Genomic DNA, 57,671 nt, shown 5'->3' with positions numbered 1-57,671 from the left:
TGGTTAGAAAAGAAATTGCCAATCTAAAAGCACATCATATCGTAGAAAGTAAAGAAGGAAAAAATGGCGGAACAAAATTGGCCGTAAACTCTTCTGAATTAACATTAAAAGAAATATTTGAAATGACTTTTGAAACCATTGGTTTAGGTTTTGCTAAAAATCAGCCGAATCCTGATTGTCCTGTTGGAAAGAAAATCAATCAGAATTTAGAAGCTTTGTACAGTGAAATGAACGAGAAAGTTAGTGCACAATTGCAGAATATATCTTTAGAAGATTTTTCAAACCAATTTTAAAACTATTTTTTTACCCAAAACTGTAACATTTTTTATTACTAAATAAATTTATATATTATGAAAATCGCACTTATCGGAGCTACAGGATTTGTTGGCTCAGCAATTTTAAACGAATTGGCAGACAGAAAACATGAAATTACGGCTATTGCAAGAACTCCAAAAGACACAGCAAACGCAACTTGGGTTGCTGCAGATATTTTTAATGTTGACGCTTTGGCAGAAGTTTTAAAAGGTCATGATGCTATTATTAACGCTTATAATCCAGGATGGACTAACCCAAATATTTACGATGACTTTTTAGCAGGTTCTAAAGCTATTCAAAAAGCGGTTAAAAAATCGGGTGTAAAACGTTTCATTACTATTGGCGGTGCTGGAAGTTTATTTGTCGCACCAGATTTACAAGCAGTTGATACTCCAGATTTTCCTAAAGAAATTTATCCTGGCGCAAACGCGGCAAGACATTATTTAAATATCATTAAAGAAGAAAAAGATTTAGACTGGGCATTTTTTAGTCCTGCATTCGAAATGCATGCTGGAACTAAAACAGGAAGAACTGGAAAATATCGTTTAGGCTTAGAAAATCCAGTTTTTAATGACGAACAAAGAAGCATTTTATCTGTAGAAGATTTGGCAGTTGTTATTGCTGATGAAGTAGAAACTCCAAAACATCACCAAGTTAGGTTTACTGCGGGGTATTAATTTTTTTTAGGTTCTAAGGTTCTGAGATTCTAAGCTGCTAAGGTTTTACTTTCGAACTTATTAAATCGATATTTTAACAAAAAACAGTTTCTAAGGTTATATTCTACTTTTGAAACTGTTTTTGTTTTCTGTACTTTTACATTTCTAAAAAGTGCATTTTGTCAAATTTCAATAAACAAGTTGGAAGCCTTTCTGAAAAACCTGGAATTTCGCCACCTGAAATCACCAATATTTCGGCTATTAATCAAATTAAAACCAAACGCAGACAGCAACCTTCTTCTGACGAATTAATTACTGGCATTTTAGACGGCAACAGAACTTCTTTGAGCCGTGCCATCACTTTAATTGAAAGCACCAATTCTGATCATTTTCAAAAAGCAGACGAAGTTGTTCAAGGCTGTTTATCGCACGCAAATAAATCAGTTCGTATTGGAATTACTGGCGTTCCTGGAGTTGGAAAAAGTACTTTTATTGAAGCATTTGGAAAACATCTGACTGAATTGGGCAAAAAAGTAGCTGTTCTAGCAGTTGATCCGAGCAGTTCGCTTTCGAATGGAAGTATTTTGGGCGACAAAACCCGAATGGAAGAATTAGTTAAAGATGAAAATGCTTTTATCAGACCAAGTGCTTCTGGAGAAACTCTAGGAGGTGTAGCACGCAAAACCAGAGAAACGATTATTCTTTGCGAAGCTGCTGGATTTGATACTATAATTATTGAAACAGTCGGTGTAGGGCAAAGTGAAACTGCCGTTCATAGCATGGTCGATTTCTTTTTACTTTTAAAGATTTCTGGTGCAGGCGATGAACTTCAAGGCATTAAACGCGGTATTATGGAAATGGCAGACGCAATTGTAATCAACAAAGCCGATGGCGATAATATCAAAAAAGCCAATCAGGCGAAAGTGGAATTTAATCGTGCTTTGCATTTATTTCCTCCAAAAAACACAAACTGGCAACCAAAAGTTACTACTTGCAGCTCTATAACCAAAGAAGGTATTTCTGAAATATGGAGCACCGTTTCTGATTATTTTGAATTGACAAAAGAAACGGGTTTCTTCCAAGAAAAAAGAAACGAACAAAATCATTTCTGGATGATGGAAACCATAAACGAGCAGTTGAAACAAAATTTCTATAATCAACCGGAAATAATTTCTCTTCTGAAAGAAAACAAAAAAGCAGTGCAAAACAATGAAATTTCACCTTTTGCAGCTGCTCATGATTTATTACAACTGTACTTTAAAAAACAGTAACTTTTTTTAAACCATATAAGTAATATAAGAAAATTTAAGTTTTAGCTCATGCTGTTTAAATGAACTTACATTACTTATATGGTGGGAAATTATTTCTTTCGCAGTTTATATTTATTTTCTTTATACAAATTTCCCGCCGTAATTACATGTGCCAAAGCGTCTTTTGCTAACTCTTCGTTTAATTTCACGGGAACTAAAGTCGTATCATTTTTAATTTCGAATTGCAATGGTTTCAAATTCGGTTGCATTATTACCACTTGGTTTTCTACTCTAAAAGCATTGATATCATTAAACTGCATAATAGATCTTCCCTGCACTTTAGGATCTAATTTATTCAAATTTCTTCCTACCATTGGCGTTTCAAAAGGAAGTCCTAAATAACTTAATAATGTTGGCGGAATATCAATTTGACTTGCTAATCTATCGTAAACTGCCCCTTTTGGAACACCAGGTCCCAGAATAAATGCCGGAATGTGAAATTTATTTATTGGCACTAAATTCTTTCCGTATGTTCTTGTATTATGGTCTGCAATTACGATGAAAATAGTATTTTTAAAATAAGCTTCTTTTTTAGCCAATTCAAAGAATTTACCAATAGAAAAATCGGCATATTTCATAGCGTTATTTACCGTTGCAGGTTTTTTATCATAAGGCTTTATTCTTCCCGCTGGATATTCAAAAGGTTCATGATTGGAAGTCGAGAACATCAAAGAGAAAAATGGTTTATCTCCTTTTGATTTAAAATACTGATTGGCTTTCGTTACTAAATCTTCATCAGAAAATCCCCAAGTTCCTTTGAAAGCATACTTATTTCCATCTGACTCAAAATCAGTCTGATCGACAATATCCTGAAAACCGTTTCCGTTGAAAAATGAAGCCATGTTATCAAAATTTGCCATTCCGCCATAGATAAAACTAGTATCGTAACCTTTTTGTTTTAAAGCATCGGCAAGCGTAAAAAATCCTTGTTGAGAATTTCCTAATCTTACTACACTTTCAGACGGTGAAGGTAAAAAACCAGTTACAACTGCCTCTATCCCGCGAACACTTCTGGTTCCTGTGCAATATAAATTGGTGAATAAAGTTCCTTCTTTAGATAATTTATCAAATTCTGGAGTTAATGGTTTTCCTCCTAAAATACCAACATATTCAGCACCTAAGCTTTCCTGCAAAAAAATGACCAAATTATATGGTTTTTGTCTTAGAGAATCTGGCTGCTGTACATGCAGAAACGGAATCTCAGCATCTGTAAAGTCATTTGGACCTGCAATCATGTATTTCTTTACACGAGCAATTGCTTCGGCCTCATCCATTTTACCGTACATCTTTGTGTTTCCTTCGTTTTTGATAGAATAAGCGGCAAAAGCAATCGTATAAAACGAATTTAAACCAAGTGTATTAGTTAATTGATCTGTCGAAAAAACAGCATTACTGGCATTAATTGGACGTTTTGAAGTTAAACTAGAACGTGCTCCAAAAAACAATAAAAAAGCTAGTAATGGAAATACCATCAATCTAAATTTATAATCTGAACTAGCTGTATAAAAAAGTTTTTTTCCTTTTTTGAAGGCAAAGTAAACTACAACTCCTAAAATTAGGAATGTAACAATAATAGAAGTCAAATAGCTTTTTAAAAGCATTCCTATAACTTCTTGCGGATAAATAAGATAGTCTAGAAAAATCTTATTTGGACGAGTATCGTACTGTTTGACGAAATCTGGAGAAGCTAATTCTACAAAAAGAATTAAAAACAGGAATATAAAACTGTAAATTACTAAAAATTTATTGGTGAATTTTATCCATTTATTTGGTAAAAAAGTAATAAGCAACGCTGGAAGAAACGACAAATAACAAAGTAATATTAAATCCATTCGAAGGCCGATTGGAAAAATGTACCAGAAATCTGGTGTTTGCTCCACCCTTTCTTTAAAAATAAAAAACAAAAAGATTCGGCTTAAAGTTGTAATCAATAAGCCAATTGCTATAAAATTAAAAATAGGTTTTAAAAAAGATAAATTCTTCATCAATAAATTTTTAAGAACGTAAAAAAAGCACAAATATTAAAACGCAATTACTCTTCGTAACGGTTTATTTCGCGATCATAAAATTCATTCGCTTTTTCGATTAAACCTTCCATTTCAGCATTTAATTCAGCTTCGTCAAGATCTTCTGCTTCTTCTAAAAACTCAACCTCATCATCTTTCAAATTAATGATAAATCTTGGGTAATCAAGGTGAATGATGAAAATATCGTCTGGAAAATCAGTATTATCTCCAAGTAAAAATTTAGGTAATTCCATGTTTATTTTAGTTTATAAGACCTCAAATTTAGCTATTTGAAGCCGAATTAATAATTAATTTTTTAGTTAAATAATGAAAGCGGATATAAAGAAAAACAGCTGCCGCGGTTAAACCTGCCAATAGACCAATCCAAACTCCCTGCGCTTTCAATTCCGTATGTTCCCCTAAATAATAAGAAATAGGAAAACCAATAACCCAATAAGCTACAAAAGTAATATACATTGGCACTTTTACATCCTGCAGTCCGCGTAAAGCGCCTAATACAACAACTTGAATTCCGTCTGAAATCTGAAAAACGGCAGCAATTAAAAGTAATTTTGAAGCAATACTGATTACTTCTTCATTATCTAGAATTTGTCCTGTATTTTCCATATTTAAAAAGATATACGGAAGATAATCATGAAAAGCGATAAAGAAAATAGCAAAAACTGTTTCTAAAATAATCGCCAGCAAGAAAATAGAACGTGCTACAACAATCAGTTTTTTAAAATCCATTAGACCTCGTTGATTGCTTACTCGAATCATAGAAGTTACGCTTAATCCCATTGCAAACATAAAAGTCATCGATGCCAGACTCAACGCAATTTGATTTGCTGCTTGACTTGTTTTTCCGATATTACCGCAAAGCCAAATCGACGCTGTAAACAAAACTACTTCAAACAGCATTTGCATTGCAGATGGAAATCCGATACTTATAATCTTTTTAATAGTTGATTTTTGGATTTCGTTGAAACTGAAATTCTTAAAAAAACGTTTCAAATCATCTCTTCGCGAAAGCATAATATGCATAAACATTACCAAAAATATTCTAGAAATTACCGTTCCTAAAGCAGCGCCGATAATTCCCATTTTTGGAAAAATCCAAATTCCGTAAATTAAAACATAGTTTATTCCAACGTGCAGCACATTTGCCATAACCATTGCATACATAGAATATTTGGTTAATGACATTCCGTCTGCAAATTGCTTATAACCTTGATACATAACCAGAGGAATAAGCGAAAAAGCAACCCAACCCAAATACGGTTTTGCCAAAACAATAACATCTTCTGGCTGTTTCAATAATTCCATTATTGGTTTTGCGCACATAATCACGCTAAAAAGTACCAGGCCTAAAATGGTACACAGAAATAATCCATGATGAAACGCAGAACGAATTTTAGTATCATTTTTCTCAGCATCTCCTTCTGCAACAATTGGAGTTATAGCTGTTGAAAAACCAATTCCAAGTGACATGGCGATAAAAATCATACTATTTCCTAGCGAAACTGCTGCCAGTTCTGTACTTCCTATTTTTCCCACCATAATGTTATCGACTATACCAATTAAAGTATGGCCCACCATCCCTAGAATAACAGGATAAGCCAGTCTTAAATTATACGAAAACTCTTTGGTGTATTGCTTTAAACTCACTTGTAATCAATTTTAGTCGGCAAAGATAGTTAGAAGCTTCGAATTCTATCCTATTAATAAAATTATATACCAATTTTAAGACAAAAATAAGACGAACTCAATATTATATAAAGATTTTTAAAAATTATATAACAATATGCCAATACCTCCGTTTTACTTTTACATTAATAACTCAAATATATAAGCCATGAAAAAATTACAGATTATTTGCCTAGCTGCTTTTGCATTTTTATTCTCTAACACAACTTTCGCTCAAGAAACAGAAGCAACAAATTACGATCAGGGATTTAGATTAGGATTTGGCGTAAATGGAGGTTTACCAACCGATGGCGATTACGACTGGGCTCTTGGAGGAGACGTTCGTTTACAGTATGATTTATCTAAAAAAACATCATTAACCTTGACAACAGGTTTTACTAATTTATTTAATGGCGACAAAGATGCCGCAGGAAATGACATTAAAGATTTAGGATTTATTCCGGCTAAAGCAGGTTTTAAAGCCTTTGTATTAAAAGATCAATTTTATGTATTAGGAGAAGTTGGTGCTGGTTTTGCCGTAACAAACGGATACAACAACACTACTTTTTTATGGGCTCCAGGAATTGGATATGCTAACAAGTATATCGACTTGAGTGTACGTTACGAAGATTACCACGATTTTAGAACCAACCAAGTAGCATTGCGTGTTGCTTATGGTTTTAAACTATAAAAAATAGGTTTAATTTATTATTTTGTTTTTGGATAAAAACCGACAGATCGCATAGTCTGTCGGTTTTTTTATTTTATAAAATTCTGATAACAAACAAAAAAATAAACCCGACAAATTTTAGAAATTTGTCGGGTTTATTCGTTTATAAAAATTATCTAATTATCAAATTGACACATTTTCTAATTTAACTTTTCTCCAAAGTCTTTTTGTAAACATCAAAATTATCTAGAATTTCTTTGTCTAAAGGCGGAACCTGAATATCGGTATATTGCTTCATTTCTTCCCAAATAATCTTCGCTACAATATAACGCGCCATATCTTTATCGTCGGCTGGAATGACATACCAAGGCGCATGTTCTTTAGAAGTCTGATTAATCGCTTCTTCATAATATTGCTGATATTCATCCCAATGTTCGCGTTCTTTCAAATCTCCAGGCGAAAACTTCCAATTGTGTTTTCCTTCTTCTAAACGGCGTAATAAACGGCTTTTCTGCTCGTCTTTACTCAAATGTAAAAAGAACTTCATAACTATAGTTCCGTTTTCGGCTATGTGTTTTTCGAAATTATTGATTTGATCAATTCTCTTTTCCCAAAATTTAGGCTTAATATCGTCAACGGAATTAATTCCTGGTAAATTCTCTGCTAAAATAAATTCTGGATGCACGCGCGTTACCAAAACATTTTCATAATGTGTTCTATTAAAAATCGCAAATTTCCCTTTTTCCGGAAGTGCAATATAATGACGCCACAAATAATCATGTTCCAATTCGGTTGAATTCGGCGTTTTAAAACTATGTACTACTACTCCACGCGGATTAAATTCTTTAAAAACTTCACGAACCAAACTATCTTTTCCAGAAGTATCCATTCCTTGCAGGCAAATCAAAACCGAATATTTATTGTGCGCATACATGATATCCTGCAAATCGCTCAGTTTCCCTTTTACCTTCTCCAGCTTGTCTTCCTTTTCATCATCGTCAGCGTCGATATTTAAAAGAGTTGGAATCTTCTTTAATTTAATTTTATCTACAACTCTAAAATCTTTTGGATCTATTGACTTCATATTTTCAAATTTTGTATTATAAATATAGTAATTTTACGAAGCATATTCCTGCTATTCATTGCAATACTTTTCAATAAATTGCTTTTTTCTAAAGCCATAACAAGAGTTTATCCCGATGCATCGGGAGTCGCTTTGTTCTGTCAAGAAAAAATCCAATTTCTTTTCAATGTATTTCTCCCGAAGCTTCGGGACTATCAGGGCTAGGCAGTTATTTTCAAAAGAACTTTCTAAAATTTCAAAATTTATAATGACGAAAAAAATTGTCTTTTTATTTTTTATCAGTATAATGTGCCTTGGAAATGCACAAACAAATCAAAAAGTTAGCATTGATGAGTTAGTTTCAGATTATATTAAAGAACTTCAAAACCAAAAAATAGATACTATGTGTATTTATAAAAGTTATTGCGTAGGTTCTATAATGACTTATGACGAACCCTTAATCGGTACGAAAGAAACTTGCATTGATTATTTAACTAATGAACCTGTTTATGTATTCTGCAAAGAAGATGGAAAAACTTTTCTAACTAAAATTAATTATTGTTGGAAATTTTCTAAAATTGAGATTCTTAAAGATGATCTTTGGAATCTTTACTTTTCGCACAAAGTTTTAATAGACATAGAAGAGATTAAACCATTTGAATATAGACCTCCAACCATTGATGGAAAAAAAATAATAAGATATATATCAGATGTCGATCATTCCTGTCATAAAAATTTCGAAATCTTAATAAATAATAAAAAAATAGAGAAGGATTTTGATTTTTATAAATTAGAAGAAAAAAATAATTCTGGAATAAACATTAATTATCAGCACAATATCAACTTAAAAAGCAAATTAGTAATTGATATTCTTGAAAAAACAACTTCAGAAGCAGAAAAAAACAATACATTTAAAAAGATAAAGTCGCGTTAATAATAGACTTTCAAAACAAAATTCATGGAAAAATTCACCTTAGAAATATTATTTCAAATTATCGGAATCGGTTCGGCATCAGGATTATTTTATAATAACGATGCGCTTTACGTAATTGGCGACAATAGCGGATTCTTATACGAATACAATATGCAAAATCAGCAATTGCAACAACACGCTTTAATTGATAATCCGACGCAAAATATTCCAAAAAACTTAAAACCAGATTTTGAATCGTTGACGCATCATAATGACACTCTTTATGTTTTTGGTTCGGGTTCTACCGAAAACCGAAATAAAATGATAGAATTTGATCTTAAAAACAAAGCCGTTTCAAAGAAAAACAATCTAGTCGATTTATATGCTTTAATGCAAAGTTTCGGAGAAATAAAACCAGAAGATTTCAATCTGGAAGGCGCGATTTTCGATGGCGAAAACTGGTATTTGTTTAATCGCGGAAATGGCGTTTCTAACAAAAACACCATTTTTACCATTCATGCTAAAAAACTAGACGAAGAATTTGCTTTAATTTCTGTTAATTACAAATTGCCAAAAATAAAAGGCGTTCGTTCTAGTTTCACTGATGCCGTTTTAGTAGACAATAAAATCTATTTTCTTTCTACCGCAGAAGACACCAAATCGACTTATGACGATGGCGAAATCTTAGGAAGTTTCATTGGCAGAATCGATCTTAAAACCATGAAAATCGATTTTACGCAAAAAATAACCTCAACCAATAAATTTGAAGGTTTGACTTTCTACAAAAAAGAAAACAATAAAATTGAATTTTTACTTTGTGAAGATAATGATACTGAGCTTTTAGAAACTAAGATTTATAAATTGACATTGCCGATTAAATAAATTTAGCAAAAAAATTCTCAAAATGGAAAAAAATATTCAATTAGAATTTGACGAAATTTTAAAAAATCTGATAAATCCTTTTTTCAAAAAACGCGGATTTAAAAAACAAGGAAATAATTTCAATAAGAAAATAAACAACTTAGTACAAGTAATAAACATTCAAAAAAGCAGACAGAATCAAGAAGACAATGTGTCATTTACAATAAATATAGGCTTTTTTGATATTGAAATCTATTTAGAAAATTCAAGTCAAATTCCAAAATTTATTCATGATTATGATTGTCAAATCAGATTTCGTATTGGATCTGTTGTTCATGGAAATGATTATTGGTACGAACTAACCCAAAAAACAAAAAAAGAAGATTTAGAAATTGAAATACATTATGATTTGACTAATTCTTTAATTCCAATTTTTGAAAAAGTCATTGACCTTAATCATTTAAAGGATTTTATTTTAAAAAATGAAGTTGTTCAAATTACTACAACAGCGATTTATAAGATTAAAATTTTCATTAAAACTAATGAATTTAAAAAAGCTGAAGAATTACTTCAATCTGAGTATCATCGAGCTTTAAATCCAAAAGACTATGTTTCAAAAACAATTCTTCCGGATGGCACCGAAATTATTAAAACATCAAAATCAGCAATCAACACTAAATATCTTGAAATCTTAAAAAAAATTGCTGAAACAAATGGTGTTGTTTTGTAAAACTGAAAAACCAACTTCGTCAATCTTTGTCGAGCTACTTGCGAAGATTCCTCGTCCCTCGGAATGACAAGTTTGCAGATAATTACATAACGTTAGACAAAATACAGTGCGTCTTCCCAGTCAAAACCTTTGTAACTTTGTTTCTTTGTAACTTTGAACTTTAAAAAAAAATTACAACCATCCCAACCTTTTTATCTTTTTATCTCTCTATATAAGAAAGACAACAATTGTGATAAACGAGACTCAAATAGCAAACTGTAAAAAAATGCACCGCGACGCCCAGCGCGAGGTGTACGAATACATGGCACCTAAGTTGTACCGCCTTTGCAAAAGATATTTAAAAAAGGAAGAAGAAATTGAAGAAGCTTTGGCTGATGCTTTCTTTACCATTTTCACCAAACTAGATCAGTTAAAAGAAGCTTATGCTTTTGAAGCTTGGGCTAAAAGAATAACTGTAAACCATTGTTTGGCAACGATTAGAAAAGCAACCAATTTTAATATGTATCTCGACGACGTAAAGTTGCTTTCGCAACCTTCTGTCGACGAACTAAACACGTTAGAAGAAGAAGATTTACTTAATTTATTAAACCACATTCCAGACGGCTGTAAAACTGTTTTTAACCTTTTTGTTATTGAAGGTTACGGACATAAAGAAATAGCCGAAATGCTGAAGATCTCCGAAGGTACCTCAAAATCACAATTGAATGCCGCTAAGACCAAACTGAAAGAACTGGTTAATAAACTGTATTATCAAAAAGCAAAATAGTCATGGACAATCAAGATAAATTATTCGATAAAATAAAACAAGCTTCGCAAAATGCCGAGTTTAAAGACTTTCCCGGAATGGAAAAAGTCTGGTCGCGCGTTGAAGAAAAACTGGACAAAAAAGAAGATAAGAAAAAAATCGCATTGTGGAAGAAAATTGCCGTTGCTGCTTCGCTTCTTTTACTGATTTCTGTAGGTTTTCAATTTTTGCACTCTGAAAAAGATGCCGTAACCGAATCTCCAAAAGTAGTAATTCAGGAAAAGGAAAAAGAGCAATCTCAAAAATCTGTTTTAGATCAAAAAAATACAAATCCTTCATCAGATTCTGGAATTGTTTCCAATGAAGAAGCGGTTAAAATTTTAGAAAATCAAACTAAAAATAGAGAAAGAGTAACTTTTGAGGAAAAAATATCACCAAACATGGAAATTGTTGAGTCAATATCCGAACCAGCAACTATGTCAGACGCGATTGTTTCTGCAAATGCCCCTCTTAAAAGTTATGCTTCCGAAGATAAGATTGCTACTAGAAAAGATTCTATTCTTGAAAGCCGCTACTATGAAACAAAAGAAAGAGAATCAGCAAAAGTAGCTTATGCCGCAGCACCCACTCAAAAAGCAAAGAAAAGCACTCCTTTGGTAGTTCTTAACGGAAATGCAATGGCGCATAGTGACGATGCCAAAAAGGATAAAATGCTTCGAGAAGAAATGCCAAATTTTAGTCCAGAAAATGTAGATTCATTGGTAATTTTAGATGAACCTTTATACATTATTGATGGCATTTATTATTCTGAAAATGATTTATTTGGAAAAAAACCGACGAGTCCATACGCGCCTTTGGATAAACAGGAAATTAAAACCATAACTATTTTGCAAGACCTTGAAGCGACTGAAAAATATGGCGAAAAAGGTAAAAAAGGAGTTGTAATTATTACCACAAAAAACGGAAAACCAGCTCCGAAAAAGTAATCTAAGCTTTGTCAAAGTCTGCAGCTTTGACAAAGCAAAATCCGAACATTAATCTTAAAACTTATTATCATGAAAAGTCTAAAACTTATTTCATCGGCTATTGCTATGCTTATATGTTTCGTAAGCATGGCGCAAGAAAGAACTATTTCTGGAATCGTTTCAGATGAAACAAAACAGCCGCTTCCAGGTGTAAATATTTTCAATCAGACAGCAAAAACTTCAGCTGCTACTAATTTTGATGGACAATACAGCATTCAAGCTAAAAAAGGCGATCTTTTAGTCTTTACTTTTATCGGATACGATTCGCAAAGACAATATGTACAAGATTCTAATATCATTAACATAAAAATGCGTGCCTCTCAACAAACTTTAAACGAAGTTGTAGTAGTAGGCTATGGAAGAAGTAATTCGGAATATGAAGACAGAAGTTATGCACGCGCCGAAAAAAGAAAAGAAAAAAGAGAGGCTTCAAAAGCACTTCAAGGAAAAGCAGCCGGAATTCAGGTTTCTAATAATATTGCGTATGTTGCTGCTCCAAGTCAAAATTTTCAAATGCCTAGAGAATCTGTATCAATTTCTCCAAAAAATGAACCCATATATATTGTTGATGGAGTTCCGGCAAAAGCCAATCAAATAGCAAGAATTAATCCGAATGATATTGATAATGTTTCTGTTTTAAAAGACAAAAACGCGACTTCAGTCTATGGAAGTAAAGCTTCAAATGGAGTTGTTGTTATTTCGACTAAAAATGAACTTTACAAAAATCTTTCAGAAAAGGAATTAGACAAAAAATTAAATATTATTCCAATTCCAGCACAACCAACTCAGGAAGATTATGATGCATTTGTAGAAAATGCTTTCGAAAGTCCAAAAACGGCTCCGCTTTCTACTTTTTCTATAGATGTTGATAATGCTTCATATACCAATATCAGACGTTTTTTAAACAACGGACAGCAAGTTCCAAAAGATGCGGTTCGTGTAGAAGAAATGGTTAATTTTTTCAAATACACTTATCCTCAGCCTAAAAATGAACATCCATTTTCTATCAATACAGAAGTGAGCGATTCTCCTTGGAATTCAAATAATAAAATCTTAAAAATTGGTTTACAGGGAAAAAATATTCCAACTGAAAATTTACCTGCTTCTAATCTTGTTTTTCTAATTGATGTTTCGGGTTCGATGAGCGACATGAACAAACTGCCTTTATTGAAACAATCATTAAAAATTTTAGTAAATGAATTAAGATCAAAAGACAAAGTGGCAATTGTAGTTTATGCTGGCGCGGCTGGAATGGTTTTACCTCCAACTTCTGGCGATGAGAAAAAAACAATTATAGATGCATTAGATAAATTACAATCTGGCGGAAGCACAGCTGGAGGCGCAGGAATTGAATTAGCATATAAAACTGCAACAGAAAATTTTATTAAAGGCGGAAACAATCGTGTAATTCTGGCGACTGATGGCGATTTTAATGTGGGAAGTTCTTCTAATTCTGATATGGAAAAATTGATTGAAGAAAAAAGAAAAACAGGCGTTTTCTTGACTTGTTTAGGCTACGGAATGGGAAATTACAAAGACAGCAAAATGGAAATCTTAGCCGATAAAGGAAACGGAAATTATGCTTATATCGACAACATTCAGGAAGCCAATCGTTTTTTAGGAAAAGAATTTAAAGGTTCGATGTTTGCTATCGCGAAAGATGTAAAAATCCAGATCGAATTTAATCCGAAGCAAGTTCAGTCGTATCGATTGATTGGTTATGAAAATAGAAAATTGCGTCCAGAAGATTTTAAGAATGATGCCATTGATGCGGGAGAATTAGGAAGCAATCATACCGTTACGGCTTTGTATGAAATTATCCCTACTGGTGTAAAAAGCGATTATTTGATTGCACAGCCAGATGATTTAAAATATACTAAAACAGAAACCAATTCTAATAATTACACCAACGAATTGGCAACAATTAAATTCCGTTACAAAAAACCTGACGGCGAAAAAAGCATTGAAATGGTTCAAACAATTGAGAATAAATCTATTGCAATAAACAAATCTAGCGATGACATGAAATTTAGTTCTGCCGTAGCTTGGTTCGGATTGAAATTGAGAGATTCAAAATTAATTGCCGACAAATCTTCTGAGGCAATTGTAAAATTAGCAAAGCAAGGAAATTCAAACGATGGCGAAGGTTATAAAGCGGAGTTTATTCGTTTAGTTGAAACTTCAAAGCAGTACAATTAATAAAAATTTTATTACATTTGGGCTTTTTAAAACATTAATTTTTTATACTCGTATGAATCCCATTTTAAGCCAAAATCTATTTTTAGTAAAAGAACATGTTGGAATGTTTAAAGCTGCAAACAATTACGACATTTACAATCCAGAAACCAATCAAATCATTATGAACTGCCGAGAAAACAATCTTGGTTTTTTCACTAAAATACTTCGTTTTACCGATTACAAAAGAGCAACTCCGTTTAATATTGAAATTACAACTGCTGCTGGCGAAAAGTTAATTACTGTGAGAAGAGGTGTTGCCATCTTTAGATCGACAGTTGAAGTTTTAGACGAAAAAGATCGTTTGATTGGAACTTTCAAACAAAAATTCTTTTCTATTGGAGGAAAGTTTGATATTTTGGATAAAAATGAAAGACCTGTTGCAACTTTACAAGGAAAATGGACTGGCTGGGATTTCAAATTTTCTCATGAAAACAAACAATTGGCTCAGGTAAGTAAAAAATGGGCTGGATTAGGAAAAGAGTTTTTTACGAGTGCCGACAATTATGTTCTTCAAATTGAAGATACAGTTGCAGCTGAAAGTCCGTTGAGACAATTGATTTTAGGAGCTGTCATGTGTATTGACATGGTTCTGAAAGAATAAAAAAAGTTGTTAAACTTAGATTAAGAATATATTTTAAAGCATCATTTTAGTTTGCAAAAGCTTATTTTTGTAAGACTTAAAATGATGCTTTCTGCATTTCTAAAATTACAATCATGACCGACTTAAAAAATAAAAACGCACTAATTACAGGTGCTGGAAAAGGAATTGGAAAAGCTGTAGCAATTGCTTTAGCAAAAGAAGGCGTAAACCTTATTTTAGTTTCAAGAACTCAAAACGATATTGATCAATTAGCTTCAGAAACTGCACAACTTGGCGTCAAAACGTTAGCTTTAGCTGCCGATGTTTCGGATATTAATTCTATAAATGCTGCTGTAAAAAAAGCTTTAGCCGAATTTAAACATATCGATATTTTGATCAATAGTGCTGGAATTGCTTCCTTTGGAAAATTCTTAGAATTAGAACCAGAAGCTTGGGAACGAATTATTCAGGTAAATTTAATGGGAACGTATTTCACCACTCGTGCGATTATTCCAAATATGATCGAAAGACAAACTGGAGATATTATCAATATTTCTTCGACTGCCGGATTAAACGGAAACGCTTTGACAAGTGCTTACAGTGCTTCTAAATTTGCTGTTTTAGGTTTAACCGATTCTTTGATGCAGGAAATGAGAAAACACAATATTCGTGTTACAGCTCTAACGCCAAGCACAGTAGCAACTGACATGGCAAAAGACTTAAACTTGACTGACGGAAATCCAGAAAAAGTAATGCAGTCTGAAGATATGGCAGATTTGATTATTGCACAGTTAAAACTAAACCGAAGAGTGTTTATTAAAAACAGCAGTATTTGGTCAACTAACCCATAAAGAATAAATTCCAATTTTTGAAATTCCAAATTCCAATTGCTTTGAGATTGGAATTTGGAATTCTAGTATTGGATTTAAAAAAAATGTAGACCCGAAGTATAATTTGAATTTGGAATTTAATTATTGGAATTTAAAAAAACATGATGGAACAATATTTAAGACAATTAGTCGAAATAGAATTTCAGGATAAAAAAGAAATCTTCAGCGGATTTTTAATTGATTATTCTGATGAATGGATTTTACTTCGAAATAATCCTGTAGATTTTATTTTAGATGGTTTTGTTATTTTGAGAAATAAAAACATTGAAGCAATTCACCGAGACGAAGAACACATTTTTACAGAAAAAGTCATTCGCTTAAAAGGCATAAATATCAACACAGAAGATATTATTCCAATTCAAGATTTGAATTCGATTGTAAATTTTCTTGATAGAAAATACGGAATTTTTCAGCTTGCAAAAAAGTCTTCCAAAGCAGTTTATCTAGGGAAATTAATTTCTCTTACTGAAGAAGAACTTTTGATTGATTTCTTAGAAACGAGAGGTAAATTTGGAGGAGAATTAGGTTTTAATCCAGAAAAAATTCGAGTTATTGAATTTGATACAGATTATATTAATTCTCTGAAATTGCTAGTTTCTGAGAATCAGAAGAAATAATTATGAAAAAAGCCCTTTAATTAAAGGGCTTTTCTGTTTTTTGTCATTCCGAGGAACGAGGAATCACACTAGTAATTCCGTATGCTATTATTGCCATTCTTTGTAGAGTTTCGAGTGTGATTCCTCGTCCCTCGGAATGACAAACCTTACGTTTAAACTTCCGCCAATTTATTCAAAAACTCCAAACGAACACTTCCATCTTCGTCGATTTTTGTAAGGTTGATTTCTTGTAAAGTATTTACCAATTCTGGATTCCAAGGTGTTTTTACTTTTACATAATTTTCCGTAAATCCGTGAATGTATCCTTCTTTATTTTCACTTTCAAAAAGAACCGTTCTGTTTGTGCCTAATTGACTTTCGTAAAAAGCACGACGTTTTTTAACTGACAAACCGCGAAGCATTTTGCTGCGTTTTGCTCGTACATTTGAAGGAACAACGCCTTCCATATCTGCTGCTTCTGTATTATCTCTTTCTGAATACGTGAATACATGTAAATACGAAATATCTAAATCATTTAAAAAATGATAGGTTTCTAAAAAGTGCTCGTCTGTTTCTCCTGGAAAACCAACAATAACGTCAACACCAATACAAGCGTGCGGCATTACTTCGCGAATTTTATTTACACGATCAATATAAACTTCACGTAAATAACGGCGTTTCATCAATTTCAAAATATCATTGCTTCCCGATTGTAACGGAATATGAAAGTGCGGTACAAAAGTTCTGCTTTTAGAAACAAATTCGATTGTCTCATTTTTCAATAAATTCGGTTCGATAGACGAAATTCTCAAACGCTCAATTCCTTCTACTTTATCTAAAGCCTGAACTAAATCTAGAAAAGTATGTTCGTGTTTTTTATTTCCGAATTCGCCTTTTCCGTAATCACCAATATTTACACCGGTTAAAACAATTTCACGGATATTTTGAGCTGAAATTTCTTTGGCATTCTTCAAAACATTTTCTAAAGCATCACTTCTAGAAATTCCTCTTGCCAACGGAATTGTACAATATGTACATTTATAATCACAGCCGTCTTGTACCTTTAAAAATGCTCTAGTACGATCTCCAATTGAGTAACTTCCAACATAAAAATCGGCTTCGGCAATTTCACATGAGTGTACTTCACCCATATCGTTTTTGCTTAAATCATGGATATAGTCCGTGATTTTAAATTTTTCTGTCGCTCCTAAAACCAAATCGACACCATCAACAGCAGCTAATTCTTCTGGTTTTAATTGTGCATAACAGCCAACAGCAGCAACAAAAGCTTTATCATTCAGCTTCATTGCTTTCTTTACCACTTGCTTAAACTGCTTATCTGCATTTTCTGTTACAGAGCAAGTATTAATGACATAAATATCTGCCATTTCTTCAAAATCGACGCGGTCAAAACCTTCGTCATTAAAATTTCTGGCAATTGTAGAAGTCTCTGAAAAATTCAGTTTACAACCCAGTGTATAAAAGGCAACTTTCTTTCTATTTTCCATAATCTGTCTTAAATTAATGAAATCGTTGTCAAAAAATTTAAGGCTGCAAATTTACAAACAATATTCATCAAAAGAAAGCGATTAATTTACTTCGAATCAATATTTTGCGTTAATGTAAATTTTAAAAATATTAAAAACATATTTTTTTGCTTCGAATTGTGCATTAAAACTACATCCCTTAAGCTGTTTTTTAACATTTCAATAAGAATAAAATGACAAAATAATCGATTAAATGCAATTTTTACCGATTAAATACAATTTTTATTTTTTTAAATTGAAAATTTCTTACATTTACTCTTGTTATATTTCTTTGGTAAAATAAATTCGCATTTAAGAATTTTAACAAGCTTTAATTAATTTAATAATAATTCGAACATAACAATTTTGAATTCTAATCGTTATGTTGTTGTTTTGTGTTACAAAATGAAATGGGAAAGCCGAAAACCAAAGAGAGTAGGCAAAATTAAATTACAAATACCACGCTTTATGAAAGCATTTTTACCCACGATCTGCTTGATGTTCTTAACCCTTTTTAGTTCGCAAGCGCAAACTAATACTCCAGCTGCAAATCCATTTCCTACGATTAGTACATTGACGACTTGGGCTAGCTTTAATTCACAACAGCAATTTGATGTTGCTATTCGTGCAGTAGGGTTTAAGTTTGAAGTTAAAGAACCAGGTGAAGGATCTACAGCTTACACTTATATTCGTAAAGTAACTGTTAACGAAGTAAATTATACTGACAGAATTGTATATAGAATTACAAATAATAATTCTGCAAGTATTATTTCTTTAGTAACTGCTTCTACTGACTTGGTTAGTTTGTATACTCCACAATTAACAACTTTTAAAAATAACAACTGTAAAACAGAAATGTCTAAAGACAAAAACACAACTTGCAGCTGTTACGAAAGTGCTAATTTTGCAATCGATCTTTGCGATGAGCGTGTAAAATTAACAATGGGTGATGGAAATAAATATTTTGTTTCTGTAGCTAAAAAATAATATTTTAGAAATAGTACTTCTTTAATTGATTCCAAATCTTTACTGACTTTTAAGTATGTAAAGATTTGGAATTCGTTTTTTATAATAAGTCTGGATTTTTAAGTTCGTACCAAACTTCTAATTCTTCATCATATTGAAAAGAATTCACAAAATGGAAACCTAATTTTTCCAGAATTTTTCTAGAATTTTCGTTTCCTGCATCTGCATAAGCATAAAGCATTTCTACTTTCATTTCGTTAAAAGCATAATCAACAAAAGCTTTTCCTGCTTCAGAAGCATAGCCTTTTCCCCAATATTTTTCAATAAAACGATATCCTAACTCGTAAAAGTTTTTGTAATTATTGATTTCGTCGGTAATATATTTTATGCCAGACCAACCAATAAATTCGTTTGTTTCTTTCAAAACAACGGCCCAACGACCAATGCCAAAAGCCGCATATTGTTTTTGAACGATTTTAATATACTCTACACTTTCTTCAATTTGTTTTACTGGTCTGTTGCCTACAAACAAATGAACGTTAGGGTTAGAATCCAACTCAAACATACCTTCTGCATCAGAAAGCTGTAACTCTCTTAAAACCAACCGATCTGTTTCTATTGGATTTTTCATTTTTTTTTTAATTTAAAATATAACGTGTAATTACTTCCGCAACTCCGTCATTATTATTTGAAGCCACAATTAAGTCAGCTTTGTCGCGTAATTCAGGCGTCACATTATCAACCCAAACTCCTAAACCTGCATATTCAATCATAGTCAAATCATTTCCTGCATTTCCTACAGCGATAATTTCGCTTTGAAGAATTCCCAGCTTTTCCGCCAAAAGTTTCAAACTTGCCGCTTTATCAATGCCTAATTGTGCTACTTCTAAGAAAAAAGGCTTAGAAGTTGAAACGCTTAGATGCGGCATTGCTTCTATTAAATCTTTTTCTACTGTTTTTAAATAGGCTGGATCTTGCAATAAAATACATTTTACGGCTGGACGATCTACATACTCTTTGAAACTAGAAACTTTATGATGCACCATTTTAGTGATGTCTTTTTCAATCTCAATATATTCAGAATCGGTTTCGCTGATTATTTCATTATCCAAATACGTAATGATATGTGTATTTTTTTTAACACTGTAATCGTATAAAGCGTGAATTTGTTCAACCGTTAATTTCTGTTCAAACAAAACCAAATCGTCTTTTACACGACTAATTATAGCTCCATTAAACGAAATCATATAAGAATCGTTTAGATCCAGTTGAAGTTCTTTCGCATAAGCGGTCATTGCCGTGGTTGGTCTTCCAGAAGCTAAAACAACATAAACGCCTTTTGCCTGCGCTTCTAGTATCACTTTTTTATTTAAATCTGATATTCTATGGTCGTCTGTCAACAAGGTATCATCCATGTCGAGCACTATCATTTTGTATTGCATTTTTTTTAGTTTTCAGTCGCAGTTTTCAGTCGCACCTTCAGCAATGGCTGAAAACTGCGACTGAAAACTGAAAACTTTTAAAGACTCATTCGAAATTCTTCAATAACTGGATTTGCTTTTGCGAAATCTGTTTCTTGAATAAAAACCTCAACTGCCAAATCTGTCCCACCGAAACCACCCAAACGAGCTGACTGAATATTATCTTTTTTTACTGTTTCTACTCCAGCTTCTTCTAATCTTTCTTGTAAAGCGATAGCTAATATTTCGCTTCCTGAAAACACTTTCATTAATCCCATGATCTTCTTTATTTATTCTAATATTATAAATCAAAAATCCCGCTTTCCAATAACTGAGACTGAAAACCGGGACTCTATATTATTTTTTATTCTTCTTCAATATCTTCATCTTCTTCGTCAAGCTCTTCTCCTTCTTCATCCATATCAAACAAAAAAGGTTCAACTAACATTTTATCTGCCAAAATTTCTACGCGTTCTGTCAGCGTTTCAGCAAAAATAATACGTTGTGTCTTTGCAATACTGCCCGAAATACGCATAATTTTTGTTTCATGACGTAATCTCAAAATTGGATCAGCATCGTCAAGAATTAGCATTTTTAATCGGTTTACATTGTAGCCTGCCGTACTAAACATATCGTTTAGTTTTGTTGGAGTTCCAATTAAAACATCAATTCCTGTAGAAATGTAGTTTTTATCATAATCCATATCTCCTTTTTCATTAACGCCGTACACTTCTAAATTGGTGTATTTTCCATATTTCTCAAAAAGTTCGACCATTTCTAAAACCTTAGCTTTATCCTCCACGATGATCAAAGCTCTTGGAGATTCTTCAGTCTGCCCAGCCAATTGCTGAATTACATTTAAAACAATCGTTGTTGTTTTTCCCGATTCTTTTGGAGAAATAACAATACAATCTGCACCACTTTTTATAGTTGAAAAAGTTTCTAACTGTAAAGCATTTGCTTCTGTTAGACCATTTTCAATTAAGGCATCTTGTAACTTCTCGTTTATTTTTTTTAGTTTCATTTTTTTTTAGCTTTAAGCTTTAAGCTATACGCTATAAGCAAAAATTATTCATATTTTAAAAGCCTAAAGCCTGTAGCTTAAAGCCTATTGCGCGAAGCATTACTTGCTTGCGAACATTTTTACATCATTTTCAGAGATTTCGTTTCCTCCTAAAATGATTAATCTTTCAACCACATTTCGAAGTTCACGAATATTTCCTGTCCAATCGTATTCCTGTAATAATTTTATGGCTTGTGGCGAAAATATTTTCACCACATTTCCTTGTTCTGAAGCGATTTTTTCAGCAAAATGTGAAATCAAAGCTGGAATATCGTCTCGTCTTTCGTTCAAAGGTGGCACTTTTATTAAAATAACAGCCAGACGATGGTATAAATCTTCTCGGAAACGACCTTCTGCAATTTCTGTTTTCAGATCTTTATTGGTTGCTGCAACTACGCGAACATCAACTTTAATATCTTTATCGGCACCTACTCTGGTAATCATGCTTTCTTGAAGTGCACGTAAAACTTTGGCTTGCGCCGAAAGGCTCATATCTCCAATTTCATCTAAGAAAATCGTTCCTTTATCAGCTGCTTCAAACTTTCCCGCACGATCTTTAACGGCAGATGTAAAAGCACCTTTTACGTGTCCAAATAATTCACTTTCAATCAATTCACTCGGAATAGCTGCACAGTTTACTTCAATTAAAGGAAAATTAGAACGTTCGCTTTTTTCATGTAACTGATGTGCTACTAATTCTTTTCCTGTTCCGTTTGGTCCCGTAATCAAAACTCTAGCTTCGGTTTGCGCCACTTTATCAATCATTACTTTAATGTGATTGATAGATTCGCTTTCGCCGATCATTTCGTAATTCTTGCTGACTTTTTTCTTTAGAATTTTATTTTCAACAACTAATTGTTTTTTATCTAAAGCATTACGAACGGTATTCAATAAACGATTCAAATCTGGCGGTTTCGAAATATAATCAAAAGCTCCTAAACGCATGGTATGAATTGCAGTTTCCATATCACCATGACCTGAAATCATAACCATCGGAATTTCTGGTTTTATCTTTTTTACTTCTTCTAAAACCTCAACACCGTCCATTTTTGGCATTTTGATATCGCACAAAACCAAATCGTAATCGTTGTTTTTTATTTTTTCAAGACCAGCAACACCATCTTCGGCTTCATCAACTTGATAGGTATCATTTTCTTCTGATAAAATTTTTACCAAAACTCTTCTGATTGCTGCTTCGTCTTCTATAATTAGTATCCTACTCATTCTTCGTAATTTTCAATTTTAAAAATTCCAAAACCCAACCATTGGAATTTGGGATTTATTCCCATTCTTTTTGAATTGGAATTTAATACTTTAACCATTTATACAATTCTTTCCAGGTCGGTTTTTTGCCGTACATTAAAATACCTACTCGGTAAATTTTGGCTGCGAACCAAACTACAAGGAAAAAGGTAGCAAACAATAATGATACCGAAATTGCAATTTGCCACCAAGGCACTCCAAACGGAATACGCATTAGCATTACAATTGGAGATGTAAGCGGAATCATTGAAAAAATTACTGCAACACTTCCGTGAGGATTATTTACAACCGTAAAAAATCCGATGTAAACACTCAAAATAAGCGGCATTATGATTGGCAATAAAAATTGCTGAGAATCGGTTTGATTGTCAACGGCTGCTCCAATTGCGGCATAAAATGAGCTGTACAGAAAATATCCTCCGATAAAATAAATCACGAAACCTATTAATATACTGGCAATTGGCAGATTCCATAATTCAGCAATATACATTTGTGCAGATCCTGAAAGTTCATGCTGAGCAGATTGCATTAATTCTGGCGAAATTCGAGCTGTTGGACCAACATTAACCCCAAAAAATGCCGAAGCAGCAAACATTAATCCTAAACCAATAATGGCCCAAATCATAAATTGTAAAATTCCTGCCAAAGAAGTTCCGACAATTTTCCCAATCATTAACTGAAATGGTTTTACCGAAGAAATAATAATCTCGATAATTCGGTTTGTTTTTTCTTCAATAACGCTCCGCATTACCATATTTCCGTAGATGATAATAAACATCATAATTAGGTAACCAAATGCACCGCCAATTCCGATTTTAATTTCGTTTAACCCTTTTAGACTTTCTTCTCCAGAAGCTTTTACCAAATGAATATTAACCTTTGATTGGGCTTTCTGGATCGCCAGAGTATCTAGTTTTGCTTCTTCCAGATTTAATTTAGTAATTTTTGATGCAATGACATCTTGCGTATTTTCAATAAAAGAAATACTTGGACTGTTGTTAGAAATAAATTCAACTTTCCCTTCTAAATCGTTAACATTTGTTGTTTTCGGAATAACAATTAAACCGCTAAAACGCTCTGTTGCAATACTGTCTTTTAGAGCTTTAAGATCGAATTCTGATAAATTATAAAACTTAAACTCAGAACTGTTTTTATTTTCCTTTAAAAAATCGGAAACAAAAAGTCCAGTTGAGTCATGAATCACAATGCTTTTGGTGTCTGCTTTCATTGAACTCAAATACCCAATAAATACTGCAATTGCAACAAACAAAAGCGGACTCAAAAAAGTCATGACAACAAAAGATTTATTGCGAACTTTAGCAATAAACTCTCTTTTTATAATTAATGAAATAATACTCATTTCTTTATTTTAGATTTTAGATTGTTGACTTTAGATTTTAGATTTCAGGTTTTCACTCTAAAATCTATCCCGAGAATTCGAGACTGAAATCTAAACTTTATTTTCTGTAACTGTCTGAATAAAAATATCGTTTATACTTGGAATTTTTTCAACAAAATGCGTTACTTGTCCGCGTTGCGTAAGAACATTCAATAATTCATTTGGAGTAGCATTCCCAATCTGAATATTCAATTTCAAATCATCATTGAGTGATTTAAAATTGGCAGGCGAAACAGTAAACTTCTGTGTAATGTCATACATCAGACCTTCAACGTTGCTAGTTAAAATTCCGACTTCAAAACTATTAGTTCTAAATTGACGTTTTACATCGGCAACTTTCCCTTCTATCAGTTTATTTGATTTATGAATCAACGCAATGTTTTCGCACAGTTCCTCTACACTTTCCATTCTGTGCGTAGAAAAAATAATAGTTGAACCTTGTTCTTTCAAAGCTAAAATTTCATCTTTAATGATATTAGCATTTACAGGATCAAATCCTGAAAAAGGTTCATCTAAAATTAGCAATTTAGGTTTGTGAAGAACGCAAACCACAAACTGAATTTTTTGTGCCATTCCTTTAGAAAGTTCCTGTATTTTTTTGTTCCACCACCCTTGAATTCCTAAACGATCAAACCAATAATCCAATTGTTTTTTGGCTTCAGTTTTTGAAAGTCCTTTCATTTGAGCCAGATACAAACATTGCTCGCCTACTTTCATCGAACTGTACAAACCTCTTTCTTCTGGAAGATAACCAATAGTCTGTACGTGTTTAGGTTGTAGCCTTTCACCATCTAAAATTATTTCACCGCTATCTGGCAATGTAATTTGGTTTATGATTCTGATAAGGGAAGTTTTTCCAGCTCCATTCGGACCTAAAAGTCCATATATACTGCCTTTGGGCACATTTAATGAAACTTCGTTAAGCGCTACATAATCGCCGTATTGTTTTACGACCTTATGTACTTCAAGTAAGTTGCTCATGTTATTTTTAAGGATTTACTGCGTCACTTAGCCAATTAAGGCTCAGCGACTGTAAAAGTAAATAATTCGAAGCGAAATTGCGTTATATTACGCAAAAAACCCATTCTAAATCTCTAGAATGGGTTCTTAATATATTGGTATCTTTTCTAAAAGTTCAGATTATGAAAACATATCTTTTACTTTTTCAAAAAATGATTTCTCTGATTTCTCTGGGCTTGGAGCAAAATGCTCATCTGTTAAAGCATTTTCAAAGAATTGTTTTTGTTCTTTATTTAATGTTTTTGGCGTCCAAACATTTACGTGAACTAATAAATCACCGCTTCCGTAACCGTTTAAACTTGGAATTCCTTTTCCTTTCAATCTTAAGATTTTTCCAGACTGAATTCCTTCTTCCAGTTTAATACGAACTTTTCCGTTGATTGCTTCAATATCTTTTGAAGCTCCTAAAACTGCTTCAGGGAAACTGATATACAAATCAAAGTGAACATTTTCACCTTCACGTTTCAAGAATTCGTGTTCAATTTCTTCGATAGCAACAATTAAGTCACCTGGAATACTATTTCCTGGCGCATCATTACCTTTGTTAGAAACTTTCAACTGCATTCCGTCAACAACTCCCGCAGGAATTTTGATTGATACTGTTTCGTCTTCTTGAACCATCCCTTGTGCGTCTGCCTCAGAAGGTCTTTTATCTAAAATCTGACCAGAACCACCACAAGTAGGACAAGTAGATGCAGATTGCATTCTTCCTAAAATGGTATTAGTAACACGCATTACCTGACCTTGACCATTACAAGTCGTACAAGTTTTATACGTTACACCTTTAGCCTGAACTTTACGTTTTACTTTTACTTTTTTCTCAACTCCATTTGCAATCTCTTCTAAAGTCAACTTCACTTTAATTCTAAGATTGCTTCCTTTAGCACGACGAGGACCTCCGCCTCCGCCTCCGAAACCGCCAAATCCACCACCAAAAATATCACCAAACTGGCTGAAAATGTCATCCATATTCATACCACCGTGGCCACCGCCAAATCCGCCAGAACCATCAAATGCTTGATGACCATACTGATCGTATTTTGCTTTTTTCTGCGGATCACTCAAAACTTCATACGCTTCTGCCGCTAATTTAAAGTTTTCTTCTGCCTCTTTGTCGCCTGGGTTTTTATCAGGATGATATTTAAGCGCACTTTTTCTGTATGCTTTTTTTATTTCGGCAGCGTCAGCATTTTTTGAAATGCCTAGTATTTCGTAAAAATCTTTTTTCATAATTAGATTAAGTTCCAAATCTTAAAAATTCCAAAATCCAAAAAATGCATTTGAAATTCCTATTGCATTTTTAGTTTCCTACAACAACTTTAGGGAAACGAATAATTTTGTCTCCTAATTTGTATCCTTTTTCAATAACATCAACAATTTTCCCTTTTAATTTGTCAGACGGAGCTGGAATTTGGGTAATTGCCTCTGCAACATCAGCATTAAAAGCATCTCCTGCCTGAATTTCAACTTGCTCTAAACCTTTAGAAACTAAAGTGCTTTTTAATTTTTCATGAATTAATTCAACACCTTTTTTCAAATTCTCATCATCAGATTTGTTGATCTCTACAGCTGCTCTATCAAAATCATCTAAAACTGGAAGCATAGCCAATAAAACTTCTTGGTTTGCTGTCTTAAATAAATCGATACGCTCTTTTGAAGTTCTTTTTTTGTAATTTTCAAATTCGGCAAATAATCTCAAAAACTTATCTTTTTCTTTAGCCAAGTCTTGAGCTAATTGCTCTTCAACACTTAATTCTTCAACAATTAACTGCTCTCCGTTGGCATTTTTCTCTAACGTTACATCGTCTAATTCCTGATCGAATTCTGTATTTTCCGTAGTCATATTACTTTTATTTTTAAAAATATTTTTAAACTTCATTTTTTATTTCTTTTTGTTTGATTGCAAAAGTACTGCCAAATCTCGTAAAATGTCAAATTGTCACTTTATTAATTATGAGACTTTTAAAAAAGGAAATCGAGTTCTCAAAATTTAGTATAATTTTAAGACTATTACGTTATAGTTTATTTTATCTTTGATAGCGTAAAACAAAAATTATTACCACCAAAATTGAATTTAAGGGTTGGCTAAGGCCTCAAAATAATTATTAATTCAAATTTACCTTATATTAAAAAAAGCTTCGCCTATAGAGACGAAGCTTTTTTTTTGCTTTCTTCATCTTTAATATATTAATGACAAAAACTGAAAACGAAAAAAAAATCACCATAAAGATCGCAAAGTTTTTGCTTTTAAGCTTTATAAAAAAGACAAAGTTCGCAAAGCTTTGTATTAATGTAGCTTTGCGAACTTTGTCTTTTTAAAGTATTCTTTGATAAAAATCTTCGCGGTCTTTACAGTAAAAAATATTTTATTGCACGGGCGGAGGGATTCGAACCCCCATCAACGGTTTTGGAGACCGCTATTCTACCCTTGAACTACGCCCGTAACTTAAGGTCGGCAAATTAAAAGTTTTTTTTCTTCTCTGGCAACTATTTCATGTAGAGATTTCAAAAGAAATTCCTTTAAAATTGGGCAACTCACAGCAAAAACCTTTGCTTCAAATAGTTAACCCCTACAAGTTTTTTAATGAGTTGAAATCTATTCGCTGATCACTAAAAAAATTTATTTCACGCAGATTTTAAAAAGATTTAGGCAGATTTTAGCAGATTGTTTAATATAAAAATCTAATTAAATCTGCTAAAATCTGCCTAATCTGCGTGAAAAAAAATCTTTTAAATCTGTTTAATCTGTGGCAAAAAACTTTAATGTCAAATTATGCTAACAAAGCCTTTTTCAATCCGTCAAAATCAACTGTAACCTGTTCTCCTGTCACTAAATTTTTAAGTGCATAAGAATTTGAAGCTATTTCTTGATCTCCAACAATTACCGCAAACGGAATCAAGCGTTTATCTGCATATTGAAACTGTTTCCCTACTTTTACATTATCAGGATACAATTCTACTTTTATATTTTCCTGTCTTAATTTCTGAATGGCTTTTGAAGCGTACAAAGCTTCTTTGTCACCAAAATTTAAAAATATTGCTTTTGAAGTCGCTGCAACTGTTTCTGGAAATAATTGCAATTCTTCCAAAACTAAATAGATTCTATCAAGACCAAAAGAAATCCCGACGCCACTCATATTCTTCAAACCAAAAATACCCGTCAAATCGTCGTATCTTCCGCCACCGCCAATAGAACCCATAGAAACTGTTTTTGGCGCTCCAACTTCAAAAATGGCACCCGTATAGTAATTTAACCCACGTGCCAAAGTCACATCTAAATCTAAAGTTGCTGTTGACAAACCTAAATCTGCAACATTGTCACAAATAAATTTCAATTCTTCAACACCTTTCATTCCTTCCTCAGAAGAAGACAATAATTCTGAAAGCTGACTTATTTTATCTGCAAAAGTACCGCTAAAGCTAAACAGTGGTTGCACTTTTACCAATGCTTCTTCAGCAATTCCTTTTTCAATCATTTCTTTCTTTACGCCGTCTTCTCCAATTTTATCTAATTTATCAAGAGCAACTGTAAAATCGATCAATTTATCTGAAGCCCCGATTACTTCTGCAATTCCAGATAATATTTTTCTATTATTAATTTTAATTGTTACGCCTTCTAAACCTAGAGATGTAAAAACAGTATCATACAACTGAACCAGTTCTACTTCCTGCCAAAGCGATTTTGAACCTACAACGTCAGCATCACACTGAAAAAACTCTCTAAAACGGCCTTTCTGAGGATTATCTGCTCTCCAAACCGGTTGAATTTGATATCTTTTAAAAGGGAATTCTATTTCACTTTGGTGCTGAACAACGTATCTCGCAAAAGGAACTGTCAAATCGTAGCGCAAAGCTTTTTCAGAAATTTTTCCTGTGAATTTATTCAATTCAATTCTTTGCTCTAAACTAATTTTTTCAGCCGAATTTAGCTGTAATTCTTCAATTGATTCTGGCAGTTCAATTTTACTTTTATTGTAGAAAAAGTTTCCAGAGTTTAATATTTTAAAAATTAGACGATCTCCTTCTTCTCCATATTTTCCCATCAAAGTATCTGAATTTTCAAACGAAGGCGTTTCGATTGGCTGAAAACCAAACTTTTCGAAATTAGCTTTTATAGTCTGAATAATATATTGACGTTTTGACACCTCAGCAGGTGAAAAATCTCTGGTTCCTTTTGGAATACTTGGTTTTGAAGCCATCTTCTTTATTTTAGATTGTTGATTTTAGATTTTAGATTTCTTTTGAAACTTAAAATTCAAAAACCTTTAAAATTAATTTATTTCTATTTTTTGAATGCTGGCGTTTAGACTTTCGACTTTATGACTTACCAACTTTCGACTTAATTTAAGTCTGCAAATATCTTACTTTTTAAAATAAATAATAGCAGTTCGAAAACAAACTTGTAACAAAAAACGTATTTTCGTGACAAATTGGTCATGATGCTAAAATTATTTAAAGAAAATATCCGAATTGCATTTGGTTCTATCAAAACGCAAATTCTGCGAACCATTCTTACCGTTTTAATTATCGCAATAGGTATTACAGCTTTGGTTGGAATTCTCACTGTGGTGTCTGCTTTAGAAAATACCATTTCTAGTGATTTTGCTTCAATGGGAGCCAACACTTTCAACATTAATCAATACGAAAATAAAGTACGTAACCGCGGCGGGAACGAAAGAGAAGTCATCAATCCGATTATTTCTTATCCTCAAGCTGTTGCCTTCAAAAACAAATACAAATATCCTTTTACAGAAACTTCTTTGTCTTTTACGGCAACTTCAACAGCAGAAGTAAAATATTTGGGAGAAAAAACAGATCCTGAAATTACAATTGTAGGTGTTGACGAGCATTTTATCACCAATTCTGGATTGGAAACTAGTCTAGGTAGAAGTTTTAACCAGTTTGATATTGATAACAATACTTATTCTTGCATTGTTGGTTCAGATTTTGAAAAAGGACTTTTGAAAGACATTAATCCGATTGATAAAATAATTTCTATCCGAGGCGCAAGATTTAAAGTAATTGGAGTTCTAAAAGAAAAAGGTTCAACGTTTGGAAATAGTCAGGATTTACGTGTCTTGATCCCGATTCAGGTAGCAAGATCTTTATTTACAGCGCCAAATATCAACTACACTATAAGTGTTATGGTTTCTAAAAAAGAAGTCCTAGACCAAGCCATTGACAACGCGACAAGTACAATGCGAAGAGTTCGTAAATTAAGCCCTGTTCGCGACAATAATTTTGGAGTTGTCCGAAGCGATGATTTAATTAACCGTATTTTAGGAATTACAAAATATTTAGGCTGGGCATCTTGGATTATCAGCATTATTACCATTCTTGGATCTTCAATCGCTTTGATGAACATTATGATTGTTTCGGTTACAGAACGAACTCGTGAGATTGGTGTTCGAAAAGCATTAGGCGCAAAAAGAACAACTGTTGCTTTTCAGTTTTTTATCGAAACTTTATTAATTGGACAAATTGGAGGTTTGGTCGGAATAATTCTCGGAATACTTCTTGGTTTTGCCATTGCCACTGCGATGAGTTTTTCATTTGTAATTCCGTGGATGGCAATTTTTGCCGCTTTTGCAACAAGTTTTTGTGTTGCTTTGGTTTCTGGTTTATATCCAGCAATTAAAGCTTCTAAATTAGATCCGATTGAAGCACTTCGATATGAATAATTTTTTAGTTTTCAGTTATTTCTGTGTCTGAAAACTGAGACTGAAAACTTTAAATATTCCCTTTAAGCATTCGGTCGTTATCGTAAATGTCTTTTCGTAATTCAATATTTTTAAAATCTATATTTTCAAGCAATTCAATCATTTCTTTCCCTAAATATTGATTGATTTCAAAATATAATTTTCCTTTTCCTAAAAGCGATTTTTTTGCCAGTGAAGCAATTTTTCTATAAAAGATTAAAGCATCATTATCTTCAACAAAAAGCGCTAAATGCGGTTCGTAATCCAAAACATTTTTCTTGATTTCTGCTTTTTCTAAATTACGGACATACGGCGGATTAGAAACAATAATATCAAACTGGCATCTTAATTCTTCTTCTTTCAGAATATCCTGCAGCACGAAAGTTACATCAACGTTATTTCGGACAGCATTTCTTTTAGCCGTTTCTAGCGCTTTTTTAGAAACATCGATCGCCACAACCTCAGCATTTGGAAGGTTTTTTGCTAAAGAAATTGCGATGCAGCCGCTTCCAGTTCCGATATCCAAAATTTTTATTTTCTTAGATTTTTCTGGACCTGCATTCTCATTAATAATCCATTCTACCAATTCTTCTGTTTCTGGTCTCGGGATTAAAACATCTTCATTTACTTCGAAATCCAAACCATAAAAATTTGTTTTTCCTAATAAATATTGAATGGGAACTTCATTTTTGAGATGACTTACAATCTCATCCCACATGACGAAATCATTTTCCTCAAAAACCAATTCGTGATTTAACGCTAAATCAATTTGGCGAAGTTTATGTCTATCTTCTAAAATCAAATAAAAAAAACTTTCCGCTTCGTACGCATCGTAAAAAGGCGATAATTCTTTAATAAATTGAGTGCGGTATTGTTTGATTTTCATTTTAATTTTTTGAATATTATTTCATCAGCAAAAAAACTGATTTAATCTTTCGATAAGTCTTCCTCGTTAAGATTTGTTACAAACTTTAACTATAAAACTTTCAACATCCATACGGGACAAGAACTATGCCCAGTTGATCCTAGTGGGGCGTCTAAATATTCAAAACCCGATTTTTTATACAGCTTTTGAGCAGCGTGCATAAAAGGCATCGTTTCTATATAACATTTTTCAAAACCAAATTCTTTTCCTTGATCCAAACATTTTTCCATCATTTTGGTTCCAATTCCAAGACCTCTTGTTTTGGGTAAAAAATACATTTTTTGCAATTCACAGATTTCAGTATCTCCATTTTCTAAAGGTCCAACACCTGCGCAACCTACGATTTCACCATCTTTTTCAACAACAAAATAGGCCGAATTCGGCTTACTGTACTCTTCAAACATAAAATCCAAATAAGGATCTTCGTAAGCTGTTCCAACTTTAGGTATTTCCATTTCATCAAAAACCGATCGTATTAAACTCGCTACAGCTTGATTGTCTTCTTTTTTAATTTTTCTGATAATCCAGTTTTTCATTTTTTCTTTTCCATCTTTATCTTTACAAAAATAAAAATACTTTTTCGATAGTATCATAACTATTTAGATTGTTTCACAACTTAATCTCAAACATTAGACAAAAACTTCAAAAATAATTACTTTTGCACTGTGAATATACATGAAAAATACATAAAACGCTGTATCGAACTAGCACAAAATGGACTTGGAACAACGTACCCAAATCCAATGGTTGGAAGCGTGATTGTTTACGAAGGAAAGATTATTGGTGAAGGCTGGCATAAAAAAGCTGGAGAACCTCACGCAGAAGTCAATGCTATTCGATCTGTAAAAGACAAATCATTACTAAAAAAAGCGACTATATATGTAAGTCTAGAACCATGCAGTCATTTTGGAAAAACACCTCCATGCTGTGATTTGATTATTGCAAATGAAATACCGAATGTAGTTGTTGGAACTGTCGATCCTAATGAAAAAGTAGCAGGAAAAGGAATTTTAAAACTAATTGAAGCTGGTGCAAATGTTACAGTTGGAGTTTTAGAAAAAGAATGTAATGAATTGAACAAGCGTTTCTTTACTTTTCATCAAAAAAAGAGACCTTACATCATTTTGAAATGGGCAGAAAGCCAAGACGGTTTTTTATCTCCCGAAAAAGATTTAGGCCAAGACAGAAAACCTATTTGGATAACCAATCCATATTCTAGACAACTAGTTCATAAATGGAGAACGGAAGAACAAGCCATTTTGGTTGGCACGCAAACCGTTGCAGACGACAATCCGAAATTGAATGCAAGAGATTGGAATGGAAATAATCCTGTGCGAATAATTATAGACCGAAATAATCGAATTGATAAAAACAGTTTCATTTTTGATGACTCCGTTAAAACTATTGTTTTTTCTAATGAAGATTTAAAATCGTCTACTGAGAACACATCTTTTGAAATTATTGATTTTAGCAAAAACATTCTTCCGCAAATTTTGGATGTTTTATATAAAAATCAAATACAATCGATAATCATTGAGGGCGGCAGACAAACACTTCAATCTTTTATAGATGAAAATCTTTGGGATGAAGCTCGGATTTTTAATGGAAAAATAAGTTTTCAATCTGGAACAAAAGCTCCGATTATATCAAGAAAAAACAGCTTAAAAACCACTATTTTAAGTGATGAATTAATAGAAATTAGAAATTATGATTGACGCTATAATTTTTGACTTTGGCGATATTTTTATCAATTTGGATAAACCTGCCACAATTTCTGGTTTGCAAAAACTAGGAATGACAGAATGGAATAATGAATTTGATCAATTAAATCTTTCTTTTGAAACTGGATCTATTTCTCCAGAAGATTTTATTGGCGGTTTCAAAAGACAGTTGCCAAATGCTTCAGAAGAAGAAATCTTAAAAGCCTGGAATGCTATTTTGGCTGATTTTCCTTTTTATCGTTTAAAGTTTCTTCAAGAATTATCAACAAAATACCGCTTATTTTTATTAAGCAATACCGATTCTATTCACATTAATACATTTGAAGAAAAAAGTGGCGTTTCTTTTTATGAAGATTTCTACAAATGTTTTGAAAAAGTTTATTTTTCTTTTGACATAGGAATGAGAAAGCCTGATCCTAAAATTTACCAGTTTGTCCTCAATCAAAATAATTTAGTCGCAGAAAACACTTTATTTATTGACGATAAAAAAGAAAATACAGACAGTGCAGCTGCCTTAGGAATAAAAGTCTGGAATCTGCAAGTCGGAAAAGAAGATGTTGTGGATTTACTTAGTAAAGGTTTTCTATAAAGCATTCTTTTTCTCATAAAATATAAGCCACAGATTAAAAGGATTTTCACAGATTTTTTTGTAAAAGCAACAAGAAGAATCCTTTTTAATTCTTTTAATCTGTGGCTAAAAAAATTAAAACTTTAAAATTGGAAATTAACGATACTTATCAAACTATTGCTTGTAATTCTGAAGAAATACTGTTTAAAGAAAAAGGCAGTAAATTCTTTGGTTATGCATTTCCGATAGAACACGAAGACGAAGTAAAACCTATAATAGAAGACCTAAAAAAACTGCATCCGCATGCAGTCCATTACTGCTATGCTTATCAAATAGGAATTGGCAACAAAACCTCCTACCGTGCCAACGATGATGGCGAACCAAGCAATACGGCAGGAGCACCAATTTATGGTCAAATACAATCTTTTGGAGTAACGAACGTTCTAGTTGTAGTTGTTCGAATTTTTGGAGGAGTAAAGTTGGGCGTTGGCGGTTTGATTTCAACATATCGAACAACAGCTCAAATGACATTAGAAGTTTGCGAAATTGTTGAAAAGACAATAGATGTTGCCTATTTAATCTCTTTTGATTACAAAAACATGAATAAAGTAATGCGGGTTATTAAAGAGAAAAAATTAGAAATTACTTCTCAAGAAATGGAAATCGATGAAATTTCAGGCCTGCCAATTGGTAAAATTCTAATTAAAACACGAAAAAAAAATGCCGAAACGGTGTTCAGCATTTTTGATTTAATGTTCGAAATTGATATTAAATTAATATAAATTAACATCAAATCCCTATCCATTTTAACAATTATTCAAGCGATTTAAATATTTCCAAAATATAATATGGAGGAGCCGTCGGACGACCCGTTTTTAACGCAACAAATACTAAAATAAACGTCGCAGTTGTTAATAACTCATTTGCCTCATTATAGATTGCGCAGTCGAATTCAATCTTAACAGAAGAATGACTTTTGAAAGTGGTATGAATCGTCAAAAGTTCGTCATATCTCGCCGACTTTTTGTAATTTATATTCATGTTCACAATTGGTAGTCCAATTCCGCTTTCTTCCATGCTTTTATACGAAACCCCTTTATTTCTAAGCCATTCCACGCGTCCTATTTCAAAATAAGGAACATAATTTCCGTGATAAACAACTCCCATTTGGTCGGTTTCTGAGTAACGAACTCTTACTTGAGTCTGATGATTTTTCATTGATAAAATATTAAAAAAATTTAAATTTAAAAAGCCTCATTACAACTTTTTTTTATAAAATTAGATACCAAAATATTTTTTTTTACAGAAATTTGTTCACATATTTGTTATCCCGAAATACGGAATAAAATTGCTCTTAATTTATTAAGAGAATCTTTATAACAATAATAAAAAATTTATCTGAATCTATGACTAAAACTGCTCAATCGGTATGGGAAAACTGTTTGTCCTTTATAAAGGATAATATTCAAGACCAAGCATATAAAACTTGGTTTGAACCAATCAAATCAGTTGAGCTAACCGATAATGCATTATACATTCAAGTTCCAAGTAAATTTTTCTACGAATGGCTCGAAGAGCATTACGTAAAATTGTTAAAAGTTGCACTTACCAAAGAACTGGGAAAAAACGCAAAGTTACTCTATAAAATTAAAATGGAGAACACTTATGGAAATAAACAGCCGTTTACCGAGCAGCTGCCAAGTTCTAATAGAGTTCCAATGAAACCTCAAGAAGTTGACGCTCCTTTTAAAAATCTAAATCCTGAATTAAAAAATCCGTTTGTAATTCCTGGAATCAGAAATTTAAAAATTGAATCTCAGCTAAATCCAAATTACAGTTTTGATAATTTCTTAGAAGGAGATTCTAACCGTTTGGCTCGTTCTGCGGGTATGGCTGTTGCCAACAAACCTGGAGGAACTTCATTTAATCCATTATTGATTTTTGGTGGAGTTGGTTTAGGAAAAACACACTTAGCGCATGCTATAGGCGTAGAAGTAAAAGATAAGTATCCGGAAAAGACCGTTTTATATATTTCTGCTGAGATTTTTACACAACAATATATTGATTCGGTAAAAAAGAATAATCGTAATGATTTTATTCACTTTTATCAATTGATCGATGTTTTAATTATTGACGATGTTCAGTTTTTATCTGGAAAATCAGGAACGCAAGACGTGTTTTTCCATATTTTCAACTACTTACATCAAAACGGAAAGCAAGTAATCTTAACTTCAGATAAAGCTCCTGTAGACATGCAGGATATCGAACAAAGATTATTATCTCGTTTCAAATGGGGATTGTCTGCAGAATTGCATCAGCCTGATTACGAAACTCGTATCTCGATCTTAAAAAATATTTTATATCGTGATGGTGTAGAAATGCCAGAAGATATCTTAGAATATGTAGCTCGTAACATCAAAACAAACGTTAGAGAACTTGAAGGTGCTATTATTTCTTTAATTGCACAATCTTCTTTCAATAAAAAAGAGGTTACAATCGAGTTAGCAAAAAGTGTTGTAGAGAAATTTGTTAAAAATGTAAAGAGAGAAATCTCAATCGATTATATCCAAAAAATTGTTTCAGATTATTTCCAGTTAGATATTGAAACTCTTCAATCTAAAACTAGAAAGAGGCACGTTGTTCAAGCAAGACAATTGGCCATGTTTTTTGCAAAAAAATTCACTAAAGCCTCTTTAGCTAATATTGGTTCGCAAATTGGAGATCGTGATCACGCAACTGTTCTTCACGCTTGTAAAACCGTTGACAATTTAGTTTCTACAGACAAACAATTTAAAAAGTTTGTTGAAGATATTAATAAAAAACTAACGCTTTAATACATCTCATGCCTGTAAAAATCTTAATGGTTTGCTTAGGGAATATCTGTAGATCTCCTTTAGCAGAAGGAATTTTAGCTTCTAAATTACCTAAAGACAAATTTTTTGTTGATTCTGCAGGAACAGGTTCTTGGCATGTTGGTCATTGTCCCGATAAACGTTCGATTGAAGTTGCCCGAAAAAATGGGATTAATATTAGTGAGCAAAAGGGCAGACAAATTAAAGTAGCTGATTTTGACGAATTTGATTACATCTACGTAATGGATAATTCTAATTTTAACGATGTAAATCATCTCGCTCAAACTCCTGAACATAAACAAAAAATTCATTTGATTTTAAATGAATTATTCCCCGACGAAAATGTCGACGTTCCAGATCCATACTTCGGAGCATCAAATGGATTCAATAATGTATATCAAATGCTTGATGAAGTGACCGATTTGATTGCAGAGAAACTAATCAAAAAACACGCATAATTTAATTCAATTATTTCAGTAGATGAGATGATTGAATTTTTTAATTTTAAATACTTACGCATGAAACTTCTCGGAAAATTATATTTAATTCCTACTACAATGGGCGAAAGCGATCCGATGGATGTTTTACCTCAAACCGTAAGAAGAACTATAGAAGTTATTGACCATTATATTGTTGAAAACGACAAGACTGCCCGAAAATCAATAAAAGCGGTATATCCAGAGAAAAAACAATCCGAATTGGTGCTTTTTACTCTTAACAAACGTACTGAACCGAGCGAACATTTAGACTTTATCAAACCTTTATTAGAAGGGAAAAATATGGGATTGATGAGCGAAGCTGGCTGTCCGGGCGTGGCAGATCCAGGCGCGGTGATCGTAAAATTGGCTCACGAAAAAGGAATTCAAGTTGTGCCTTTAGTTGGTCCTTCTTCTATCCTATTAGCGATGATGGCTTCTGGAATGAACGGTCAAAGTTTTACTTTTAATGGATATTTGCCTATTGATAAAGACGAAAAAAAATCAGCAATTCGTCATTTTGAAAAATTATCTTATGATAAGAATCAATCGCAATTATTCATTGAAACTCCATACAGAAACAACAAACTGATTGAAGATCTTTTACAGATTCTAAGTCCTGCAACTCATCTTTGTATAGCAACTGACATTACTTTACCAACAGAATTTATCAAAACAATGAAAATTTCTGATTGGAAGAAATTAAAAATTGATATTGATAAGCGACCGACTATTTTTATTATTCATAAAATGTAGACTAACTTAAAAACCATTATTCATGAGAAAGCTTTTAATTCTGATTTTAATTTGTGTTGCTCAAAGTTCCTTTTCTCAGACTCAAAAAACTGTAAGTGTTATGTCTGATGATGAAAATCATGTTTACAATACTGCGGGAATAGATGTTAAACCCGAATTTCCAGGGGGATTAAATGAATTTTACAAGTACATTTCTCAGAATTATATGATTCCGAAAGAAAAACCTGCTGCTATAAAAGGCAAAGTTGTTGCAACTTTTGTAGTTGAGAAAGACGGCTCATTGAATGATATAAAAATCATTAAAGATGTTGGTTTTAATACCGGCACCGAAACAATTAGGGTTTTGAAATTATCTCCTAAATGGATTTCTGGAAAATTAGAAGGACAAAATGTTAGGGTTTTATACGTTATTCCAATAACAATTAATTAGAGTTTTTAATTATTTTTATTCATAAAGCGCAAACATCAATCTTTTTTAGCCACCTAAAATGTAGTTTCAGGTAATTTTAAAATCATAATTATGAAAAAATTTTCAATTCTTATTTTAATTTTCATCACTCAAACTACACTTTGCCAAAATAAAGAAGGTAAAAAAACGCGAGATAATTTAAAAGATAATCTAAAAAATTATGAAGAGGAAGAAATCATTTTTGATGAAAATCACGTTTATAATAGTGCCGGATTAGAAATTCTTCCTAGCTTTCCGGGAGGAAAAGTAAAACTTTATCAATTTATAGACGACAACTATAAAAAATCAAATAAAAAGCCAACTCACCAAGGAAAACTATTCGCTACATTTATTATTGAAAAAGATGGATCATTAAGCGATATAAAAGTTCTCCGAGATATTGGATTTGGCACTGGAAAAGAATTAATAAGAGTTTTAAAATTATCTCCTAAATGGAAACCTGGAAAACAAAAAGGTAAAGAAGTTAGAACCTTGTATTCAATTGTAATTCCTGTACAGATATAAGATTTAATTCTTGCCTTTCCCTAATCACTTTATCATGAGTAAACTCCCAAACGTAACCACAAGCATTTTCACGGTAATGTCAAAAATGGCAGCTGAATACAATGCCATAAATCTTTCTCAGGGATTTCCAAATTTTCCTGTAGATGAAAGATTGTCAGATATAGTTGCCAAATTAGCAAAAGAAAACGTCCATCAATATACACCAATGGCAGGTTATCCACCATTGATGAATAAAATTGCAAAATTAATTCAGAGTTCTTATAACAGAACAATCAATCCTGATTTAGAACTTTTGGTGACAGCGGGCGCAACACAAGGAATTTTTACTTCAATTTTGGCTTTAGTAAAAGAAAATGACGAAGTAATTATTCTTGATCCAAGTTATGATTCTTATGAATCACCTGTTTTACTTTGCAAAGCGAAACCTATTCGAGTTGCATTAAACGATGATTATACTCCTAATTGGAAGACGATAGAAAAAGCTTGTTCTGCAAAAAGCAGGATGATGATAATTAATAATCCGCATAATCCGACGGGAAAAATTTTAACTGAAAATGATTTTTTTCAGTTAAAAAACCTTCTTGAGAAATATCCCGACATTATCGTTTTATCTGATGAAGTTTACGAATACATTACTTTCGAAGAAAAACATATTTCAGCGCATACTAAAAGTTTTCTTTTAGATCGTTGTGTAATGGTTTCTTCTTTCGGAAAATCATTTCATATTACTGGATGGAAAATTGGTTATACCATTGCACCAGAATATTTAATGAAAGAAATCAAAAAAGTACATCAATTTTTGGTCTTCAGCGTCAACAGCATTTCACAATTTGCAATCAGCGAATATTTAGATGTTGTAAATGTAAATTTACTTGGAAAATTCTATCAAGAAAAAAGAGATTATTTTCAAAAATTACTACAAAACAGCCGATTTGAATTGAAACCATGCGAAGGAACTTATTTTCAAGTGGCTTCTTATGCTAAGATTTCAAACGAAGACGATGTTACTTTCTGCAAAAACCTAATTATCGATCATGGCGTTGCTGCAATTCCTATTTCTACATTTTATTCCGACCATAAAGACCAGAAATTAATCCGTTTTTGCTTTGCAAAAGATGACTTTACTTTGGATTCAGCAGCAAAAAAACTATGTCAAATATAATTTTTTTTGAAATTTTATAACATTATTATGCATGCATCCTATTTTATTTAATTAATATTGCAAAAAAGAAAAAAGTATGAGCTACACAGATAAAATGTTACGTGATGATGCTTTACAAGGCAAAGTCATTGTCGTTACAGGCGGCGGAAGTGGTTTAGGTAAAGCTATGACTAAATATTTTCTCGAATTAGGAGCTCAAGTAGCCATAACTTCTAGAGATTTAGACAAGTTAAAAACTACAGCTGCCGAATTAGAAAGCCAAACTGGAGGTAAATGTCTTCCTTTACAATGTGATGTACGTCATTATGAGGAAGTCGAAAATATGCTTCAGGAAGTTTTAAAAGCTTTCGGAAAAGTAGACGTTCTTTTAAATAATGCGGCAGGAAATTTTATTTCGCCGACAGAAAGACTATCAGCAAATGCATTTGACACTGTTATAGACATTGTACTTAAGGGTTCAAAAAACTGTACATTGGCCTTTGGAAAACATTGGATTGATACGAAACAAACTTCGGCAACAATTTTAAATATTGTTACCACTTATGCCTGGACTGGATCTGCTTATGTTGTTCCTAGTGCTACAGCAAAAGCAGGAGTTTTAGCAATGACAAGAAGCCTTGCGGTAGAATGGGCAAAATACGGAATTCGCTCTAACGCGATTGCACCTGGGCCATTCCCTACAAAAGGAGCTTGGGACAGATTATTGCCAGGAGATCTCTCTGAAAAATTTGACATGGCGAAAAAAGTGCCATTAAAAAGAGTTGGAGATCACCAAGAATTAGCCAATTTGGCCGCTTATTTAGTTTCTGATTTTTCGTCTTATATCAATGGAGATGTAATTACAATAGACGGAGGCGAATGGCTGAAAGGTGCTGGACAGTTTAACTTATTAGAAGCAATTCCAGAAGAACTTTGGGATCAGCTTGAAATGATGATAAAAGCAAAAAAGAATAAATAATTACAAGTGCTTACTAAATTCAGAATATTTTTTTAAAACTATACTGATTGCACGAAATCCCGAAGGTTTGCTTTCGGGATTTTTTTTTATTTTAACCATATAAGCTATATAAGTTCAGTTAAGTAACGTTTTACTTAAATATTTTGAGTCTTAAATTTACTAACATTGCTTATATGGTTAAATACAGTAATATGTTTATTCAATTCAGTTAAATTATTATTTTTGCCAAACAAATTATAACATCAAATTTATGCTCATTATAGGAATTGCAGGAGGAACAGGAAGTGGAAAAACAACAGTAGTACACCAAATCATGAATGAATTGCCAGACACAGAAGTTGGAGTGATTTCTCAAGATTCGTATTACAAAGAAAACCATAACTTGTCTTTTGACGAGAGAGCACTAATCAATTTTGATCACCCTCGTGCTATCGATTTTGAACTATTGGTAAAACATCTTAAAGCTTTAAAAGCGGGTGAAACTATCGATCAGCCAGTTTATTCATTCATTCAGCATAACAGAACCGACGATACAATTTCAACACATCCAAGAAAAGTAATGATTGTGGAAGGAATTTTAATTTTGACAAATCAAGAATTAAGAGAACTTTTTGACATCAAAGTATATGTTCACGCCGATTCTGACGAAAGATTAATTCGTCGATTAAAGAGAGATATTTCTGAACGCGGACGTGATATCGACGAGGTTTTAAACCGTTACCAAACCACCTTAAAACCTATGCATGAGCAATTTATTGAACCTACTAAAGCATTTGCAGATATTATTATTCCAAATGACAAATACAATACAGTAGCAATTGATGTGGTTCGTGCCGTAATTAATCAGAGAATTTTATAATTTTTATCGTAAATTTAAACCATAATAATTAGGAGCTATTTCCCGCTATACGTTACAAACGAAGTTCATTGAACTCCGATTGAAATAAAATTAAGTAAAGTAATCTTTTGTGTCTTGTTTCTTTAACGAGACACAAAAGGATTTTCTCCCGAAACTTCGGGACTATCGGGACTAGAAAGACCAATCATATTCAAAAGAAATATTCGTTTAAAAATGAAATTTAAAAATCCATATAAAGACAAAAAATGGTTTAAGTACCTAGGAAACAAATACGTTTGGGTTTTGTTGTTTTTTATTGTTTGGATGTTATTTTTAGACAATTACTCTTATTTTGATCATCGCTTTTTAGATGAACAAATCAATGAACTTAAAGACAATAAGAAATATTATCAGGAAGAAATCAAAAAAGATCAAGAGCAAATTAAACAGCTCAAAAATCCAGAACAAATTGAAAAATACGCCCGTGAAAAGTATTTTATGAAAAAAGACAGCGAGGATATTTACATTATACAATTTGAAGGAGACACCATCCAAGAAAAAGAATAATCAAACAAAATACAATGGCCACTAACCTATTCGACGATTTTAATCCGATTTCATCCAAACAATGGAAACAAAAAATTCAGTTTGAATTAGATGGAGCCGATTACAATCAAACAGTTATTTGGAATTCTCCAGAAGATATTCAGGTAAAGCCTTTTTATCATAGTGATGAATTTACAAAAGCAGCAAATGTAAATACACAAGCCTCAGATTTTAAAATCTGCCAAAACATCTTTGTTTTCGATGTAGAAAAATCTATCGAACGTGCTTTAAATACTTTACAAAGAGGCGCAGAAAGTCTACGTTTTACAATTGAAAATGATAAAATTGATGTTCAAAAATTACTAGAGAATCTTCCTTTAGAAAACAAAATCGTTTACTTTAATTTAAATTTTATCTCAATCGATTTCGTTAAAAAATTAGACACAATTTCTATTCAGAAGAAAGCGCAATTTTATTGCAATTTTGATCCAATCGGACAATTAGCAAAAGATGGAAATTGGTTTACAACTTCAGAGAAAAACAATTTTGAAACTTTAGATTTACTTTTTAAAAACACAACCAATTTAAATCTACTGAGTGTAGATTTAGGTTTATACCAAAATTCTGGAGCAAATATTACGCAACAAATTGCTTATAGTTTAGCACATGCAAACGAATATTTAAATCGTTTCTCTGATTTTTCAAAACCTATTGTTTTTCAAATAGCAGTTGGAACCAATTATTTCTTCGAAATTGCTAAACTTCGTGCGCTAACAATGCTTTTTGATTTAATTGCAGTAGAATATAATTCAAAATTAAAATGTCATTTTTTGGTAACGCCAACAAAGCGAAACAAAACAATTTACGATTATAATGTCAACATGCTTCGTACGACAACCGAATGTATGTCGGCAATTTTAGGCGGTGCAGATGCAATTGCCAATTTACCTTACGACGCTTTATATCACAAAGACAATGAATTTGGCGATCGAATTGCCAGAAATCAGCTTCTGATTTTAAAGCACGAAAGTTATTTTGACAAAGTAAACAATCCAGCCGACGGAAGTTATTACATCGAAAGTTTAACGATGCAATTGGCTGAAAAAAGTTTGAATTTATTTAAAGATATCGAAGCAAACGGAGGATTCTTGAAACTTTTAAACGATGGCACAATCAAAAAGAAAATTCAAGAAAGTGCCAGCAAAGAACAAGAATTATTCGATTCTAAGAAAGAAGTTCTTTTGGGAACAAACAAATACCCAAACAAAGAAGACAGAATGAAACACGATTTAGAATTGTTTCCTTTCGTCAAAATCAAACCAAGAAAAACATTAATTACTCCCATAATCGAAAAAAGATTAGCTGAGAAGATGGAGCAAGAAAGATTGGAACTTGAATAAAACCAATTTCAATTCGTTATATTTAATAAAAACTAAATAATTATGGAAGCCATTAGACAAATTATATCCGTTAAAAATCATTCTGTAACAGTTGTCTTGCCGGATGATTTTACAGCAGATAAAGTAGAAGTAATTATCTTACCAGTCCAAAATGATGAATATCAAATTCCTCAATGGCAAATTGATCAAGTTAGAGAAAGAACAGAAAACTACTTAAAAAACCAAAAAAATGTTACTGCCATTGATGATTTTTTAAAAGAAATCGAAGATGAGTTATAAAATAGTTATTCTTGAAGAAGCTAAAGCGGATTATAAAGAATCATTATTATTTTACAAAAACATAAATCCAAAATTAGCTATCAGATTTAATGATTCTTTTAAAAAAAGTATAGCTATTATTCAAAATGATCCCTTTTTGTTTCAACTAAAATACGATAATATCAGAATAATATTTTTTAAAACTTTTCCATACGCTATACATTATTCTATCTATGAAAACTCTATTGTTATAAAATCTATTTTCCATACGTCAAGAAATAGCGAATTGAACCATTTTTAAATAACACATCTTACAATTGAGAAAAGACCTTAAACATATAAAGTTAGAAGTTAAAAGTGAGACGTTAAGCGATTTGAGTCCTAACTCAGTCCCGAAGCTTCGGGATATAACTCAAAACTTCACAACAGCCGAAGGAATCGAAATCAAAAAAAACTATTCTGAGAAAGATATAAAAGATTTAGAATTTCTTGATTTTGGAGCAGGTTTTGCACCTAATTTACGCGGTCCATACGCTACAATGTACGTAAGACGTCCGTGGACGATTCGTCAATATGCGGGATTTTCTACAGCAGAAGAAAGTAATGCTTTTTATAGAAAAAATTTAGCGGCAGGACAAAAAGGACTTTCGATTGCTTTCGATTTACCAACTCATCGTGGTTACGATTCGGATCACGAAAGAGTTGTTGGCGATGTCGGAAAAGCGGGTGTAGCAATCGATTCTGTAGAAGACATGAAAGTGCTTTTTGATCAGATTCCGTTAGATGAAATGTCAGTTTCCATGACTATGAATGGAGCCGTTTTACCTATTATGGCTTTTTATATTGTTGCCGCAGAAGAACAAGGTGTAAGTCCCGAAAAACTGGCTGGAACAATTCAAAACGATATTTTAAAGGAGTTTATGGTGCGAAATACCTATATCTATCCGCCAACTCCTTCCATGAAAATAATTGCCGATATATTTGAATTTACAAGCAAAAAAATGCCAAAATTCAATTCTATCTCTATTTCTGGTTACCACATGCAAGAAGCCGGAGCAACTGCTGATATTGAATTGGCTTATACTTTAGCCGATGGCTTAGAATATATTAGAACTGGATTATCAACAGGAATGACAATTGATGAGTTTGCTCCTCGCTTATCTTTCTTTTGGGCAATTGGAATGAATCATTTTATGGAAATTGCTAAAATGAGAGCCGGTCGTATGATTTGGGCAAAATTATTACAGCAATTCAATCCCAAAAGTGATAAATCTCTAACTTTAAGAACGCATTGTCAAACTAGCGGATGGAGTTTAACCGAACAAGATCCTTTTAATAATGTGGCGAGAACTTGTATTGAAGCTGCTGCAGCTGTTTTTGGCGGAACACAATCGCTTCATACAAATGCGTTAGACGAAGCAATTGCACTTCCGACAGATTTCTCGGCAAGAATTGCACGCAACACTCAAATTTTTCTTCAAGAAGAGACTAAGATCACTAAAACTGTTGATCCTTGGGCGGGAAGTTATTATGTTGAAAGTCTAACAAATGACATCACAGAAAAAACTTGGAAGCTTATTGAAGAAGTCGAAGAATTGGGAGGAATGACAAAAGCTATTGAAGCTGGAATTCCGAAACTTCGAATTGAAGAAGCCGCAGCAAGAAAACAAGCTCGCATTGACAGCGGACAAGATATTATTGTTGGCGTAAATCAATATCGTTTAGAAAAAGAAGATCCATTAAACATTTTGGATGTTGACAATCAATTGGTTCGTAAACAGCAGGTCGAGCGTTTGGAGGAAATAAAACAAACTAGAGATGCTGAAAAAGTAAATAATTCACTAGAAAAATTAATCATTTGTGCACAAACGGGACAAGGAAACTTACTGGAAATTGCAATTGAAGCCGCTAGAAACAGAGCAACTCTGGGCGAAATCAGTAATGCTTTGGAAACTGTTTTTGGTCGTTTTAAAGCACAAATCAAATCTTTTAGCGGAGTGTATAGTGCAGCGATAAAAAATGACGAGAATTTTGAGCGTGCAAAACAACTAGCTGATGTTTTTGCGAAACAAGAAGGAAGACGCCCTAGAATTATGATTGCCAAAATGGGACAAGACGGTCACGATCGAGGCGCAAAAGTTGTAGCAACTGGTTATGCCGATGTTGGTTTTGATGTTGATATAGGTCCGTTATTCCAAACTCCTGCAGAAGCGGCTAAACAAGCTGTAGAGAATGATGTCCATATTTTAGGAGTTTCTTCGCTTGCAGCAGGACATAAAACATTGGTTCCGCAAGTTATTGAAGAATTAAAAAAACACGGACGCGATGATATTATGGTAATTGTAGGCGGTGTAATTCCGTCGCAAGACTATCAATTTTTATTTGATGCTGGAGCTTCGGCTGTTTTTGGCCCAGGAACTAAAATCAGTGAAGCGGCTATAAAAATTTTAGAAGCTTTAATAGATTAAGTTTTTAGTCGCAGTCTCAGTTCTTACTCATTAAAGTTCTTGAGATAGCGTTTTAGCTCATGAAGAACATACAAAATAGAAAAAGAGGTTGTTTCCCAATTGTGAAACAACCTCTTTTAATTTAGTCGTTTACGGTTGCGTTACTATCTGCTTCTATAAAAGAAAGATCGTAACCTGCAAAATCTCTCATATAGCTTTTCAAAGAAGTTCCGAAAGCATCTCTAAAATGTCTGCTTCCTTTGTTTTTGAAAAAATTCTTTACAGAACCGGCGCCACCTAAATGTGCAGCCGCTAAAATTCCAGACTCGGTAATTTCAATACCACTGATGATTTTGCCTTCGTACTTTTGAATTTCACTACGCAAAATCCATTTATTTTTGGCTAGTAGGGCCATGAAAGCTTTTTCTTGTAGAGCAGGATCTTTTAAAAAGGCTTTATTATCATTAATTCCGATTGCTCTTAAAGCTTTAGAACCAAATTGATATTTACCCATGTAACCAAGAGAATTTACTAATCTGTATTTCCCTTGTGATTCTTTAAAAGCTACAGCTTCTTTAAATCCTATAAGATGATTTCCTGTGTATGGGACGTTTGAGGTTGGATAATCATCCTTTTCTTTCGATGGAAAAATGTATTCTGATCCATCTGTTTTTTCAACTAGAAACCAAGGTTTGGCTTCTATTTTATTGGGAATGAATCCCAAACTTAAAAATGTAATAATAACGACTAAACTCGCATAAAAATACCATTTCTTTATCATAAATTGTTTTTCTTCAAAACGCTGTCACCCTCTTGAAATTTCTACGGTGCAAAGATAAGACATTTTCAAAATATGCTATTAATCAGCATTTTAACATTTTTATCAAAAATGTAAGAACTGCTTTAATCCCTGTTATACTAATGGATTCCGAAAGATTTTGGTAACGTTTTTTTAACCGTGAAATTGAAAATTTACGGTCAAAAAAAAGTCAATTTTATATAAATTTTAGGCAAATTCACTAAAAATGAAAGAAATATACTACGGAAAACTAACGGTTTTTATGCTAATTTTGAAAATCAGTTTTTGAATTTTATAAAATTTGAGACCTAAAAAAGTTTATATTTTTACTACTTTCCATTTAAAAATTACTCAAAATAACAATTCAATAAATTTCGTCTTCAAAATATTTTTTACGCAAATATTAAACGTAAAAAAAACCGAAATCAATTGATTTCGGTTTTTCATTATTTTGAAAACTTAATTATCTTGTTACTCCCTGACTTGCGATCCAGTCAGAATATTTTTTTGCATTTACATTATGTTCAGCCAAAGTTGCCGCAAATTCATGATATCCGAAACGATCAACACTTGCACAGAAATAGATATAATCGTTTTTCTCTGGATTTAAAACTGCTTCTAATGCCGTAATATCAGGCATTGCAATTGGTCCTGGAGGAAGTCCTTTATTTACATAAGTATTATACGGAGATCTCATAACCAAATCATTATAAAAAACTCTTTTTATAACCTGATCGAAATTATTATCTCTTAATTTCAAAGAATAAATAACCGTTGGATCTGCTTGTAAAGGCATTTCTAAACGTAAACGATTCAAATAAACTCCTGCAATACGAGGTCTTTCGTCTTTTTTAACTGATTCTTTATGAACAATTGATGCTAAAATTGTTGCCTGCACTGGAGTTAAACCTTGTTTCTTAGCTTTTCCAATTCTTTCAGCTGTCCAGAAATTATGATATTCTTTAATCATTTTATCACGAAATTTTTCTGCAGAAGTATTCCAATAAATTTCATAAGTATTTGGAATAAACATTGCAAAAACGTTTTCTTCATTAAATCCGTTTGCTGCCAAGAATGTAGAATCTTTTATGGCTTTCAAAAGAGATAAGCTGTCAGCTTCGATTTCTGCACCAATTCTTCCAGCAAAGTTTTCTAAACGCTCTTGATTATTAAAAACCAATTTAACTGGAATGTTAGAACGCATGGCACGAACTAAGTCAATATTATTCATGTCTTTCTTTAAAAGAAAACGGCCCGATTTAACATTTTGCGGATAATCTCTTTTTTCAGCAACCATTTCAAAGTTGTCAAAATTCTTTACGTAAGGCGCTAAAATCTTTTTTACATCGGCATAACTAGCGTCAGTTGGCACGTAAACATATACTTCTTTTTCTTCAAATTTAGTATTAGAACTAAAAATTTTACTTACTAATATAAAACCATAAATCAATAAAACTGAAATTATGGCTACGGCACTTATGGTGATTATTTTTTTTAGACTCAAAGCTTAAAATTTAAATTTGTTTGTTAATTAACTGATAAATTGCTTCATCTTGGTAGTGGTTATGATACAAAATCCAGTCTTTTTTTATTCCGATTTTCTTAAAACCAAATTTAGTAAAAAGTGCGACACTGGCTACATTTTGCACACCAATATTTGCATACAATTGATGGAGATTTAAATTATAAAAAGAATACTTAATCAAAAGCTCTAAAGCCTCAGAACCAATGTTTTTTCCTTGATTTTCTTCTTTTTGAACAACAATTCCAATTCCTGCTCTATTATTTCTCGGATCAAAATCGAATAAATCGATTAATCCGATAGCAGGAAAATCTTCATCTTGACAAATGGCTAAACGAAGTTGTTTTGCCTCGTAAATATCTTGATGCGCATTTTCTAAATATTGCTTGATCAAAAAACGGCTGTAAGGAGTCTGTGTATTGCTGACTTGCCAAATATTCTCATCATTTTCTATCGAATAAATGAACTCCAAATCTTGAGGTTCAAGTGCACGCAGATAAATAGAATCGCCTTTTAATGTTATCATTTCGATATTTTAGATTTTAGATTGCAGATTTTAGATTTTAAAATCTCGATTGGAATTTGGGATTTAAAATTTTGGGATTTAACTATTAAATCTCAATTGTTCCTTTAAATACGAATTTGGCAGGTCCTGTCAAGAAAACATTAGTATAACCATCATTTTCTTTATCAAAAGAAACGATAAGTTTTCCACCTTCAACATTTAAGTTTATTGAAGTTTTATCTGTTTCCCCAGTCGCATTCATAGCAATTGCAACAGCAGTAGCACCGGTTCCGCAAGCAAGAGTTTCATCTTCAACACCTCTTTCATAGGTTCTTAAAGAAAAAGTATCATTATCAGTCTTTTTTACAAAATTAATATTACTTCCTTTTTCTCCATATAATTCTCCGTAACGAATTGCTGCTCCGTTTTCTTTTACATTATAATGTTCCAAATCATCTACGATTTGAACATGATGTGGCGAACCAGTATTTAGGAAAGTATAAGAATCTTTTTTTTGTATTTCGTTAACGTCAATCATTTGCAGAGAAACAATCGAATCTTTATTTACAGAAGCATGATGTAAACCGTCAGTTGCGATAAAAGTCGTTTTGTCATCAATTACACCTAATTGATTAGCAAAAGCAACCAAGCAACGACCTCCATTTCCACACATTGAACTTTGGTTTCCATCTGAGTTGTAATACACCATTCTAAAATCGGTTTCAGAATCATTCTCTAAAAGAATTAATCCATCTGCTCCGATTCCGAAACGTCTGTCACACAAGTGTTCAATAAGTTTTACATCTTCTTTTGGAAAGAAATTTGAACGGTTGTCGATCATTACAAAATCATTTCCTGTACCTTGATATTTATAAAATTCTATTTGCATTTTTTAGTTGTTAGAAGTACAAAAGTACAAACTATTAATTAATGAAATGTTAATCATTGTTAAAGAGCGTTAAACCATTTTTACAAATAATTTTTTGAAGTAAATTTACGTTAAATATACATGACATAAATTCTAATAACTTAATTACAAATTCTAATATGAAAAGATTTTCATCCTTATTTTTAGTGTCGCTATTAAGTGGTGCTATTACTCTTGGTGCTTACAAGTTATTATTTGAAAGCAACAATTCATTTTTTGGAAAAGGAAATTCTGTTGTAACGCTTGCCCCAAACTCATATGGAAAAAATGTTGGTTTAGGAGCCGAAACAGTAGATTTTACTGAAGCCGCTGATAAAACAATTCACACTGTAGTTCACGTAAAAAATGTTTCTCGAAGAACCGTAAGCAACCCAATGCTGGAATTTTTCTATGGCTATGGCGGGCAACAACAACAAGAACAAGTAGGAACTGGTTCTGGTGTAATTATTTCTGAAGACGGATATATTGTGACTAACAATCACGTAATCAAAGATGCTACAGAAATCGAGATTACATTAAACAATAAAAAATCATACAAAGCGAAGTTAATTGGTACAGATTCAAAAATGGATATTGCCCTTTTGAAAATCAATGCTGATGAAAAACTTCCTTATACTGCTTTCGCAAATTCTGACAGCGTAAAAGTGGGAGAATGGGTATTGGCAGTAGGAAACCCATACAACTTAACTTCTACAGTAACGGCTGGAATTGTTTCGGCGAAAGCCAGAAATTTAGACCAAAGCGGAATCCAGTCATTCATTCAAACCGACGCTGCGGTAAATCCTGGAAATAGCGGTGGAGCGTTAGTAAATGCACGAGGAGAATTAATCGGAATCAACACGATGATTTCATCTATGACAGGTTCTTATGTTGGATATTCTTTTGCAGTTCCATCAAATATTGCTCGAAAAATTATTGAGGATATTATGGAATACGGAAATGTTCAAAGAGGAATTCTTGGGGTTGAAGGTGGAGAATTAAATAGTACTGCCTCTAAAGAATTAGGAATTACAGAAACGCAAGGATTTTACATCAACAGAGTTTCAAAAAATTCTGGTGCAGAAAAAGCTGGTTTGGCTAAAGGTGATATTATTGTAAAATTGGATGATCAAAATATTTCGACTTATGCAGATTTGTCAGGTTATATCAATACAAAACGTCCAAACGATGTTGTAAAAGTGACTTATATTAAAGACGGAAAAACTAAAACGGTTCCTGTAACTTTAAGCAAAAATGAATTTTACAGTGCCGAATTTAAAGGAATTGAGTTAGAAAATATTGATGCTGCAGACAAAAAGAAATTCAGAATTGATTATGGTGTTAAAATCAAAAACATCACAAATGAGAATTTAATGCAATATCAAAATGAACTGCAAGGCAATATCATTTTAAGTATTGACAATGTAAAAGCCACAAACGTTGAAACTGTTTCTAAACTTTTAAGTAAAAAAGACGAAGGTCAAAGCGTTCGAATTGAAATGATCAACAGAAACGGAGAGATTTTCAGAATTATTATTTAAGTCGCAGTATTCAGTATCAGTTTAAAGTATTAAAAAACTGAAAACTGAGACCGCGACTGAAAACTTAAAAAAAGTCATCTTAAGAAATTTAAGGTGACTTTTTTATTTTTAAAATAAATGCCAAAATAGTTTACGAAATCGATTGAAATAGATACTTTTGCGCCAAATTATAAAATAAGTGAGCGTTTTATTATTTCAATTTAATCTATTATGAACAATAAATCTTTGTACCAAAAAGAGGTATCCTTACAAGTCGACCGAAGAAGAGCTGGCGTCGAATTAATTAAAATCATTAGTGACTTATGGTATGACAAATCCATCGAAATGGTTTTATTTAAGAATCAATTACTAGATAAAAATGTCAGCGACATAATCAATCTTCATCAATATGCAGGAGAATTTGTTGGAAAACCAATTACTATTTTTGATTCGGTTGAAATTGCAAAAGTGGTTTTATCATTAGATCTTCCACCAGCGAAAATTGATCTTGGAAAACTAACTTATGAATATCGTTTAGAAGATGAAAAATATCCAGATGCCAGATACTTTGTAATTGAAAAACTTAAGAAAGCAAAATCATCAAAGGAAATTCAGCCAAGAGATGTTGTATTATATGGTTTTGGAAGAATAGGAAGACTGTTAGCACGAGAGTTAATGTCTAAAACCGGAAAAGGAAGTCAATTGCGTTTGAGAGCTATTGTAACTCGTGATAAAAATGACGCTACAACTCTAGAGAAACGAGCTTCTCTGTTACGTTATGATTCGATTCACGGAGATTTTCACGGTTCTGTAATCGCCGATTCTAAAAATAATGCTTTAATTATTAACGGAACTACGGTTCATGTCATTACGGCAAATTCACCAGAAGAAATTGATTATACACAATTTGAAATTAATGATGCATTAGTTATTGACAATACTGGTGCCTTTACTACCGAAGAAGCTTTAAAAAGACATTTAAAATCGAACGGCGCAAGTAAAGTTTTATTAACTGCTCCCGGAAAAGGAGTTCCAAATATCGTATATGGAGTAAATCAAAACGATTTTAATCCAGATGAAACTGATATTTTTTCTGCCGCATCATGCACAACAAATGCTATTACTCCAGTTTTAAAAGTTATAGAAGAAACTTTTGGAGTAACAAAAGGACATTTAGAAACCATTCATGCTTATACAAATGACCAAAATCTGGTTGATAACATGCACAAAAAGTACCGCCGTGGGAGAGCTGCAGCGTTAAATATGGTCATTACAGAAACTGGTGCAGGAAGCGCAGTTGCCAAAGCCTTACCATCCTTAGAAGGAAAATTAACTTCAAATGCTATCAGAGTTCCTGTCCCAAATGGATCTTTAGTTGTTTTAAATTTAGAAGTAAAAAAAGCAACGTCAATTGCTGGAATAAATAAAGCGATGAAGAAATATGCTTTGGAAGGTGAATTAGTTGAACAAATAAAATATTCTCTAAATAATGAATTAGTTTCTTCTGATATTGTTGGAACATCTGCCCCATCCATTTATGACAGTAATGCCACAATTGTCTCTAAAGACGGGAAAAATATTGTACTATATATTTGGTATGATAACGAATACGGTTACAGTCATCAAGTAATTCGCTTAGCAAAATATATTGCCAAAGTAAGACGTTATACTTATTATTAATTCAACCAAACTAACTTTTTTTCTTTAAACCATCGAGATTTATCTTGATGGTTTTTTGTTTTTAAATGGGCAAAACGGTAGTGCTTTTTACTTCAGAAATTACAAAAACGGTATTGATTAAAGAAACCTCAGGCAAAACAGATAATTTCTTTTGATGAAAGTGATGATAACTTTCCATATCTGGAATTATAATCTTTAACATATAATCAAAATTCCCAGATACATAATTACACTCGACAACTTCAGGCATATTTAAAATCGATTGATTAAAACCTTCAGAAGTATCATACGTCTGCTTTGTTAGTGTAACTTGGCAATAAACGGTGAGATTATTGCCGAGTTTTTTCTTGTCTAAAATTGTTACGTATTTTTCTATAATCCCATCTTTTTCAAGACGTTTCACTCGATCATGAACCGGAGTTAAAGAGAGATTAATTTTATTTGCAATGTCTTTTAAAGTGTAATGCGCATCTTCCTGTAAAAGACGTAAGATTTTTTTGTCAATTTCATCTAAAGCCATAACGAAAACGTTTTATTGGATTAATATTTTTTAGTCTTTTTTTCTTTTTGAAGAATGAATACTAATTAAAAACAGAATATTTTTCTGTAAAAGTAAAAAATAAAATAATATTTTCTTATTTAACAATGATTAAACCATAATTTATTCTCTCTCTGTAGATTTGTAATAACAAATTTCTATAAAAAACAAAAAATATAAAAAGATGATAATAGGTGTTCCAAAAGAAATAAAAAATAACGAAAACAGAGTTGCTTTAACTCCAGCTGGTGTTTCAGAAATGAAAAAACATGGACATACAGTTTATGTTCAAGCTACTGCAGGTTTGGGAAGTGGTTTTGCTGATGATGAATATGCTGAAGCTGGTGCTGTAATTTTACCAACTATTGAAGAGGTTTATGCTATTGCAGAAATGATCATTAAAGTAAAAGAACCAATTGCTTCTGAATATCCTTTAATTAAAAAAGATCAATTATTATTTACTTATTTTCACTTTGCATCTTCAGAAGAATTAACTCATGCAATGCTTGAAAAAGGAGCTGTATGTTTAGCTTATGAAACAGTTGAAAAAGCTGATCGTAGTTTACCATTATTAGTTCCTATGTCTGAGGTTGCAGGTCGTATGGCGATTCAACAAGGAGCAAAATATCTTGAAAAACCATTAAAAGGAAGAGGAATTCTTTTAGGTGGTGTTCCAGGTGTACCACCAGCTAAAGTATTAGTTCTTGGAGGAGGAATCGTGGGAACACAAGCAGCAAAGATGGCAGCTGGTTTAGGAGCTCAAGTTACTATCATGGATTTAAGTTTGCCACGTTTACGTCAATTAGATGACATTATGCCTGCAAATGTAAATACAGAAATGTCAAATCATTATAATATTACTAGAGCAATTAAAGATGCTGACTTAATTGTTGGAGCAGTTTTAATTCCAGGAGCAAAAGCACCTCACTTAATCACTCGTGACATGCTTAAATTAATGCGTCCGGGAACTGTTGTGGTTGACGTTGCAGTAGATCAAGGTGGATGTATTGAAACTTGTACTCCAACAACGCACGAAAATCCAACTTTCATTATTGATGATATCGTTCACTATTGTGTAGCAAACATGCCTGGAGCCGTTCCTTATACTTCTACATTAGCCTTAACAAATGCTACTTTACCTTATGCAGTACAATTAGCAAACAAAGGTTGGGAAAAAGCATGTGCAGATAACGAAGAATTGAAAAAAGGATTAAATGTAGCTAATGGAAAAATTCTTTACAAAGGAGTTGCAGAAGCTTGGAATTTGCCGTTCAATGAAGAAATAGTATTAGCAAACGCATAGTGCTATTACTCAAATATGTGCTTACAAATCACTATTATAAAGACTTTTCTTAATTGAAAAGTCTTTTTTTTTATGCAAAAAAAAACCTGTCTTAAAGACAGGCTTTTTTACTTTTTTGTATTTCTATTTTTTTAGCTCTAAAACTTCAGTCATTACTTTAGCTTCAGTACCATTTGGAAAAGTAACTTTTATCTTTTGAGCTATTGTTGGTGCTATTTCTGTAATAGCTTTTTTGTCATAAGATTCCCCTTTCTTAATATGCCATCCGTAAAAAATAGCTGGAACATGAGTATCATAACTATAAATAGTTCCATGTGAAGTTCCTGTAGTTGAGTATTCAATATCTCCAGGCTTATCCACAATTACTAAATCTCCATTTTGAGTAACATCATAACCTTTTGAAACAAAATTTAAAGAATAGTCATTTCCAGCATTAGCTAAAATTTCTTCTTCTGTATATACCTTTTTTACTTGCGGTTGTGTAATCAAAAATTCTTTAAAAGCTTGTTTTACTTTACCCAATTCTAAACCCTTATCTTTTATAATTTGTCTATTAAAGAAAACATTAAAATTAGAGTAATTTTGAATTAAATCAATGCCAAAAGTTTTTGTTGAAAAATCCTGTAAGCTTTTCTTAACTTCTTTTGAAGGATAATTATCTACATTATATTTACGGTCTTTCAAGTAAATTACATTTTCTGCTCCAGCATGATCAGCTGTTAAGAATAATAAATAATTCCCCTTACCAACTGTTTTATCAAGATAAATTAAAAAATCAGCAATTGTTTGATCTAACCTTAAATAAGTATCCTGAAGTTCCATAGATCTCGGACCAAGAAGGTGGCCAACATAATCTGTAGAAGAAAAACTAACAGTTAAGAAATCAGTTATATTATCTTTTCCAAGTTCCTCTTTTTCAATTGCTCTCTTTGCAAAATCAGCTAATAAATCATTTCCGTAAGGAGTTGCGCGAATAATTCCTGCATCATTTTTTTCATACATTGTTTTTAAATCGTATGGAAAAACTGGTGTAGCACTTCCGTACAATTTACCTTCATACGGATTATTATCAGGAAGACTCTCATTATAAACAGAAGCAGGTTTATATAAATCCCAACCTTTATTGATATATTTTAGATGATTTTTTTCATTATTGAACTCTGACACCCATTCAGGTAATTTCTCACCATAAAAAGTACTTGAAATAAAAGAGCCAGTTTTGCTATACCAAAATGCCCAATTTGCAAAATGACCAGCCGGTAAAATAGCACCGCGATCTTTAAGACTCATTCCTATTACTTTTCCGTTAAAATTGGTTGCCATACGAACTTCATCTGTAATTGTAGTACTTTGAAGGTTTTTAGGAGACATGGCTCCTTCTTCTGCGGTTCCGTCACCAACCGTTTTAACACCTGAATCATCAGTACAATACATTTCTTTTCCTAGACTTCTACTGAACCACTCATTACCAACAATTCCATGAGTTGCTGGCGTAGTACCAGTATAAATTGAAGCATGCCCAGGAGCAGTGTAGGTAGGCATATAATTGTAATGCATGTTTTGGAAAGTAAAACCATCATTCATTAATCTTTTGAAACCGTTTGGTGAAAAATCATCTGAAAATCGATATAAATATTCCATTTTCATCTGATCAACTACTATACCTACAACTAATTTGGGACGTTGCTGCGCACTTAAACTTGTAATTACAAAAAGTGTCAACATTAAAATACTTTTCTTCATATTTAAATAAATAATTTAAATACAAAAATACTCATTCAAATTCTAAAATTCTAAAGTATCAATAACGAAGACCAATAATTGACTATAATTTAACAAAAATTGAACGCTTATATTTTAAGAAGATACATTTCCAAAATCACTATAAAACAAAAAATCCCTCCCGACAAATCGGGAAGGATTCTAAAAAGAAAGGCGACGACATACTCTCCCACATAACTGCAGTACCATCTGCGCAGGCGGGCTTAACTTCTCTGTTCGGGATGGGAAGAGGTGAGCCCCGCCGCAATAACCACCTTAAGGCTGTAAGTAATCAGTTCTTAGTTACCAGTAATTAGCTTTTCACTAATCACTCTTTACTATTCACTAGTTACTGCTCTGCGTCGAGCTAATATCTTAACATATTGAGATAAAGAAAAGTGTTTTATTTACTATTTTAGAAAGTTTCTTCCCTCCCGTCTTTTGGACGGGAGAGAAAAGGGTGTGCATAAGCTTACGGATTATTAGTACTACTCGACTATGACATTACTGCCTTTACATCTATAGCCTATCAACGTGGTCATCTTCCACGATCCTTAAAAGAAATCTCATCTTGTG

58 protein-coding genes, 1 tRNA gene and 2 rRNA genes (1 of these 61 running past the window's edge) are annotated in these 57,671 nt (G+C 32.5%); 34 read left to right on the top strand and 27 right to left on the bottom strand.

Annotated elements, in window-relative coordinates:
* The 3 genes from LL966_RS00305 to meaB all read left to right on the top strand — a co-directional run.
* A protein-coding gene (locus LL966_RS00305; protein ID WP_229349090.1) for an RrF2 family transcriptional regulator crosses the window boundary here: on the top strand, positions 1 to 293 show its 3' portion. Its footprint begins 115 nt before the window's first position; 293 of the gene's 408 nt are visible here — the last part of the coding sequence; its start codon lies off the left edge, out of view; it ends in the stop codon at positions 291 to 293.
* A gap of 57 nt (positions 294 to 350) precedes the next feature.
* Positions 351 to 992: an NAD(P)-dependent oxidoreductase gene (locus LL966_RS00300; RefSeq protein WP_229349088.1), complete on the top strand. Its 642-nt coding sequence runs from the start codon at positions 351 to 353 to the stop codon at positions 990 to 992.
* A gap of 158 nt (positions 993 to 1,150) precedes the next feature.
* Positions 1,151 to 2,242 (top strand): methylmalonyl Co-A mutase-associated GTPase MeaB, encoded by a 1,092-nt coding sequence (meaB, locus tag LL966_RS00295; RefSeq protein WP_229349086.1) that lies wholly within the window; start codon positions 1,151 to 1,153, stop codon positions 2,240 to 2,242.
* Between the two features lie 89 nt (positions 2,243 to 2,331).
* On the opposite strand, the gene LL966_RS00290 is transcribed toward meaB, so the two are convergent.
* The 3 genes from LL966_RS00290 to LL966_RS00280 are packed head-to-tail and all read right to left on the bottom strand — an operon-like array spanning position 2,332 to position 5,955.
* The gene (locus LL966_RS00290; protein WP_229349084.1) at positions 2,332 to 4,266 is read right to left on the bottom strand and encodes an LTA synthase family protein; all 1,935 of its coding nucleotides are present in this window, start codon (positions 4,264 to 4,266) and stop codon (positions 2,332 to 2,334) included.
* 47 nt (positions 4,267 to 4,313) lie between these two features.
* On the bottom strand, positions 4,314 to 4,541 hold the full coding sequence (locus LL966_RS00285) for a hypothetical protein (RefSeq protein WP_072973177.1): 228 nt from the start codon (positions 4,539 to 4,541) through the stop codon (positions 4,314 to 4,316).
* 28 nt (positions 4,542 to 4,569) lie between these two features.
* The gene (locus LL966_RS00280; RefSeq protein ID WP_229349082.1) at positions 4,570 to 5,955 is read right to left on the bottom strand and encodes an MATE family efflux transporter; all 1,386 of its coding nucleotides are present in this window, start codon (positions 5,953 to 5,955) and stop codon (positions 4,570 to 4,572) included.
* A 187-nt stretch (positions 5,956 to 6,142) separates the two neighbouring features.
* Here LL966_RS00280 and LL966_RS00275 point away from each other — a divergent pair, with 187 nt between their 5' ends.
* A complete protein-coding gene (locus tag LL966_RS00275) occupies positions 6,143 to 6,664 on the top strand; it encodes a hypothetical protein (RefSeq protein ID WP_229349080.1) in 522 nt (173 codons plus the stop codon).
* Positions 6,665 to 6,848: 184 nt separating this feature from the next.
* Here the strand turns inward: LL966_RS00275 and LL966_RS00270 are convergent, their stop codons facing one another.
* Entirely contained in the window at positions 6,849 to 7,727 is an 879-nt protein-coding gene (locus tag LL966_RS00270; protein WP_229349078.1) for a PPK2 family polyphosphate kinase, read from the bottom strand.
* A 247-nt stretch (positions 7,728 to 7,974) separates the two neighbouring features.
* Here LL966_RS00270 and LL966_RS00265 point away from each other — a divergent pair, with 247 nt between their 5' ends.
* The 9 genes from LL966_RS00265 (at position 7,975) to LL966_RS00225 (ending at position 16,305) form a co-directional block, all read left to right on the top strand.
* Positions 7,975 to 8,640, top strand: a complete 666-nt coding sequence (locus LL966_RS00265) for a hypothetical protein (protein WP_229349076.1) — start codon at positions 7,975 to 7,977, stop codon at positions 8,638 to 8,640.
* A 24-nt stretch (positions 8,641 to 8,664) separates the two neighbouring features.
* The gene (locus LL966_RS00260) at positions 8,665 to 9,501 is read left to right on the top strand and encodes a DUF6929 family protein (RefSeq protein WP_229349074.1); all 837 of its coding nucleotides are present in this window, start codon (positions 8,665 to 8,667) and stop codon (positions 9,499 to 9,501) included.
* Between the two features lie 22 nt (positions 9,502 to 9,523).
* Positions 9,524 to 10,210 (top strand): DUF4304 domain-containing protein, encoded by a 687-nt coding sequence (locus LL966_RS00255; RefSeq protein ID WP_229349072.1) that lies wholly within the window; start codon positions 9,524 to 9,526, stop codon positions 10,208 to 10,210.
* A 265-nt stretch (positions 10,211 to 10,475) separates the two neighbouring features.
* Complete coding sequence (locus LL966_RS00250; protein ID WP_229349070.1) at positions 10,476 to 10,976, top strand: RNA polymerase sigma factor; 501 nt, start codon at positions 10,476 to 10,478, stop codon at positions 10,974 to 10,976.
* A gap of 2 nt (positions 10,977 to 10,978) precedes the next feature.
* A complete protein-coding gene (locus tag LL966_RS00245) occupies positions 10,979 to 11,941 on the top strand; it encodes a hypothetical protein (protein ID WP_229349068.1) in 963 nt (320 codons plus the stop codon).
* 69 nt (positions 11,942 to 12,010) lie between these two features.
* Entirely contained in the window at positions 12,011 to 14,179 is a 2,169-nt protein-coding gene (locus LL966_RS00240) for a vWA domain-containing protein (RefSeq protein WP_229349066.1), read from the top strand.
* Positions 14,180 to 14,231: 52 nt separating this feature from the next.
* A complete protein-coding gene (locus LL966_RS00235; protein ID WP_229349063.1) occupies positions 14,232 to 14,819 on the top strand; it encodes a phospholipid scramblase-related protein in 588 nt (195 codons plus the stop codon).
* Positions 14,820 to 14,932: 113 nt separating this feature from the next.
* A complete protein-coding gene (locus LL966_RS00230) occupies positions 14,933 to 15,649 on the top strand; it encodes a 3-ketoacyl-ACP reductase (RefSeq protein WP_229349062.1) in 717 nt (238 codons plus the stop codon).
* 140 nt (positions 15,650 to 15,789) lie between these two features.
* Entirely contained in the window at positions 15,790 to 16,305 is a 516-nt protein-coding gene (locus LL966_RS00225; RefSeq protein WP_317207114.1) for a hypothetical protein, read from the top strand.
* 152 nt (positions 16,306 to 16,457) lie between these two features.
* Here LL966_RS00225 and mtaB read toward each other — a convergent pair whose 3' ends face one another.
* Positions 16,458 to 17,792, bottom strand: coding sequence for a tRNA (N(6)-L-threonylcarbamoyladenosine(37)-C(2))-methylthiotransferase MtaB (gene mtaB, locus LL966_RS00220; RefSeq protein ID WP_229349059.1), 1,335 nt, complete (start codon positions 17,790 to 17,792; stop codon positions 16,458 to 16,460).
* 486 nt (positions 17,793 to 18,278) lie between these two features.
* Here mtaB and LL966_RS00215 point away from each other — a divergent pair, with 486 nt between their 5' ends.
* The gene (locus LL966_RS00215) at positions 18,279 to 18,797 is read left to right on the top strand and encodes a hypothetical protein (protein WP_184159805.1); all 519 of its coding nucleotides are present in this window, start codon (positions 18,279 to 18,281) and stop codon (positions 18,795 to 18,797) included.
* A 79-nt stretch (positions 18,798 to 18,876) separates the two neighbouring features.
* Here the strand turns inward: LL966_RS00215 and LL966_RS00210 are convergent, their stop codons facing one another.
* From LL966_RS00210 to hisS, 11 genes are all read right to left on the bottom strand, one after another.
* Positions 18,877 to 19,407: a GNAT family N-acetyltransferase gene (locus tag LL966_RS00210; protein ID WP_229349056.1), complete on the bottom strand. Its 531-nt coding sequence runs from the start codon at positions 19,405 to 19,407 to the stop codon at positions 18,877 to 18,879.
* Positions 19,408 to 19,414: 7 nt separating this feature from the next.
* Complete coding sequence (locus LL966_RS00205; RefSeq protein ID WP_229349052.1) at positions 19,415 to 20,218, bottom strand: Cof-type HAD-IIB family hydrolase; 804 nt, start codon at positions 20,216 to 20,218, stop codon at positions 19,415 to 19,417.
* Between the two features lie 77 nt (positions 20,219 to 20,295).
* Complete coding sequence (locus LL966_RS00200) at positions 20,296 to 20,514, bottom strand: putative signal transducing protein (protein ID WP_229349050.1); 219 nt, start codon at positions 20,512 to 20,514, stop codon at positions 20,296 to 20,298.
* 86 nt (positions 20,515 to 20,600) lie between these two features.
* Entirely contained in the window at positions 20,601 to 21,260 is a 660-nt protein-coding gene (locus tag LL966_RS00195) for a DEAD/DEAH box helicase (RefSeq protein ID WP_229349047.1), read from the bottom strand.
* 99 nt (positions 21,261 to 21,359) lie between these two features.
* Positions 21,360 to 22,523, bottom strand: a complete 1,164-nt coding sequence (locus tag LL966_RS00190) for a sigma-54-dependent transcriptional regulator (protein ID WP_229349044.1) — start codon at positions 22,521 to 22,523, stop codon at positions 21,360 to 21,362.
* Positions 22,524 to 22,605: 82 nt separating this feature from the next.
* Positions 22,606 to 23,922 (bottom strand): ABC transporter permease, encoded by a 1,317-nt coding sequence (locus tag LL966_RS00185; RefSeq protein ID WP_229349042.1) that lies wholly within the window; start codon positions 23,920 to 23,922, stop codon positions 22,606 to 22,608.
* 90 nt (positions 23,923 to 24,012) lie between these two features.
* On the bottom strand, positions 24,013 to 24,942 hold the full coding sequence (locus tag LL966_RS00180; protein WP_229349040.1) for an ABC transporter ATP-binding protein: 930 nt from the start codon (positions 24,940 to 24,942) through the stop codon (positions 24,013 to 24,015).
* Positions 24,943 to 25,101: 159 nt separating this feature from the next.
* The gene (dnaJ, locus tag LL966_RS00175) at positions 25,102 to 26,211 is read right to left on the bottom strand and encodes a molecular chaperone DnaJ (RefSeq protein WP_229349037.1); all 1,110 of its coding nucleotides are present in this window, start codon (positions 26,209 to 26,211) and stop codon (positions 25,102 to 25,104) included.
* Between the two features lie 70 nt (positions 26,212 to 26,281).
* Positions 26,282 to 26,860, bottom strand: a complete 579-nt coding sequence (locus LL966_RS00170) for a nucleotide exchange factor GrpE (RefSeq protein ID WP_229349034.1) — start codon at positions 26,858 to 26,860, stop codon at positions 26,282 to 26,284.
* A gap of 493 nt (positions 26,861 to 27,353) precedes the next feature.
* Positions 27,354 to 27,424 (bottom strand) — tRNA-Trp (locus LL966_RS00165).
* A gap of 328 nt (positions 27,425 to 27,752) precedes the next feature.
* Positions 27,753 to 29,180, bottom strand: a complete 1,428-nt coding sequence (gene hisS, locus LL966_RS00160; protein WP_229349032.1) for a histidine--tRNA ligase — start codon at positions 29,178 to 29,180, stop codon at positions 27,753 to 27,755.
* Between the two features lie 237 nt (positions 29,181 to 29,417).
* On the opposite strand from hisS, the gene LL966_RS00155 reads away from it, so the two are divergent.
* Positions 29,418 to 30,662: an ABC transporter permease gene (locus LL966_RS00155; RefSeq protein WP_229349030.1), complete on the top strand. Its 1,245-nt coding sequence runs from the start codon at positions 29,418 to 29,420 to the stop codon at positions 30,660 to 30,662.
* A gap of 49 nt (positions 30,663 to 30,711) precedes the next feature.
* Here the strand turns inward: LL966_RS00155 and prmC are convergent, their stop codons facing one another.
* On the bottom strand, positions 30,712 to 31,581 hold the full coding sequence (gene prmC / locus LL966_RS00150) for a peptide chain release factor N(5)-glutamine methyltransferase (RefSeq protein WP_317207119.1): 870 nt from the start codon (positions 31,579 to 31,581) through the stop codon (positions 30,712 to 30,714).
* A 74-nt stretch (positions 31,582 to 31,655) separates the two neighbouring features.
* The gene (locus LL966_RS00145; protein WP_229350861.1) at positions 31,656 to 32,141 is read right to left on the bottom strand and encodes a GNAT family N-acetyltransferase; all 486 of its coding nucleotides are present in this window, start codon (positions 32,139 to 32,141) and stop codon (positions 31,656 to 31,658) included.
* A 129-nt stretch (positions 32,142 to 32,270) separates the two neighbouring features.
* On the opposite strand from LL966_RS00145, the gene ribD reads away from it, so the two are divergent.
* The 3 genes from ribD to LL966_RS00130 all read left to right on the top strand — a co-directional run bounded on the left by ribD (position 32,271) and on the right by LL966_RS00130 (position 34,676).
* Positions 32,271 to 33,320: a bifunctional diaminohydroxyphosphoribosylaminopyrimidine deaminase/5-amino-6-(5-phosphoribosylamino)uracil reductase RibD gene (gene ribD, locus LL966_RS00140; RefSeq protein WP_229349024.1), complete on the top strand. Its 1,050-nt coding sequence runs from the start codon at positions 32,271 to 32,273 to the stop codon at positions 33,318 to 33,320.
* Complete coding sequence (locus LL966_RS00135; RefSeq protein ID WP_229349021.1) at positions 33,313 to 33,915, top strand: HAD family hydrolase; 603 nt, start codon at positions 33,313 to 33,315, stop codon at positions 33,913 to 33,915. Before ribD ends, LL966_RS00135 begins: the two co-directional genes overlap by 8 nt.
* A 128-nt stretch (positions 33,916 to 34,043) precedes the next feature.
* The gene (locus LL966_RS00130) at positions 34,044 to 34,676 is read left to right on the top strand and encodes an IMPACT family protein (protein ID WP_229349017.1); all 633 of its coding nucleotides are present in this window, start codon (positions 34,044 to 34,046) and stop codon (positions 34,674 to 34,676) included.
* A 31-nt stretch (positions 34,677 to 34,707) separates the two neighbouring features.
* Here LL966_RS00130 and LL966_RS00125 read toward each other — a convergent pair whose 3' ends face one another.
* Positions 34,708 to 35,112 carry an acyl-CoA thioesterase gene (locus LL966_RS00125; RefSeq protein ID WP_229349015.1) on the bottom strand — a complete coding sequence of 135 codons (405 nt, stop codon included), beginning with the start codon at positions 35,110 to 35,112 and terminating at the stop codon, positions 34,708 to 34,710.
* A gap of 188 nt (positions 35,113 to 35,300) precedes the next feature.
* Here LL966_RS00125 and dnaA point away from each other — a divergent pair, with 188 nt between their 5' ends.
* The 13 genes from dnaA (at position 35,301) to scpA (ending at position 46,581) form a co-directional block, all read left to right on the top strand.
* The gene (dnaA, locus tag LL966_RS00120) at positions 35,301 to 36,728 is read left to right on the top strand and encodes a chromosomal replication initiator protein DnaA (RefSeq protein WP_057116951.1); all 1,428 of its coding nucleotides are present in this window, start codon (positions 35,301 to 35,303) and stop codon (positions 36,726 to 36,728) included.
* A gap of 8 nt (positions 36,729 to 36,736) precedes the next feature.
* Positions 36,737 to 37,204 (top strand): low molecular weight protein-tyrosine-phosphatase, encoded by a 468-nt coding sequence (locus LL966_RS00115; protein WP_229349013.1) that lies wholly within the window; start codon positions 36,737 to 36,739, stop codon positions 37,202 to 37,204.
* A gap of 60 nt (positions 37,205 to 37,264) precedes the next feature.
* Complete coding sequence (locus LL966_RS00110) at positions 37,265 to 37,978, top strand: SAM-dependent methyltransferase (RefSeq protein ID WP_229349011.1); 714 nt, start codon at positions 37,265 to 37,267, stop codon at positions 37,976 to 37,978.
* 22 nt (positions 37,979 to 38,000) lie between these two features.
* Positions 38,001 to 38,408: an energy transducer TonB gene (locus LL966_RS00105; RefSeq protein WP_229349009.1), complete on the top strand. Its 408-nt coding sequence runs from the start codon at positions 38,001 to 38,003 to the stop codon at positions 38,406 to 38,408.
* A 90-nt stretch (positions 38,409 to 38,498) separates the two neighbouring features.
* Positions 38,499 to 38,951 (top strand): energy transducer TonB, encoded by a 453-nt coding sequence (locus tag LL966_RS00100; RefSeq protein ID WP_229349007.1) that lies wholly within the window; start codon positions 38,499 to 38,501, stop codon positions 38,949 to 38,951.
* A 34-nt stretch (positions 38,952 to 38,985) separates the two neighbouring features.
* Positions 38,986 to 40,113, top strand: coding sequence for a methionine aminotransferase (locus LL966_RS00095; protein ID WP_229349005.1), 1,128 nt, complete (start codon positions 38,986 to 38,988; stop codon positions 40,111 to 40,113).
* 76 nt (positions 40,114 to 40,189) lie between these two features.
* On the top strand, positions 40,190 to 41,071 hold the full coding sequence (locus tag LL966_RS00090; protein WP_229349003.1) for an SDR family oxidoreductase: 882 nt from the start codon (positions 40,190 to 40,192) through the stop codon (positions 41,069 to 41,071).
* Positions 41,072 to 41,321: 250 nt separating this feature from the next.
* Positions 41,322 to 41,930: a uridine kinase gene (udk, locus tag LL966_RS00085; RefSeq protein WP_229349002.1), complete on the top strand. Its 609-nt coding sequence runs from the start codon at positions 41,322 to 41,324 to the stop codon at positions 41,928 to 41,930.
* Positions 41,931 to 42,143: 213 nt separating this feature from the next.
* Positions 42,144 to 42,476, top strand: a complete 333-nt coding sequence (locus LL966_RS00080) for an FtsB family cell division protein (RefSeq protein WP_229349000.1) — start codon at positions 42,144 to 42,146, stop codon at positions 42,474 to 42,476.
* 14 nt (positions 42,477 to 42,490) lie between these two features.
* Entirely contained in the window at positions 42,491 to 43,855 is a 1,365-nt protein-coding gene (locus tag LL966_RS00075; protein WP_229348998.1) for a methylmalonyl-CoA mutase subunit beta, read from the top strand.
* 42 nt (positions 43,856 to 43,897) lie between these two features.
* Positions 43,898 to 44,134 carry a hypothetical protein gene (locus LL966_RS00070; protein WP_229348996.1) on the top strand — a complete coding sequence of 79 codons (237 nt, stop codon included), beginning with the start codon at positions 43,898 to 43,900 and terminating at the stop codon, positions 44,132 to 44,134.
* The gene (locus tag LL966_RS00065) at positions 44,124 to 44,414 is read left to right on the top strand and encodes a type II toxin-antitoxin system RelE/ParE family toxin (protein ID WP_229348993.1); all 291 of its coding nucleotides are present in this window, start codon (positions 44,124 to 44,126) and stop codon (positions 44,412 to 44,414) included. Before LL966_RS00070 ends, LL966_RS00065 begins: the two co-directional genes overlap by 11 nt.
* A 73-nt stretch (positions 44,415 to 44,487) precedes the next feature.
* The gene (gene scpA, locus LL966_RS00060; RefSeq protein ID WP_394799448.1) at positions 44,488 to 46,581 is read left to right on the top strand and encodes a methylmalonyl-CoA mutase; all 2,094 of its coding nucleotides are present in this window, start codon (positions 44,488 to 44,490) and stop codon (positions 46,579 to 46,581) included.
* 121 nt (positions 46,582 to 46,702) lie between these two features.
* Here scpA and LL966_RS00055 read toward each other — a convergent pair whose 3' ends face one another.
* The 4 genes from LL966_RS00055 to dapF form a co-directional block, all read right to left on the bottom strand.
* Positions 46,703 to 47,341 carry a peptidoglycan-binding protein LysM gene (locus LL966_RS00055; protein WP_229348987.1) on the bottom strand — a complete coding sequence of 213 codons (639 nt, stop codon included), beginning with the start codon at positions 47,339 to 47,341 and terminating at the stop codon, positions 46,703 to 46,705.
* Between the two features lie 481 nt (positions 47,342 to 47,822).
* Positions 47,823 to 48,863, bottom strand: a complete 1,041-nt coding sequence (mltG, locus tag LL966_RS00050) for an endolytic transglycosylase MltG (RefSeq protein WP_229348984.1) — start codon at positions 48,861 to 48,863, stop codon at positions 47,823 to 47,825.
* A gap of 10 nt (positions 48,864 to 48,873) precedes the next feature.
* Positions 48,874 to 49,407, bottom strand: a complete 534-nt coding sequence (locus tag LL966_RS00045) for a GNAT family N-acetyltransferase (RefSeq protein ID WP_229348981.1) — start codon at positions 49,405 to 49,407, stop codon at positions 48,874 to 48,876.
* A gap of 85 nt (positions 49,408 to 49,492) precedes the next feature.
* Positions 49,493 to 50,275, bottom strand: coding sequence for a diaminopimelate epimerase (gene dapF, locus LL966_RS00040; protein ID WP_229348978.1), 783 nt, complete (start codon positions 50,273 to 50,275; stop codon positions 49,493 to 49,495).
* A gap of 158 nt (positions 50,276 to 50,433) precedes the next feature.
* On the opposite strand from dapF, the gene LL966_RS00035 reads away from it, so the two are divergent.
* A complete protein-coding gene (locus LL966_RS00035; protein WP_229348975.1) occupies positions 50,434 to 51,834 on the top strand; it encodes a Do family serine endopeptidase in 1,401 nt (466 codons plus the stop codon).
* Positions 51,835 to 52,044: 210 nt separating this feature from the next.
* On the top strand, positions 52,045 to 53,493 hold the full coding sequence (locus LL966_RS00030; protein ID WP_229348972.1) for a glyceraldehyde-3-phosphate dehydrogenase: 1,449 nt from the start codon (positions 52,045 to 52,047) through the stop codon (positions 53,491 to 53,493).
* Between the two features lie 61 nt (positions 53,494 to 53,554).
* Here LL966_RS00030 and LL966_RS00025 read toward each other — a convergent pair whose 3' ends face one another.
* Positions 53,555 to 54,013, bottom strand: a complete 459-nt coding sequence (locus LL966_RS00025) for an Lrp/AsnC family transcriptional regulator (RefSeq protein ID WP_229348968.1) — start codon at positions 54,011 to 54,013, stop codon at positions 53,555 to 53,557.
* Between the two features lie 202 nt (positions 54,014 to 54,215).
* Between LL966_RS00025 and ald the strand changes: the two genes are divergently transcribed.
* Positions 54,216 to 55,334, top strand: a complete 1,119-nt coding sequence (ald, locus tag LL966_RS00020; protein WP_229348965.1) for an alanine dehydrogenase — start codon at positions 54,216 to 54,218, stop codon at positions 55,332 to 55,334.
* 123 nt (positions 55,335 to 55,457) lie between these two features.
* Here the strand turns inward: ald and pafA are convergent, their stop codons facing one another.
* From pafA to LL966_RS00005, 3 genes are all read right to left on the bottom strand, one after another.
* Positions 55,458 to 57,077: an alkaline phosphatase PafA gene (gene pafA / locus LL966_RS00015; RefSeq protein ID WP_229348962.1), complete on the bottom strand. Its 1,620-nt coding sequence runs from the start codon at positions 57,075 to 57,077 to the stop codon at positions 55,458 to 55,460.
* 187 nt (positions 57,078 to 57,264) lie between these two features.
* Positions 57,265 to 57,374 (bottom strand): 5S ribosomal RNA (gene rrf, locus LL966_RS00010).
* 183 nt (positions 57,375 to 57,557) lie between these two features.
* Positions 57,558 to 57,671 (bottom strand): 23S ribosomal RNA (locus tag LL966_RS00005); the annotation flags it as partial.

It is taken from the genome of Flavobacterium chungbukense (genome assembly GCF_020805785.1).
In the GTDB taxonomy this organism is placed as follows: domain Bacteria; phylum Bacteroidota; class Bacteroidia; order Flavobacteriales; family Flavobacteriaceae; genus Flavobacterium; species Flavobacterium chungbukense.
Note: the sequence above shows the minus strand (reverse complement) of the source record. Positions and strands in the feature narration are given on the sequence as shown.

Coding starts and splice junctions, on each gene's coding strand:
- LL966_RS00300 (WP_229349088.1), top strand. CDS start 351: ATGAAAATCGCACTTATCGGAGCTACAGGATTTGTTGGCTCAGCAATT.
- LL966_RS00290 (WP_229349084.1), bottom strand. CDS start 4,266: ATGAAGAATTTATCTTTTTTAAAACCTATTTTTAATTTTATAGCAATT.
- LL966_RS00285 (WP_072973177.1), bottom strand. CDS start 4,541: ATGGAATTACCTAAATTTTTACTTGGAGATAATACTGATTTTCCAGAC.
- LL966_RS00275 (WP_229349080.1), top strand. CDS start 6,143: ATGAAAAAATTACAGATTATTTGCCTAGCTGCTTTTGCATTTTTATTC.
- LL966_RS00270 (WP_229349078.1), bottom strand. CDS start 7,727: ATGAAGTCAATAGATCCAAAAGATTTTAGAGTTGTAGATAAAATTAAA.
- LL966_RS00265 (WP_229349076.1), top strand. CDS start 7,975: ATGACGAAAAAAATTGTCTTTTTATTTTTTATCAGTATAATGTGCCTT.
- LL966_RS00260 (WP_229349074.1), top strand. CDS start 8,665: ATGGAAAAATTCACCTTAGAAATATTATTTCAAATTATCGGAATCGGT.
- LL966_RS00255 (WP_229349072.1), top strand. CDS start 9,524: ATGGAAAAAAATATTCAATTAGAATTTGACGAAATTTTAAAAAATCTG.
- LL966_RS00250 (WP_229349070.1), top strand. CDS start 10,476: ATGCACCGCGACGCCCAGCGCGAGGTGTACGAATACATGGCACCTAAG.
- LL966_RS00245 (WP_229349068.1), top strand. CDS start 10,979: ATGGACAATCAAGATAAATTATTCGATAAAATAAAACAAGCTTCGCAA.
- LL966_RS00240 (WP_229349066.1), top strand. CDS start 12,011: ATGAAAAGTCTAAAACTTATTTCATCGGCTATTGCTATGCTTATATGT.
- LL966_RS00235 (WP_229349063.1), top strand. CDS start 14,232: ATGAATCCCATTTTAAGCCAAAATCTATTTTTAGTAAAAGAACATGTT.
- LL966_RS00230 (WP_229349062.1), top strand. CDS start 14,933: ATGACCGACTTAAAAAATAAAAACGCACTAATTACAGGTGCTGGAAAA.
- LL966_RS00225 (WP_317207114.1), top strand. CDS start 15,790: ATGATGGAACAATATTTAAGACAATTAGTCGAAATAGAATTTCAGGAT.
- mtaB (WP_229349059.1), bottom strand. CDS start 17,792: ATGGAAAATAGAAAGAAAGTTGCCTTTTATACACTGGGTTGTAAACTG.
- LL966_RS00215 (WP_184159805.1), top strand. CDS start 18,279: ATGAAAGCATTTTTACCCACGATCTGCTTGATGTTCTTAACCCTTTTT.
- LL966_RS00210 (WP_229349056.1), bottom strand. CDS start 19,407: ATGAAAAATCCAATAGAAACAGATCGGTTGGTTTTAAGAGAGTTACAG.
- LL966_RS00205 (WP_229349052.1), bottom strand. CDS start 20,218: ATGCAATACAAAATGATAGTGCTCGACATGGATGATACCTTGTTGACA.
- LL966_RS00200 (WP_229349050.1), bottom strand. CDS start 20,514: ATGGGATTAATGAAAGTGTTTTCAGGAAGCGAAATATTAGCTATCGCT.
- LL966_RS00195 (WP_229349047.1), bottom strand. CDS start 21,260: ATGAAACTAAAAAAAATAAACGAGAAGTTACAAGATGCCTTAATTGAA.
- LL966_RS00190 (WP_229349044.1), bottom strand. CDS start 22,523: ATGAGTAGGATACTAATTATAGAAGACGAAGCAGCAATCAGAAGAGTT.
- LL966_RS00185 (WP_229349042.1), bottom strand. CDS start 23,922: ATGAGTATTATTTCATTAATTATAAAAAGAGAGTTTATTGCTAAAGTT.
- LL966_RS00180 (WP_229349040.1), bottom strand. CDS start 24,942: ATGAGCAACTTACTTGAAGTACATAAGGTCGTAAAACAATACGGCGAT.
- dnaJ (WP_229349037.1), bottom strand. CDS start 26,211: ATGAAAAAAGATTTTTACGAAATACTAGGCATTTCAAAAAATGCTGAC.
- LL966_RS00170 (WP_229349034.1), bottom strand. CDS start 26,860: ATGAAGTTTAAAAATATTTTTAAAAATAAAAGTAATATGACTACGGAA.
- hisS (WP_229349032.1), bottom strand. CDS start 29,180: ATGGCTTCAAAACCAAGTATTCCAAAAGGAACCAGAGATTTTTCACCT.
- LL966_RS00155 (WP_229349030.1), top strand. CDS start 29,418: ATGATGCTAAAATTATTTAAAGAAAATATCCGAATTGCATTTGGTTCT.
- LL966_RS00145 (WP_229350861.1), bottom strand. CDS start 32,141: ATGAAAAACTGGATTATCAGAAAAATTAAAAAAGAAGACAATCAAGCT.
- LL966_RS00135 (WP_229349021.1), top strand. CDS start 33,313: ATGATTGACGCTATAATTTTTGACTTTGGCGATATTTTTATCAATTTG.
- LL966_RS00125 (WP_229349015.1), bottom strand. CDS start 35,112: ATGAAAAATCATCAGACTCAAGTAAGAGTTCGTTACTCAGAAACCGAC.
- dnaA (WP_057116951.1), top strand. CDS start 35,301: ATGACTAAAACTGCTCAATCGGTATGGGAAAACTGTTTGTCCTTTATA.
- LL966_RS00115 (WP_229349013.1), top strand. CDS start 36,737: ATGCCTGTAAAAATCTTAATGGTTTGCTTAGGGAATATCTGTAGATCT.
- LL966_RS00110 (WP_229349011.1), top strand. CDS start 37,265: ATGAAACTTCTCGGAAAATTATATTTAATTCCTACTACAATGGGCGAA.
- LL966_RS00105 (WP_229349009.1), top strand. CDS start 38,001: ATGAGAAAGCTTTTAATTCTGATTTTAATTTGTGTTGCTCAAAGTTCC.
- LL966_RS00100 (WP_229349007.1), top strand. CDS start 38,499: ATGAAAAAATTTTCAATTCTTATTTTAATTTTCATCACTCAAACTACA.
- LL966_RS00095 (WP_229349005.1), top strand. CDS start 38,986: ATGAGTAAACTCCCAAACGTAACCACAAGCATTTTCACGGTAATGTCA.
- LL966_RS00090 (WP_229349003.1), top strand. CDS start 40,190: ATGAGCTACACAGATAAAATGTTACGTGATGATGCTTTACAAGGCAAA.
- udk (WP_229349002.1), top strand. CDS start 41,322: ATGCTCATTATAGGAATTGCAGGAGGAACAGGAAGTGGAAAAACAACA.
- LL966_RS00080 (WP_229349000.1), top strand. CDS start 42,144: ATGAAATTTAAAAATCCATATAAAGACAAAAAATGGTTTAAGTACCTA.
- LL966_RS00075 (WP_229348998.1), top strand. CDS start 42,491: ATGGCCACTAACCTATTCGACGATTTTAATCCGATTTCATCCAAACAA.
- LL966_RS00070 (WP_229348996.1), top strand. CDS start 43,898: ATGGAAGCCATTAGACAAATTATATCCGTTAAAAATCATTCTGTAACA.
- LL966_RS00065 (WP_229348993.1), top strand. CDS start 44,124: ATGAGTTATAAAATAGTTATTCTTGAAGAAGCTAAAGCGGATTATAAA.
- LL966_RS00055 (WP_229348987.1), bottom strand. CDS start 47,341: ATGATAAAGAAATGGTATTTTTATGCGAGTTTAGTCGTTATTATTACA.
- LL966_RS00045 (WP_229348981.1), bottom strand. CDS start 49,407: ATGATAACATTAAAAGGCGATTCTATTTATCTGCGTGCACTTGAACCT.
- dapF (WP_229348978.1), bottom strand. CDS start 50,275: ATGCAAATAGAATTTTATAAATATCAAGGTACAGGAAATGATTTTGTA.
- LL966_RS00035 (WP_229348975.1), top strand. CDS start 50,434: ATGAAAAGATTTTCATCCTTATTTTTAGTGTCGCTATTAAGTGGTGCT.
- LL966_RS00030 (WP_229348972.1), top strand. CDS start 52,045: ATGAACAATAAATCTTTGTACCAAAAAGAGGTATCCTTACAAGTCGAC.
- LL966_RS00025 (WP_229348968.1), bottom strand. CDS start 54,013: ATGGCTTTAGATGAAATTGACAAAAAAATCTTACGTCTTTTACAGGAA.
- ald (WP_229348965.1), top strand. CDS start 54,216: ATGATAATAGGTGTTCCAAAAGAAATAAAAAATAACGAAAACAGAGTT.
- pafA (WP_229348962.1), bottom strand. CDS start 57,077: ATGAAGAAAAGTATTTTAATGTTGACACTTTTTGTAATTACAAGTTTA.